The organism is Streptomyces sp. AC627_RSS907, from assembly GCF_019049165.1.
Window position 1 is genome coordinate 55388 of record NZ_JAGMUE010000049.1, and the last position, 56538, is coordinate 111925.

Consider the following 56538-nt stretch of genomic DNA (forward strand, 5'->3'; position numbering starts at 1 on the left):
GGGGCGGTGGCCGTGAAGTAGTAGAAGCCGTCGGTGTGGCGGCGGATGTGCGGGTCGGCGCGGTTGCGGACGAGCGGGTTCGCGTACGGGGCGTCCTTCCCCGGCGCGGCGGCGGACGCGGACGCGGGGACGGCGGGGACGGCGGCCAGGGCTCCCGCTGCCGCGGCGCCCTTCAACAGCAGGCGTCGGGCGGGGGCTGCGGGCTCGTCGGGCAGATCGGCGGCGCGGCTCATGCGGAATCCCTCTCCACGACATCATCCGATGTTCGATATCCCGAACACCGTGTGGCATGACGAACGTCGAAAAGGTAAGGGGGTGGCCGGTGGAGGTCAACGGGTCGGACGGGGTTGGACTAGCGTCGTCACATGACCAGCGACTTCGCCGACGCCCTCGCCGCCGGTCCGCTCGTGCTCGACGGCGGCATGTCCAACCAGCTCGAGTCGGCCGGGCACGACCTGAGCGACGAGCTGTGGTCGGCGCGGCTGCTCGCCGAGGACCCCGAGGCGATCACCGAGGCCCACCTCGCCTATTTCACGGCGGGCGCGGACGTGGCGATCACCGCCGGCTACCAGGCCACCTTCGAGGGCTTCGCCCGGCGCGGCATCGGCCGTCGGCGGGCGGCCGGGCTGCTCGCCCTCAGTGTGGAGCTGGCCCGCGAGGCGGCCCGCAGGGCGCGGGTGACACGTCGGTTGTGGGTGGCGGCGTCGGCCGGTCCGTACGGCGCGATGCTGGCGGACGGCTCCGAGTACCGGGGCCGGTACGGGCTCGGCGTCGACGAACTGGAGCGCTTCCACCGGCCGCGCCTGGAGGTCCTGGCCGCCGCCCGCCCCGACGTGCTCGCGCTGGAGACCGTCCCCGACACCGACGAGGCGGCGGCGCTGCTGCGGGCGGTCCGCGGTCTCGGCGTACCGGCCTGGCTGTCGTACACCGTCGTGGGCGACCGCACCCGCGCCGGGCAGCCGCTGGAGGAGGCCTTCGCGCCGGCCGCCGACGCGGACGAGGTGATCGCGGTGGGGGTGAACTGCTGCGCGCCCGAGGACGCGGCCGGTGCGGTCGAGGTCGCCGCCCGTGTCACCGGCAAGCCGGTCGTCGTCTACCCCAACAGCGGCGAGGCCTGGGACGCTCAGGCCCGCGCCTGGCGCGGACGTTCCTCCTTCGACGCCGGCCTGGTGCGGGCCTGGCGGGCGTCCGGGGCCCGGTTGATCGGCGGCTGCTGCCGGGTGGGCCCGGACACGATCAGGGCGGTCGCGGCGACGCGCTGACGCCGGGTGCCCCGCGGCGGCCCGGGGGTGTTCAGTGGCCGTGGGGGCCGTCGCCGGTGAAGTCCGGCAGCTCGGTGGAGAGCAGGTGTTCGGCGGCGCCGTCGAGGAGTCGGGCCGTCTCCGTGGAGCGCGGCAGCATGGTCTTCTCGTAGGCGCGGACGGCGTCGTCGACGGTCTCGTGCCGCACGAGGGCGAGCGCGAGTTCGCAGGCGTCCAGCATGGCGAGGTTGACGCCGACGCCGAGCGGGGGCATGAGGTGGGCCGCGTCTCCGAGCAGGGCCACCGTGGGGCTGTGCTCCCAGACGTGCGGGACGGGCAGGGCGAAGATGGGCCGGTCGACGTAGCGGCCGTCGTTGTCGGCGATCAGCCGGCGCAGGCGGGGCGACCAGTCGCCGTAGCGCTCCAGGAGGAGGGCGCGGAGGGCGTCCGTGTCCCCGGTGGTGAGGCCCTCGGCGCTGATCCAGTCGACCGGCACGCGCTGGATGATGTAGACGCGGATGTGGTCGCCGCTGTTGCGCTGAGCGAACAGGCCCCGCTCCCCGTCGGCCGCCGCGGCGCTGCCCTGTCCGACGAGTCCGGCGATGTCCGGGTGCCGAGTCTCGACGTCGTCGAACCAGGCCTCCAGGAAGCTCACGCCGCTGTACCGGGGGGTGGCCCCGGAGACGGCCTGGCGGACCTTGGACCAGGCGCCGTCGGCGCCTATGACGAGGTCGGCTTCGACGGTGGTGCCGTCGGTGAAGTGGAGCTGCCGGGGCCCTTCGTCGGGCCCGCCGACGGCGTGCAGGGCGCGGCCCCAGTTCACGGTGCCGGGCTGGAGCGACCCCAGCAGCAGGTCGCGGAGCCGGCCACGGTCGATCTCGGGCTTGTGGCGCTCCCCCTCCTCGGGAACGTGGTGGAAGAGGGTCGCGCCACTCGGGTCCAGCTGGCGCATCTCCTGCCCTTCGGGACGCGACAGCGCGAAGAACTCCTCCAGGAGGCCGGCTTCGCGCAGGGCGATCTGCCCGTTGTCCGCGTGCAGGTCGAGGGTGCCGCCCTGGTTCCGGGTGCCGGGGCCCGGGTCGCGGTCGTGGACGGTGACGGTGACGCCGTGTCGCTGGAGGATGCGCGCGCAGGTCAGGCCGCCGGGACCGGCGCCGATGACGGCGATGCGGGGGGTGCTCATGATGCTGCTCCGTTCGTGGCGCACGGCAGCACGGCGACTGTCGCGCTGCGGGATGGGCGGACCGGGGCGGGGCGGGCCGGGCGGTGAGCACCGGCGGGTCCCCGTGACCGCCACATCAGAAAAGCACACCGACTCAATAAGTGCAACGACTCAACTTTTTAAGTCGGACCACTCTTTGGGTAGGCTGGTGCCATGACGACCGACCCCGCAACGGAAGCCCCACCTACTCCGATGGGACGCCGCGAACGCAAGAAGGCCGCCACGCGTCAGGCCATCGCCGACGCGGCCCTGCGCCTCTTCCTGGAGCGCGGCTACGACGCGGTCAGCGTCCGCGAGATCGCGGACGCCGCGGACGTGTCCACGACCACGCTGTTCAAGCACTTCCCCGTCAAGGAGGCCCTCGTCTTCGACGAGGAATCCGACCACGAGGCCCGCCTGCTCGCCGCCGTCCGCGAGCGCCCCGAAGGCCAGTCCATCCCCGCCGCGCTGCGCGAACACGCCCTGTCGGCCCGGCTGGTCACGGCCGCCGGCGACGCGCGCTTCGCCGCCTTCACCGACCTGGTGGCCGACACCCCCGCGCTCCGCGACTACGCCCAGAACATGTGGCTGCGCCACACCGCCGCCCTCGCGCGGGCCATCGCCGAGGAGAGCGACCTCGCCGCCGACGACCCCGCCTGCGGCGCCCTGGCCCACTTCGCCCTGGAAGCCCCCCGCACGGCCTACGGCCACGAGGACCCCCGCCTGGCGATCACGCGCGCCTTCGAACTCCTGGAACACGGCTGGAACGCCCTCACCCAGCAGGCGACCGGGGGCGAGTCGGCACCGACCGCCCGGTGAGCGGCGTGCCCGGGGCCGGCCCACCTAAGCGACACCCACCTCGCACCACACGATCTTGCCGGGCTCCCGCTCCCCCACGCCCCACTTGTCCGCCAGCTCCGACACGAGCAGCAGCCCGCGCCCACCCTCGCCGGGCTCCTGCCCACACGTCAGCGGCACCGCCGGTACGCCGTCCCCGCTGTCGTGCACCTCGACGCGCACGCTGTCACCGCAGGGCAGCAGCCTCAGCAGGAAGCCCCGGCCGGGCGGCACGCCGTGCACCAGGGCATTGGTCGCCAGTTCGCTGACGCACAGCACGACGTCGTCGGCACGCTCTCGCACACCCCACTCGGCAAGAGCCTCGCGCGCGAACGCCCTCGCGGCGGGGACGGACCGGCGTTCCCTGCGGTAGAAGCGCTCACGGGGGGACAGGGGTTGAGTTTCCTTGTTCACGGGACGAGGGTCACGCTCCGTGGCCATGATGAGACAGTGCGCATCTCCGTACAGCCGGGCTGTACGAGTGCGCTGGAGTGAACGTACGCGCACGGCTGGGGAGTCGACCTCATGGGCACGACGGCACGGAGGAACGCCTCCGCGATGAAGATGGTGGGGGCGCTGCTCGCCCTCTATCGCCAGACCGCCGGACACACGCAGAGGTCGTTGGGCGAGCGGTTCGTCATCAGCGAGCAGCAGATCGCCTCGATCGAACAGGGCAGACGCCCACTGAAGCCGGATCTCGCCGAGCAACTCGACGAACTCCTGGGGACCAAGGGCGCGTTGTCGATCGCGCTGAGCAAGATGCCGGAGGTGGATCTGGTTCCGCTGTGGGCGGAGGAGTTCTTGGACAGGGAGCGGGAGGCCATCGCCATCTCGTCGTACGAGAACCAGGTGTTGCCGGGGCTGCTCCAGACGGAAGCGTACGCGTGGGCGGTGTTCCGCAGCCGTGTGCCGTTCTACGACGAGGACAAGATCGCCCAGTTGGCGACGGCACGCATCGAGCGGCAGGGCATCCTGCACCGCAAGGAACCACCGATCACCTGTTTCGTGGTCTGGGAGCCGGTCGTCCGGGCACCGATCGGGGGCCGGACGGTCTGGGCGGAGCAGCTCCGCCACCTGCGCGAGTGCTCGGAGCTGCCGGGCCTCATGCTTCAGGTGCTGCCCCTCGACCGGGCCAGTCATGCTTCGCTCGACGGCCCCTTCGTCCTGCTGGAGACACCCGAACACCAGCGACTCGCCTATGCGGAAAACCAGCGCGGCAGCCAACTGATCGCTGATCCAGACGAGGTGGCGATCCTCACGCAGAAGTGTGCGATGCTGCGGTCACAGGCCCTCACGCCCGAGGACACGAGGGATCTACTGGACCGTCTCCTGGGAGAACAATGAGCAGCACCGCGCTTCGGTGGTTCAAGTCGAGCTACAGCGGCAGCGAGGGCGGCAACTGCATCGAAGTCGCCTACGAGTGGCGCAAGTCGAGTTACAGCGGCGACGAGGGCGGCAACTGCGTAGAAGTCGCCGCCGAACCCACCGCCATCCACATCCGCGACTCCAAAACCGCCCCCACCACCCCGCACATCACCGTCGCACCAGACGCCTGGACCGCGTTCCTCGCGTGGTGACGTCGGCCTGCCACAGGTCGAGTTCGGCGTCGCGCGGACCGTACGTCACGGTCGGTTCGCCCGCGCCGAACACCCGCACGGGATGCGTGGCGTCCCACGCGTCCCACCCGGGGTCCCCGGACCGCGCGAACCGGACCCACGCCCCGTGCATCGCGTCCGCCAGCTCGCGCGGAGCGCCCTCGCCCGCCAGCCTGCGTGATTCCGGCACGTCCCCGGAGTCGAAGACGAAGCCCAGCTCCAGGGCGTGGCAGGCGCCGAGGTCGGGCAGGTTCGAGGGCCAGGCGAACTCGTAGACGTAGGACGACCCGGGCCGGGCGTCGGCCAGGCGGTGGAGCGGCACGCGGAGCAGGTGGTCGGTGACGAGCTGACCGACGGTCTCGGCGGTGCCGGCGTCCGGGTGCAGGGCGCGGTAGCCGCGTACGACCTCGTTGCCGCAGCGGCAGCGGGCCCGCGCTCCGGCGAGGGCGACCGCGCCGAGCCGGTCGACGCGCTCCAGGAGGCCGCCGGGGACCAGCCACAGCCGGTACTCGTCGCGGGTCCAGCCCATCATCAGGTCGACACCGGGTGCCGCGTCGCCGTCGACGAGCGCCTCCAGGGGATCACGGGGGACCACGTCCCCGTCGACGACGATCCCGAAGGCGGGTCCGCCCAGTATGGGGCTGCTGAGCCTGCCGACCTCGGCCTGGGCACGCAGCAGTTGCCCCCGGTCGGCGGCGGCGAAGGCCTCGGCCGTGGCGGGGATCTTCAGCCGGGCAGCCATCCGGCGGACCATCCGCCGCACCTTGTCGCGGTCGGAGGCCTCCGGCGCCCCGCTCTGCAGCACCGCCCGCCGGAACAGGCCCTGGGCCTGCGGGGCGGCGAGGAGGGCGCCGGTGCTGATCGCGCCGGCGGACTGGCCGGCGAGGGTGACCCGGTCGGGGTCGCCGCCGAAGGCCGCGATCGAGTCGCGGACCCACTCCAGGGCGGCGATCTGGTCGCGCAGTCCCGGATTGGCGGGGGCGTCGGGGAACAGTCCGTAGCCCTCGACGCCCAGTCGGTAGTTGAGCGACACGCAGACCACGCCGTTCTGGGCGAAGCGGCGGCCGTCGTAGACGGGAACGGCGGAAGAGCCCCTGGTGAGGGCGCCGCCGTGCAGCCAGACCAGGACCGGCAGGCGGGCGCCGGGGCCCGGCTCGGGGGTCCAGACGTTGAGGTTGAGGCAGTCGTCGCCGGGGACCGCCGGGTCGGAGAGGTACTGGGCGAAGGCCTCGGAGTACGGGGGTTTGGGCGCGGTCGGGCCGAAGGCGGTCGCGTCGCGCACACCGTCCCAGCGGTCCGGGGGCACGGGCGGCCGGAATCTTCGGGGGCCGACGGGAGGCGCCGCGTAGGGAATGCCCCGGAACACCGCGACGCCGTGCTCGTATCTGCCGCGTACCGCCCCGTGGGGTGTGCTGACCACGGGTTCTGCCTGGCCTGCCATCATGCGCACCAGCCTTTCGCAGCGCCGCCCCGCCACCGTTCGCCACTCGCCGCTCGTACAAGAGCGCCACCGCGCCCGAGCGTATTCCGGGGCGGCCGGCCGCGCCCGACGCCACCGGGAGAACGCGACACCACCGCGGGACAATGGAAGACACGCCCACACGTGCTGCCGAGGAGGCCGTCGTGACCGCCGACCCTCACCACCCCGGTCAGGCCGCCCCCGTGAGGATCACCGAGGCCGACGGGGAACACACCGTTCTGACCTTCTCCGGCAACCTGGACTCCCACGCGCTGCGCGTACTGGAGGAACTCCTCCTCGACCCGCGTCTGAGCCGACCGGGCGCGTGGACCCTGGAGATGGGCGACTTGCACCACCTCGACCTGGCCTGCGCCTACGCCCTGCTGCGCGCGGTCACCCGGGCGCCGGAGCCCGCCGCCGTCACCGTCCGCGGCGCCCATCCCGCCGTCCACCGCACCCTGCGCCACGCCGGCCTGGAAACCGTCGCGACCTTCACGGGGTAGCGGCCGGACCCCGGCAGTCCTCGGTCTTCCCGTCCGCACCCCGGCAAACCTAGAATAGGAAGCGCTTTCTATCCCCGGGCCCTCGGGCGGGCCGGAGAGGTGGTTACCCCATGGTCCGTGCGGCGAGTGCGAGCACGTCGGCCGGGCCGACGCTGGCGGTGGTGGCCCGCGAGGCGGGGGTCTCGGTGCCGACCGCGTCCAAGGTGGTCAACGGCCGCGAGGACGTCGCACCCGAGACCCGCCGCCGCGTGGTGGAGGCACTGGACCGGCTCGGCTACGTGCGACGACCGCGGTTCGACTCCCTGAAGGGCCCCCGGATGGTCGACCTCGTCGTGCACTCCCTGGAGAGTTCCTGGTCGGGCGCGGTGCTGCACGGGGTGGAGGAGGCGGCGTACGACGCGGGGCTGGAGGTCGTCCTCTCGGTGGGCCTGAACCGCTCCCGCTCCGGCCCCCGGGAGGAACGGCGGCCGGAGCCCGGCTGGCTGGACAGGCTCGTCACGCGTGGTTCCTCCGGGGTGCTGTTCAACCTGGCCGAGCTGACCGCCACCCAGTACGCCTGGCTGGAGCAGCAGCGCATTCCCTTCGTGATGATCGACCCGGCGGTGGAACCTCCGCCGGGCGTGGTGTCCGTGGGCGCGGCGAACTGGCAGGGCGGCGTGACGGCGACCGAGCACCTGCTGGGCCTCGGTCACGAGCGGATCGCCGTCGTCGCCGGCCGGCGGCGCAGGCCGTGCAGCGACGCGCGTGTCGCGGGCTACCGTTCCGCCCTCGCCTCGGCGGGCGTGCGCCATCGCCCCGAGTACGTCCGCCACGCCGGTTTCGACCGGGCCGCGGCCCGCCGGCGCACACGGGAACTGCTGGACCTGCCCGTCCCGCCGACGGCCGTGTTCGTCTGCTCGGACGCGATGGCCCTCGGCGTCTACGAGGCGCTGGCCGAGCGGGGGGTGACGGTGCCGGACGACATGAGCGTGGTCGGCTTCGACGACCTGCCCGAGGCCCGCTGGGTCACCCCCGCCCTGACCACGGTGCGCCAGCCCCTCTCGGAGATGTCGGCCACGGCCCTGCGCCTGCTGCTGCGCATGATGGACGGCCACCACCCGGAAAGCACGCGCACGGAGCTCTCGACCCGCCTCGTCGACCGCGCGAGCACGGCACCCCCGCGCACCGCCTGAGCATCCCGCCGATCACATCCCCGGCTCAGCCGACCACGTCCACGCTGTTGTCGGGTGGCCCTTCGCCGAACCGGGGCAGGTCGCCGCGTTCCACGGGTGTGGTGGCGGGCCGCGGTGACGGCAGGGTGGCCGCGGCCTCCGCGGCTCCGGGCCGGTGGACGGACGCGGCGGCGCCGCGCAGGACCTCGCGCGACACGGCGTCCGTGTCGGCGGACACCTTCACCACGTGCCCGCTCTTCGGCAGCGCGTACTCGTGCCGTCCGCCGCCCGTGCGGTACAGCGTCCCGCCCTCCGGCTCACATGTGGTCCGTTCACCGCTCATGTCGCCGACCGGCCGGCTGCGGCAGGTGTCCCGGCTCATCGAGCCCCGCTCGACGGAGATGCGGACCATGGCTCCCGCGCCGGTCACGTAGGTGGCGGAGAAGCCGTCGTCGCCGATCACGCCGACGGACTGCTGGGCCAGGGTGAAACCGGGGACCCGGGTGACGTAGACCAGCTCGGGAGCCATCCCCAGCGCCTTCGCCCGGTTCTCCAGTCCGTCGGGTGCGGGAGGGGCCTGTGCGGGAGGGGCCTCCCCCGCCGCGGCGGACGCGGTGGCGGACGAAGTGGCGGCGGTGCCGGCGGCGGCCGGGTCTTCGGCCAGGTGGTCTTCCGTACCGCAGGCGGTGAGCAGCAGCGGGGTCAGCAACAGCGGCAGGACGCGTGCGCGACGGTTCATGCGCCCATCCTGCCGCACAGGTGTTCCACAGCGGGCTCGTTCCGCCCGACTCCGTCCGCCCGGCTCGTTCCGTGTCCGGCTCGTCCCGCCCGGCTCGTTCCGTGTCCGATTCCTTCAAGACCACCCCCGGACGCCCTGCCTACGGTGGCCCCATGACCGCACGATTCAACGCCATCGGCCTCGTCGTCTCCGACATGGCCGCGTCCGTGACCTTCTACCGCCGGATCGGTTTCGCGTTCCCGGAGGGCGCCGAGGCCCAGCCGCACGCCGAGGCCGGACTGCCGGGCGGGATCCGTCTGCTGCTCGACACCGAGGAGTCCGTCCGCTCCTTCCACCCCGGATGGCAGCCGCCGTCCGGTGGCGGGCGGCACTCGCTCGCCCTGCTGTGCGACTCACCCGCCGAGGTGGACGCGCTCTACGAGGAGCTGACCGGCGCCGGCTGCCACGGCGAGCTGGGGCCCTGGGACGCCGTCTGGGGGCAGCGGTACGCCGTCGTGAACGACCCGGACGGGAACGGCGTCGACCTGTTCGCGCCGCTGTCCACGCAGGCGCAGTAGCTCTCCGGGCGCCACGCCCGCCAACTCCTTCACGTCCCGCGCCAGATGCGCCTGGTCCGCGAAACCCGCCCGGACGGCCGTCTCGGCGAGGGGCGTGCCGGCGCGGGCCAGGGCCAGGGCGCGCCGCAGCCGCAGTACGCGGGCCAGCGTCTTGGGGCCGTAGCCGAAGGCCGCCCGGGAACGCCGGTGCAACTGGCGGGCGCTCAGGCCGAGTTCGTCGGCGGTGGTGGCGACCGGACGGCCCGCGTCGAGGGCGGCCACGATCCGGCGCAGCAACGGGTCGGGGGGCTCGGTGTCGGCCGCCCGGGACAGTGCCGCCTCCTCCAGGCCGCTCGCCGGGTCGGGGGCCGCGTTCACCCGTGCGGCCAGGCGCCGGGCCCGGGCGGCCGGCCAGAGGTCGGTGAGGTCGACGCGCCGGTCGCGCAGTTCCTCGGCGGGCACACCGAGGAGCGTGGGCGCGGTGCCGGGGAAGAAGCGGACGCCCGCCCAGGGGCCGGGGGCTCCCCCGGTGACGTGGGCGCGGGTGTCGGGGCCCGCCACCAGCAGCCGGCCGTCGTGCCAGAGCAGGTCCATGCAGCCGTCGGGCAGGACACGCCCCGTGCCGGGCCCGGTCGGCGTGCTGGTCCACACCACCGCGCCGGGCAGCCGGGAGGCGCGTTCCGCGTACACGCGTGCCAGGCTACGCCGTCGGCGTGCGGTACTCCTGGGGGCTGACCCCGTACACCCTCTTGAAGGCGGTGGACAGGGCGAACGCGCTGCTGTAGCCGATCTGGCGGGCGATCGCGCCGAGCGTGTCCTCGGTGTCGCGCAGCCGGTCGGCGGCGAGCGCGAGGCGCCAGCCGGTGAGGTACGTCATCGGGGGCTCGCCCACCAGGTCGGTGAAGCGCCGGGCGAGCGCGGCGCGGGAGACCCCGGCCTTGGCGGCGAGGGACGCGACCGTCCACGGGTGCGCCGGGTCGTCCTGGATCAGTCGCAGTGCCCGTCCGACGACCGGGTCGCCCAGGGCCCGGTACCAGGCGGGCGGTTCCGCCCGCGGGCCGGCGAACCAGGCGCGCAGGGCGGCGATGACCAGGAGGTCGAGGAGACGGTCCAGGACGACCTCCTGACCCGGCTCGTCCCGCGTGACCTCCGTCACCAGCAGGGGCGTCAGCGGGCAGTCCCACACGTCGGAGGTGAGGGACAGCAGCGGCGGCAGGGCGTCCAGCAGCCGGCCGCCGATCTCGCCCCGCACCAGGTAGGTGCCGATCAGCAGCACGGCGCCGCCGTCGGGCCGGTCGCCCCAGGTGCGCACGCCGAGGTCCATCGAGCCGTTCAGCGGGCGTCCGTCGGGGTAGCTGCACGCGCCGCCGGGCAGGATCACCGCCTGCGGTGCCGTGGCGGGGTCGTCGGCGCAGGTGTAGGGGTCGGGTCCGCGCGCGATGGCGAGGTCGCCGGCCCGCAGCCGCAGCCGCTCCCCCGTGTCGGGCACGATCCAGGCGTCGCCGCGGACCATCAGCATCACCGTCAGCGGCGCCCCGTCCTCGACGCGCACGGCCCACGGGGGGTCGAAACAGGCGCGGATCATGAACGCGCCACGGGCGCGGGGGCCCTCCAGCAGACCGGCGAGTGCGTCCATGGCGTCACAGCGTAGACGGCGTGGACGCACGCGTATGGCCGTGAGCCGTTCGGCGATGGGAACGTGCGGCGCACGGCAGTTGACTGGACGCATGACGAAGACGAGCACGCAAGCGGAGATGACGGTCGTGGTGACGGGGGCGTCCGGTCGTACCGGTCGGCGGGTGGCCGGGGCGGCGCGGGCCGCCGGGCTGACCGTGCGGGCGGCGTCCAGGTCGACCGGCTTCGACTGGCAGGACCGGTCGACCTGGGCGGACGTCCTGCGCGGCGCCGACGCCGCCTACCTGGCGTATCCCACCGACGTCGGCGCCCCCGACGCCGCCGGGGCGGTCGGCGCGCTGGCGCGGGAGGCGGCCGGGCTCGGCGTACGGCGGCTGGTGCTGCTGTCGGCGCGGGGCGAGGAGCAGGCGCGGCCCGCCGAGGAGGCGCTGGCCGGGGCGGGCGCGGACTGGACGGTCGTGCGGTCCGCCTGGTTCGCGCAGAACTTCAGCGAGGGCCCGCTGGTGACGGAGCTGCGCGAGCACGGCGGGCTGGTCTTCCCGGCCGGTGCGGTCGGGGAGCCGTTCGTGGACCTGCGGGACCTCGCGGACGTGGTGGTGGCGGCGCTGACCTCGGGCGAGCGGTACGCCGGGCAGGTGCTGGAGGTCTCGGGACCACGGCTGCTGACCTTCGGGGAGGCGGTCGCCGAGATCGCGCAGGAGACGGGCCGCGCGCTGACGTACCGGGCCGTCCCGCCGCACGAGTACGGCGAGAACCTGGCCGGGTTCGGGGTACCGGAGGAGGAGGTGGCGTTCCTGGTGGAGCTGTTCGGCTCCCTCCTCGACGGCCGCAACGCCCATCTGTCGGACGGTGTCCAGCAGGTGCTGGGCCGCGCGCCGAGGGACTTCGGGGCCTTCGTACGGGAGGGCGCGGCGGCGGGGGCGTGGGACCCGGCCACCGTCGGCCGGTCCTAGGCCGGTCCTAGGAGGCCCCCCTGCCGGTCCGGCCGGACCGGACGGACCGGCCGGTCACGAAGCCTCCGGTTTGTCGTGTCCGTGTCCGTGCCCGCCATGCCCGTGCCCGTTGTGGTCGTGGTTGTTGTGGTGGGCGGGCGGCGCGCTCTTCAGCGGGGTGCGCAGGCGGGCCGTGACGTCCTCCGGGGGCAGGAACCGGGACCAGCGTTCCGGGAACTCGGAGGGCATGTCGGGGTCCGCCTCGCCGCTCGCGGCGGCGCGGGCCACGTACTCGGCGACCTGGGCCTGCCGCAGCCGTTCGTTGGCCTCGCGGGCCGCGGCGGTGGCGGCGGCCGGCCAGACGCGGTCGATGGCCGCGTTGACCGCGGCCCCGACGAGCACGGCGAACGCGGACACGCCGATCCACAGCAGCACGGCGACGGGCGCGGCGAGGGAGCCGTAGATGGTGGGGCCCTCGACGGTGTTGGTGAGGTAGATGCGCAGCAGGAAGCTGCCGAGCACCCACATCGCGAGGGCGACCAGCGCGCCGGGCACGTCCTCGATCCACGGGGAGCGTACGGGCACGGAGACGTGGTAGAGCGTGGTCAGGAACGCGACGGACAGGATGATGACGACCGGCCAGTACAGCACCTGGACGACGGTCGTCGACCACGGCACGACCCGCACCACGGCGTCCGGGCCGGCCACCATCAGGGGCAGCGCGACCGACCCGATCAGCAGGGCGACGAGGAAGAGCAGGAACGCCATCAGACGTGTCTTGACGATGCCCCGGACGCCGTCGAGGCCGTACATCACGGTGATGGTGTCGATGAAGACGTTCACCGCGCGGGAGCCCGACCACAGGGCGAACAGGAAGCCGATGGAGATGACGTCGGGCCGGCCGCCCTTGGTCACGTCGTCCAGGATCGGCTCGGTGATCTGCTCGACGCCCCGCTCGGAGAGCACCGCGCGGGAGGCGTCCTCGATGTTGGCGCGCAGGCTCTGCGTGGTGTCCGCGCCGATCCACAGGTCGACGTAGCCGAGCAGGCCGAGGACGCTCAGCAGCAGGGGCGGCACCGACAGCAGGGTGAAGAACGCGGCCTCGGCGGCCAGGCCGAGGATGCGGTACTCCATGCACGAGTTGACGGTGTCCTTGAGCAACAGCCAGGCGGTCCTCCGCTTGGAGACGTTCCGGTACAGGACCCGGGCGCGATGGAGCCGGCCGGAGGGCCGTTCGGGGGATTCACTTGCTGGCTGCACGACCTAAAGGTATCCGTCGCGGGGGACCACACTCATCCGCGGACGCCCTCCGGCCCGAGACGGCCCCCTCCGCTCCCCCGGCACGATAGGTTCGCGGTCATGACAGGCAGTACCCACACCGTGACGAACCAGGTCCCGCCGCTGGTCGGCTACGACGTCTTCACCGCCGACCGGGCGTTGTCGGCGGCCGTCGAACGGCATCTGGCACCGGAGCTGCGCGAGGAGGCGCGGGCGGAGCTGTCGGGCCTGGGCCGCGGCTGCGGATCGGCCCAGACGCAGGAATGGGGGGCCCTGGCCAACGCGAACCCGCCGGTCCTGCGCACGCACGACCGCTACGGCAACCGCGTCGACGAGGTCGACTTCCACCCGGCCTGGCACCGGCTGCTGGGCAAGGGCGTGTCCGCCGGTCTGACCGCGGCCTGGTCCCGGCCGGGCGGGCACGTGCGGCGGGCGGCCGGTTTCCTCATGTGGACCCAGGTCGAGGCCGGCAACGGCTGCCCGCTGTCGATGACGCACGCGGCGGTGCCGGCCCTGCGCGCCGACCCGGACCTCGCCGCCGAGTGGGAGCCGCGGCTGACCTCCCAGGTGTACGACCGCGAGCTGCGGCCCGCCCACCTGAAGGCCGGTGCCCTGTTCGGGATGGGCATGACGGAGAAGCAGGGCGGCAGCGACGTACGGGCCAACACCACCGCCGCCCGGCCGCTGGCCGAGGACGGCACGTACGAGCTGACCGGGCACAAGTGGTTCTGCTCGGCACCCATGTCGGACGGGTTCCTGGTGCTGGCGCAGGCTCCGGGAGGGCTCACCTGCTTCCTGGTGCCGCGCGTGCTGGCGGACGGCACCCGCAACGTGTTCCTGCTCCAGCGGCTCAAGGACAAGCTGGGCAACCGGTCCAACGCCTCCGCCGAGGTCGAGTTCGCCGGGACCTGGGCACGCCGGGTCGGCGAGGAGGGGCGCGGGGTGCGCACCATCATCGACATGGTGGCGGCGACCCGGCTCGACTGCGTGCTGGGGTCGGCGGGGCTGATGCGGCAGGCCGTGGCGCAGGCGGTGCACCACTGCGCGTACCGGGAGGCCTTCGGCGGGAAGCTGGTCGACAAGCCGCTGATGCGCAACGTCCTGGCGGACCTCGCGATCGAGTCGGAGGCGGCGACCACGCTCGCGCTGCGGCTGGCGGCGGCCTACGACGCCGCCGCCGACGGGAGCGAGCGGGAGCGGGCACTGCTGCGGCTGGCGGTGCCGGCGGCCAAGTACTGGGTGACCAAGCGCTGCGCGCCGGTGACGGTGGAGGCCGCCGAGTGCCTGGGCGGCAACGGGTACGTCGAGGAGTCGGGGATGCCCCGGCTGGTGCGCGAGTCGCCGCTGAACTCCATCTGGGAGGGCGCGGGCAACGTGCAGGCCCTCGACGTGCTGCGGGCGCTGCGGCGGGAACCGCCGGCGCTGGACGCGTACCTGACGGAGGTCGGCCTGGCGCGCGGCGCCGACCACCGCCTGGACGCGGCGATCCGGGACCTGCTGACGGACCTGGCCGACCTGGAGGCCGCCGAGGGGCGGGCGCGCCGGCTGGTGGAGCGACTGGCGCTGGTGCTCCAGGGCGCACTGCTGGTGCGGTACGCGCCGCCGGAGGTCGCCGACGCGTTCTGCGCGGCGCGGCTGGGCGGTGACGGGGGCGCGGCCTTCGGCACGCTGCCGCCGACGCTCGATCTGGCGTCGGTGGTGGAGCGGGCCCGCCCGGTGGCCTGAATCCGCCGCCGCGCGGCGCGGGGGTGGCGCCGCGCCGACACGGCACCACCCCCGCCACACGGGCCCGTTCAGGCCGCGTACGCCGCTCGGGACGGCGTGGTTCAAGTTTGGACACCGGCACGGTGGTTCACCAGGGTTGCAAGGGGTTGCAACTTGCTGCCGACTGTGCGCGGACCGTGCCCGCGAGCCGTGGGGAAGCGGTCATTATGAGACGAGCGTCCGGGACGCGCACGGGCCCGCGGCCGGCCGCGGGCGCGCTCACCCCGGCCCCGGTTTCCAGGAGGACGAGGACCAGTGGCGCTCTCGCCGATGGACGTGACGCAGTTCGCCGCCGTCGACACGGCGCGGGCGGCGCGGATGCTCAGCGAGGTCCGCTCCGCCAGGCTCTCGGGCGGGCGCGTCCCGGTGGCGCCGCGTCCGGTGATCGAGCAGTCCTGGGAGCGGATGCTGCGCAGCGGGGTCGATCCGGAGCACGACTTCCGCGCCGGGCTGCTGTCCCCGGAGGAGGTCCGGCGGCGGCGGGAGTCCTCGCCGCTGCGGCACGTGCTGCCGGTGCTGCGGGAGGGGCTGCTGTCGGTGGCGGACGTCGCCCACCACATCATGGTGGTCGCCGACGACGACGGCCGGGTGCTGTGGCGGGAGGGCAGCGCACCGGTGCTGCGGAGGGCCGACGGGCTCGGTCTCGAGCTGGGGGCGGACTGGCGGGAGGAAGTGGTCGGCACCAACGGCGTGGGCACGCCGGCGGTCACCCGGCGGCCCGTACAGGTCTTCGCCTCCGAGCACTTCGTACGGTCCCAGGCGACCTGGACCTGCGCCGGGGCGCCCCTCACCGATCCGCGCGACGGCCGGCTGCTCGGTGTGGTCGACGTGAGCGGGCCGCTGGAGACGATGCACCCGGCCACGCTCGCCTGGGTCGACTCGGTGGCCAAGCTCGCCGAGGCCCGGTTGCGCGAGCTGCACGTGCGGTCGCTGGAGCGGCTGCGGGCGGTGGGGGCGCCGGTGCTGGCCCGGCTGGACGGGCGGGCCCTGGTGGTGGACCGGGACGGCTGGACGGCGGCGGTGACGGGCATGCCGTACGTGGACCGGGTGGCGCTGCCCCGGCCCTCGGCGGCGGGGACCGGGTGGCTGCCGTCGTTCGGGGCGTGCCTCCTCGAACCGCTGGGCGAGGGCTGGCTGGTGCGGGCCGCCGGGGAGCCGGTGGCGCACGGCGCCGTCCGGATCGTGCTGGACCTCGGGCAGCCGCGCCGCTGGTCGGTGCGGGTGCTGGGCGGCGCGGAGGCCTGGGCCCGGGAGCTGAGTCCCCGGCACGCCGAGGTGCTGTACCTGCTGGCCGTCCACCGTGCCGGGCGCAGCGCCGCGGAGCTGGCCCAGGACATGTTCGGCGCCCCGGCCCGCACGGTGACGGTACGGGCGGAGATGTCGCGGGTGAGGCGGTATCTCGGGGCGTATCTGGACCATCGGCCGTATCGTTTCTGCGAGGACGCCGAGGTCGAGGTGCTCCTCCCGGACGACCCCCGCGACCTGCTCCCCCACTCGACGGCACCGGCGGTCACGGACCGTCGGCGGCCGGCACCGGGGCGTCCTGAAGGGCGGCCGGCGTCGGGGTCCTGAAAGGCGGCCGGCGTCGGGGTCCTGAAGGGCGGTCCGTACCGGGGGTCCTGAACGGCGGTCCGTACCGGGGTCCTGAAGGACGGTCCGTACCGGCGTCCTGAACGACGGGCGTCCTCTCGCCCCGGGGCCGGGGACAGTCCGGCCCACCCCGGACGGCCGCAAATCCGGCTGCTCTACGCATATTCGCGCCGTCCGCGTCCGCGGACCCCTCCGTCTGTCGTAGCATCCTCTACGGACCGCCCCAACTGCGCCACGGTCAACGCAAGGACCGTCAAGCCCAGTTGATCCGGTGCCTGTGGAGGTTCTATGAAGCATCGCGGCAGACACCGCCGACGCAGACGGGGCAGGGCGCTGCGCGCCGCCCTGACCGGAGCGGCCCTCGCCCTGACGGGCGCCGCCACGATGATCAGCGCCTCGCAGGCCACGATGGCCGACGACCCCGGCGCCCTGAAGCCCCTCACCTCCGCCGCCGAGACCGGCGCGCTGCGGCTGACGGAGCACCGCGTGCCGGGAGCCTGGCTCGACCGGCTCTCCTCCGCGATGGGCGACCCGGTGGGCGTCGACACCGTCCTCGACTCCGCCGACCGCACCCTGCGCGAAGCCGCCGACTGCACGAGCGAGGAACGGGAGGCGCTGCCGGTCTCCCCGGCCGCCACCCGCGCCTACTGCTGGGACGACGGCGACACCGCGGGCTGGCGTCCCGGCGCGGTCACCACCTCCGGGGACGCCGAGGAGGACGGCCGCTGGGGAGCCCACCGCGTCGTCCTGTCCGCCTGGGCCCGCGACGACGCCACGCCCGGGGGCGGCCTCGCCCGGGTCTCCTTCGTCGACGCCGACGACCCCGACCACCTGAGCTACACCTCGGCGCTCCTCGCCGTCCCGGTCGACGGCGGCCAGGACTACCGGGGGCTCGACTCCCCCGTCTCCGGCATGGTCTGGTACCAGGACAAACTGCTGGTCACCACCGGCGCCGGGGACCGCGAGGCGCTGTACGCGTACGACATGGACCGCGTCCAGCGCGCCACCACGCGGGCGGACGCCGTCGGACGGGTGCCGGGAGGCTGGGCGGCGAACGGCCACCGGTACGTGCTGCCCGCCGTCGCCACGTACCGGCTCTCCGCCGCCGACGGCGCCGCGCGTCCCGGCGCGATCTCCCTGGACCGCGGCACGGTGCCCGCCAGCCTGGTGGCGAGCGAGCGGGTGTCCGCGGACGGCGACCGGCCCGCCCGGCTGTGGCGCTACGCGTTCAGCCCGGACCCGGCCCGCTCCGGGCTTCCGGCCGCGGACTCCGCCGGGCACGTCGACGCGCTGGAGGCGTACGAGACCGGGGCGGCCGAGGTGGGCGGCGTGCTGTCGCACCGCCCGGCCGGCGCCGACCGGCCCGACTGGTACCTGGGACGGGCGGCCGGCGGGCGGGAGGGGCGCGGGGCCCTGTGGCGGCAGGACACGGAGGGCGCGCGGGTCGCGGAGTGCGGGGCGGACCGGTCGCAGCGGTGCTGGAGCGGGCCCGCGGGCTCCCTGTCGTACTGGGCGCAGACCGGCGAGGTCTGGTCCCAGTCGGGCCGCATGCTGTTCGCCCTGCCCCTGAGGTCGATCGAGGAAGCGCTGCACTGACGGCGGCCCCGGGTGGCGCCCGGGGCCGTCGCACCTCCGCGCGGCAGCGGGACGACCCGACCGGGACCGACGGCCGACGGCCGACGGCAGCCACGGACCCCGCACGCCCCCAGGCGACAGCCGACAGCAGCCGACGAGCCCCGCACACCCCTATCGACCCCCGGCCCCGGCGTGTGGCGGCGGACCAGTATCGACAGACCTCCGGACCGGATGATTTTCTGATCGCCATGACCACCATCGCCGTGACCACCTGGTCCCTGGAGCAGACGGCGCCGACCGACCTGCTGCCGGCCGCCGCACCGGAGGGGGACGTCCGGATCGTCCGCTCCGAGATCCCCTCCCCCGAGTTCAGCCGCTTCCTGTACGCCTCGGTCGGCGGCGACATCCGCTGGACGGACCGGCTCGGCTGGAGCTACGCGCGATGGCAGGAGCACCTGGAGCGCCCCGGCGTGGAGACCTGGGTCGCCTACGACCACGGCACGCCCGCCGGGTACGTGGAGCTGACGCCCGGCGACGACGGGGCCGTGGAGATCGAGTACTTCGGTCTGCTCCCGGCCTTCCGGGGCCGGCGCATCGGCGGCCACCTGCTCTCGTACGGCACCGCACGCGCCTGGGACCTCGCGGACCGCTGGCCGGGGCTGGCCACGACCAAGCGGGTGTGGCTGCACACGTGCAGCAAGGACGGCGAGTACGCGATGGACAACTACCAGCGCCGCGGCTTCCGCCTGTTCGACACCAAGGTCGAGGAGGAGGCGGTGGTGGCCAGCCCCGGTCCCTGGCCCGGAGCGTTCCCCGCCTGACCGACGCCCCCGTCCCCTTGCCCGTCCCACCGCCCGCCCCGCCATGTGATCCACAACACCGCTGTCTCACTTTCCGGGACAAGGGTGTCCGCATCCTGGATAATGCTGGACTGTGTCCAGATCGCCGTGCCACGCTTCCGTCATGCCTGGAACTGGAATTGCCTTGGTGAGTCGGCGGCACGTCGACCTCGGCCGCATGTCCAGCGCCATCTGTCCGGCCCGCTGAGAGCACCCTCCAGCACCCCCCGGATTCCCCGCGTTCGCCTCGCCCCCGCGCAATGACGCGCACGTGTGCCACCCGTATGCCATGCGCCGTACGCGCAGGTCAGAGCCGCTTCCCGTCTGTCCCGAAGGACGTGTCAACCATGGCCGCCACCCCGCCGAAGCCTGCTGCCGCGACTCCCCGCCGCAAGGTGAGCCGTCACCGTGGCGAGGGCCAGTGGGCCGCAGGCCACTTCACCCCGCTCAACGGCAACGAGCAGACCAAGAAGGACGACGACGGTCTCAACGTGCGGACACGTATTGAGACGATCTACTCCAAGCGGGGCTTCGACTCGATCGACCCCGGCGACCTGCGCGGGCGGATGCGCTGGTGGGGGCTGTACACCCAGCGCAAGCAGGGCATCGACGGCGGGAAGACGGCCGTCCTGGAGCCGGAGGAGCTGGACGACCGCTACTTCATGCTGCGCGTCCGCATCGACGGCGGGGCGCTGACCACCGCGCAACTGCGCGTCATCGGCGAGATCTCGCAGGAGTTCGCGCGCGGCACGGCCGACATCACCGACCGGCAGAACGTCCAGTACCACTGGATCCGGATCGAGGACGTCCCCGAGATCTGGAACCGTCTGGAGGGCGTCGGCCTGTCCACGGTGACCGCCTGCGGCGACACGCCCCGCGTGATGATCGGTTCACCGGTCGCGGGCATCGCCGAGGACGAGATCATCGACGGCACGCCGGCCCTGGAGGAGATGAAGCGCCGCGTCCTGAACAACAAGGCGTACTCGAACCTCCCGCGGAAGTTCAAGACCGCGATCTCCGGGTCGCCGGTACTGGACGTGGTGCACGAGATCAACGACGTGGCGTTCGTGGGCGTCCGCCACCCCGAGCACGGCCCGGGCTTCGACCTGTGGGTCGGCGGCGGCCTGTCCACCAACCCCAAGCTGGGGGTCCGCCTCGGCGCCTGGGTGCCGATCGAGGACGTCCCCGACGTCTACGAGGGCGTCCTCTCGATCTTCCGTGACTACGGCTACCGGCGGCTGCGCAACCGCGCGCGGCTGAAGTTCCTGGTCGCCGACTGGGGCGCGGAGAAGTTCCGCCAGGTGCTGGAGGACGAGTACCTGAAGCGGAAGCTGACCGACGGCCCCGCGCCCGCCGAGCCGACGACCCGCTGGCGCGACCACATCGGCGTGCACCGGCAGAAGGACGGCCGCTACTACGTCGGTTTCGCCCCGCGCGTCGGCCGCGTCGACGGCACCCTGCTGACGAAGGTCGCCGACCTGGCGGAGGCGCACGGCTCGGGCCGCGTGCGCACCACGGTCGAGCAGAAGATGATCGTCCTCGACGTCGAGGAGGGACAGGTCGACTCCTTGGTGGACTCCCTGGAGGCACTGGACCTCACCGCCCGGCCCTCCACCTTCCGGCGCGGCACCATGGCCTGCACCGGCATCGAGTTCTGCAAGCTCGCCATCGTCGAGACCAAGGCGCGCGGCGCCTCGCTGATCGACGAACTGGAGCGCCGCCTCCCGGAGTTCGACGAGCCCCTCACCATCAACCTCAACGGCTGCCCGAACGCCTGCGCCCGCATCCAGACCGCGGACATCGGGCTCAAGGGCCAGCTCGTCCTGAACTCCCGGGGCGAGCAGGTCGAGGGCTACCAGGTGCACCTGGGCGGCGCGCTCGGGCTGGAGCCCGGCTTCGGCCGCAAGGTGCGCGGACTGAAGGTCACGGCGGAGGAACTGCCGGACTACGTGGAGCGCGTCCTGAGGCGCTACCAGGCCGAGCGCGAGGACGGCGAGCGGTTCGCCACCTGGGCGGCCCGCGCCTCCGAGGAGGCCCTGTCGTGAGCGAGCGCGCCGCGCCCTTCTACTGCCCCTACTGCGGCGACGAGGACCTGCGTCCGCACGAGCAGGGCCACGGAGCCTGGGAATGCGGGGCGTGCAACCGCGCATTCCGGTTGAAGTTCCTCGGGCTGCTCGCCCGGGGTCTTCAGCCCGACTCCAGCGGAGGAGAACCGATATGACGGCGGTTCAGCACGAGCGAACGACCGAGGAACTCAAGGCCCTGGCCGAGCGGGCGGGCCGCGAGCTGGAGGACGCCTCCGCACTCGAGATCCTCCAGTGGGCCGCCGAGACGTTCGGCAACCGCTTCTGCGTGACCTCCTCCATGGAGGACGCGGTCGTCGCCCACCTCGCCTCCCGTGCCCTGCCCGGCGTGGACGTGGTGTTCCTCGACACCGGCTACCACTTCCCGGAGACCATCGGCACCCGGGACGCGGTGGACGCCGTGATGGACGTGAACGTCATCACGCTCACCCCGCGCCAGACGGTCGCCGAGCAGGACGCCGAGTACGGGCCGAAGCTGCACGACCGCGACCCCGACCTGTGCTGCGCGCTGCGCAAGGTGAAGCCGCTGGAGGACGGGCTGAAGGGCTATCAGGCGTGGGCGACCGGCCTGCGCCGCGACGAGTCCGAGACCCGGGCCGGCACCCCCGTGGTCGGCTGGGACGAGAAGCGCGGGAAGGTGAAGATCTCCCCCATCGCCCGCTGGTCCCAGGACGACGTGGAGGCGTACGTCGCCGAGCACGGGGTCCTCACCAACCCGCTGCTGATGGACGGCTACGCCTCCGTGGGCTGCGCACCCTGCACCCGCCGGGTGCTGGAGGGCGAGGACGCGCGCGCCGGCCGCTGGGCGGGACGCTCCAAGACCGAGTGCGGACTGCACGGCTGACATGACGACGACCATCGGGACGACCGACCTTCAGGAGAACCACGTGACCACCGGAGCCACCGTCTGGCTCACGGGTCTGCCCAGCGCCGGCAAGACCACCATCGCCCGCGAGCTGGCCGGCCGGCTCCGCGACGAGGGCCACCGCGTCGAGCTCCTCGACGGCGACGAGATCCGCGAGTTCCTCTCGGCGGGCCTCGGCTTCAGCCGCGGGGACCGGCACACCAACGTGCAGCGCATCGGCTTCGTCGCCGAACTGCTCGCCCGCAACGGCGTCACGGCGCTGGTCCCGGTGATCGCCCCCTACGCGGAGAGCCGGGACGCGGTCCGCGAGCGCCACGAGGCGAACGGCACGGCGTACGTGGAGGTCCACGTGGCCACCCCGGTCGAGGTGTGCTCGGTACGCGACGTCAAGGGCCTGTACGCCAAGCAGGCCGCGGGCGAGCTGACGGGGCTCACCGGGGTCGACGACCCGTACGAGGAGCCCGTCAAGCCCGACCTGCGCATCGAGTCGCAGGACCAGACCGTCCAGGAGTCCGCCGCGGCGGTGCACGCCCTGCTCACCGAAAGGGGACTGGCATGACGACGACCGTCGCAGCGGTCAGGGAGGGCACGGCCGGCCCGTACGCCCTCTCCCACCTCGACGCCCTCGAATCGGAGGCGGTGCACATCTTCCGCGAGGTGGCGGGCGAGTTCGAACGGCCGGTGGTCCTCTTCTCCGGCGGCAAGGACTCCATCGTCATGCTGCACCTGGCGCTGAAGGCGTTCGCGCCCGCCGCCGTGCCGTTCTCACTGCTGCACGTGGACACCGGTCACAACTTCCCCGAGGTCCTCGACTACCGCGACCGCACGGTCGAGCGGCACGGGCTGCGCCTGCACGTCGCCTCCGTGCAGGACTACATCGACCGGGGAGTGCTCAAGGAACGCCCGGACGGCACCCGCAACCCGCTGCAGACGCTGCCGCTGACCGAGAAGATCCAGGCGGAGAAGTTCGACGCCGTCTTCGGCGGCGGGCGCCGCGACGAGGAGAAGGCCCGCGCCAAGGAGCGGGTGTTCTCCCTGCGCGACGAGTTCTCCCAGTGGGACCCGCGCCGCCAGCGCCCCGAGCTGTGGAACCTGTACAACGGCCGGCACGCCCCCGGCGAGCACGTCCGCGTCTTCCCGCTGTCCAACTGGACCGAGCTGGACGTGTGGCAGTACATCGCCCGCGAGGGCATCGAGCTGCCGCAGATCTACTACGCGCACGAGCGCGAGGTCTTCGCCCGCGCCGGCATGTGGCTGACCGCCGGCGAGTGGGGCGGCCCGAAGGACGGCGAGACGGTGGAGAAGCGGCGGGTCCGCTACCGCACCGTCGGTGACATGTCCTGCACCGGCGCCGTCGACTCCGACGCCGACACCATCGAGAAGGTGATCGCCGAGATCGCCGCCTCCCGGCTCACCGAACGCGGCGCGACGCGTGCCGACGACAAGATGTCCGAGGCCGCCATGGAAGACCGCAAGCGCGAGGGGTACTTCTAGAGATGACCAGCACCACCGAGCCCGTCGAGCCGCTGTCGGTCGAGCAGTTGCCGGAGACCACCCTGCTGCGGTTCGCCACCGCCGGGTCCGTCGACGACGGCAAGTCCACACTCGTGGGCCGCCTGCTGCACGACTCCAAGTCGGTCCTCGTCGACCAGCTGGAGGCCGTGGAGCGCGCCTCCGCGAGCCGCGGCCAGGAGGCCCCGGACCTCGCGCTGCTCACCGACGGCCTGCGGGCCGAGCGCGAGCAGGGCATCACCATCGACGTGGCCTACCGCTACTTCGCCACCCCGCGCCGCCGGTTCATCCTGGCCGACACCCCGGGCCACGTGCAGTACACCCGGAACATGGTCACCGGCGCCTCCACGGCCGAGCTGACGGTGATCCTGGTCGACGCCCGCAACGGCGTGGTCGAGCAGACCCGCCGGCACGCCGCCATCGCCGCCCTGCTGCGGGTCCCGCACGTCGTCCTCGCCGTCAACAAGATGGACCTGGTCGACTACCGGGAGCCCGTCTTCGCCGCCATCGCCGAGGAGTTCACGGCGTACGCCACCGAGCTGGGCATCCCCGAGGTCACCGCCATCCCGATCTCGGCGCTCGCCGGTGACAACGTGGTGGAGCCGTCGGCGGTCATGGACTGGTACGGCGGCCCGACCGTCCTGGAGCACCTGGAGACCGTCCCGGTCAGCCACGACCTGGCGCACTGCCACGCCCGGCTGCCCGTGCAGTACGTGATCCGCCCGCAGACCGCCGAGCACCCCGACTACCGCGGCTACGCGGGCCAGATCGCCGCCGGCACCTTCCGCGTCGGCGAGGAGGTGACGGTCCTGCCGTCGGGCCGTACGTCGAAGCTGGCCGGCATCGACCTGCTGGGCGAACCGGTCGACGTGGCCTGGACGCCGCAGTCGGTGACGCTGCTGCTGGAGGACGACATCGACGTCTCCCGCGGCGACCTGATCGTGCCCAGCAAGGACGCGCCGGCCACCAGCCAGGACGTCGAGGCCACCGTCTGCCACGTCGCCGACGCGCCCCTCACCGTGGGGCACCGGGTGCTGCTCAAACACGGCACCCGCACGGTCAAGGCGATCGTCAGGGACATCCCGGCCCGGCTCACGCTGGACGACCTGTCCCTGCACCCGCACCCCGGGCGGCTCGTCGCCAACGACATCGGCCGGGTGACGATCCGTACGGCGGAGCCCCTGCCCGCCGACTCCTACGCCGACTCCCGCCGCACCGGTTCGTTCATCCTGATCGACCCCAGCGACGGCACCACGCTCACCGCCGGCATGGTCGGCGAGTCCTTCGCCACCCCGGAGCCGGTGAAGGACGAGGCGGACGACGACGGGTGGGACTTCTGAGCATGAGTTCCCCTGATTTCTACTCCACGTTCGCCAAGGAGGGCGGCCGCGTGGGCAGCGGTGCTCTCGGCAGCGGGCAGGGCGGGGTCGCGCGATGTGCGCGGTGACGTACGCGCACCGCTCGCGCGCCCACACCCCCCACCCGCACAGCCGAAGACCTGCCGACCTCCCGGCCACGACCTGACACCTCGGACCAACCGACAGGCGTGACCGCCGGGCCAACGAGAGGAACACCTCCCGTGCCTGCCACCACCGCTCTGCGCCGCACCCTGGCGGTCATAGCCGCCCTGCCGCTCCTCACCCTCGCCGCCTGCGGGTACGGCTCCGAGGCCGAGGACGACGACACCGCCGAGGTCGCCGCGGGCGCCGAGAAGATCGACGGTCTCGACTCCGTCCGGATCGGCTACTTCGGCAACGTCACCCACGCCACGGCGCTGGTGGGCAACCAGAAGGGCTTCTTCCAGAAGGCGCTGGGCGCCACCGAGGCCAAGTACGCGACCTTCAACGCGGGTCCGTCCGAGATCGAGGCGCTGAACTCCGGCTCCATCGACATCGGCTGGATCGGCCCGTCCCCCGCGATCAACGGGTACACCAAGTCGGGCGGCAAGAACCTGCGCATCATCGGCGGTTCGGCCTCGGGCGGAGTGAAGCTCGTGGTCAACCCCGACAAGATCAAGTCCCTGGAGGACGTCAAGGGGAAGCGCATCGCGACCCCGCAGCTGGGCAACACGCAGGACGTCGCCTTCCTCAACTGGATCGCCGAGCAGGGCTGGAAGGTCGACGCACAGAGCGGAAAGGGCGACGTCACCGTCGTCCGCAGCGACAACAAGGTCACCCCGGACGCCTACAAGGCCGGTTCCCTGGACGGCGCCTGGGTGCCCGAGCCCACCGCGTCGAAGCTGGTCGCCGAGGGCGGCAAGGTGCTGCTGGACGAGTCGACGCTGTGGCCGGACAAGAAGTTCGTGATCACGAACATCATCGTGTCGCAGAAGTTCCTCAAGGAGCACCCCAAGGCCGTCGAGGCCGTGCTGAAGGCCTCGGCCGACACCAACGAGTGGATCAAGGCCAACCCGGACGAGGCCAAGGCCGCGGCCAACAAGCAGCTGGAGAAGGACACCGGCAAGGCGCTGCCGGCCAAGGTCCTGGACCCGGCCTGGAAGTCGATCCAACTCACCGACGACCCGCTGGCCGCCACCCTCGACGCCCAGGCGGAGCACGCCGTGAAGGCCGGTCTGCTGGAGAAGCCCGACCTCAAGGGCATCTACGACCTCACGCTGCTCAACAAGGTCCTCAAGGCCAAGGGCGCGCCCGCGGTCGACGACGCCGGCCTCGGCGTCCAGTAAGCGCGGATCCCGACCATCCCCAGGAGGTGACGACCATGGCCACGACCACGACCCTCGCCAAGGCCGACGAGAGCACCGGGGCGGCCGCGCACGCCGCCCGGATCGAGCACGTCTCGAAGTCGTACCCGGGCCCCGCCGGGCAGCAGCTCGTCCTGGACGACATCACCCTCGATGTCGCGCCCGGCGAGTTCGTCACCCTCCTGGGGGCCTCCGGCTGCGGCAAGTCCACGCTGCTCAACCTGGTGGCGGGACTGGACAGGCCCAGCGCCGGGGCGATCACCACGGACGGGCGGCCGGCCCTGATGTTCCAGGAGCACGCCCTGTTCCCGTGGCTGACCGCCGGCAAGAACATCGAGCTCGCCCTCAGGCTGCGCGGTGTGCCGAAGTCCGAGCGGCGCGACAAGGCGGAGGAACTGCTCGAACTCGTCCGGCTGAAGGGCGCGCACGGCAAGCGGGTGCACGAGCTGTCGGGCGGTATGCGCCAGCGGGTCGCGATGGCCCGGGCGCTCGCCCAGGAGAGCAAGCTGCTGCTGATGGACGAGCCGTTCGCGGCGCTGGACGCCATCACCCGGGACGTGCTGCACGACGAGCTGACCCGGATCTGGCGGGAGACCCGGCTCTCCGTCCTCTTCGTCACGCACAACGTGCGCGAGGCGGTCCGCCTCGCCGAGCGCGTGGTGCTGCTGTCCTCCCGTCCCGGGCGCGTGGCGCGCGAGTGGACGGTGGGCATCCCGCACCCGCGCCGCATCGAGGACACCGCCGTGGCGGAACTGTCCGTCGAGATCACCGAAGAACTGCGTGGGGAGATCCGCCGCCATGGCCAGCACTGACACGACGCGCACCGCCGAGGAGGGCGGTGCCCGGGACGGCGGCGATCTCGCCGGGCTGGAAGCGGGCCTGGACGCGCTGGAGACGGTGCAGCAGGGCCGCAGGCCCTTCCGGCAGACCTTCGTGGAGAAGATCCTGCCGCCGACCGTCGCCGTTCTCCTGGTGCTCGCGGTGTGGCAGGGACTCGTCTCCTTCGACATCGTCGACGACCCGACCAAGCTGCCCGCCCCGTCCGACGTGTGGGACGTCGTCCACCAGGCCTGGCTCCAGGGCGAGTTGCTCGGCTACATCTGGACCAGCGTCTCGCGCGGCCTGCTCGGCTTCTGCTTCGCCCTGCTGATCGGCACCCCGCTGGGGCTGCTGGTGGCGCGGGTGAAGTTCGTGCGCGCGGCGATCGGCCCGATCCTCTCCGGCCTCCAGTCACTGCCGTCGGTGGCCTGGGTGCCGCCGGCCGTGATCTGGCTGGGCCTGAACAACTCGATGATGTACGCCGTCATCCTGCTCGGCGCCGTGCCCTCCATCGCCAACGGCCTGGTGTCCGGCGTCGACCAGGTGTCCCCGCTCTTCCTGCGCGCGGGCCGCACCCTGGGTGCGACGGGGCTGAAGGGCACCTGGCACATCGTGCTGCCCGCCTCGCTGCCCGGCTATGTGGCGGGGCTGAAGCAGGGCTGGGCGTTCTCGTGGCGCTCGCTGATGGCCGCCGAGATCATCGCGTCCTTCCCCGACCTCGGGGTGGGCCTCGGGCAGTTGCTGGAGAACGGCCGCAACGCCAGTGACATGGCGATGGTGTTCGAGGCGATCCTGCTGATCCTGATCGTCGGCATCGCCATCGACCTGCTGATCTTCAGCCCGCTGGAGCGGTGGGTGCTGCGCAGCCGCGGTCTGCTGGTGAGGAGCTGACGGCCACCATGCCCGCGCCGGTCCTCCTGGTCATCGCCCACGGCAGCCGCGACCCGCGGCACGCCGCGACCGTGCACGCCCTGGTCCGCCGGGTCAGGGCGTTGCGCCCGGACGTCCGGGTGGAGACCGGCTTCCTGGACTTCAACGTGCCCTCGGTGCCGGGGGTGCTGGAGTCGCTGGCGACGGAGGGCGTGCGGGACGTCGTGGCGCTCCCGCTGCTGCTGACCCGCGCCTTCCACGCCAAGGCGGACATCCCGGCGGTCCTCGCGGACGCGCCGGCGCGGCTCAGGATCCGGCAGGCGGAGGTGCTCGGCCCCTCCCCACTGCTCCTGTCGGCGCTGGAACGGCGCCTGTACGAGGCGGGCCTGACGCCGGCCGACAAGTCCTCGACCGGGGTCGTGCTGGCCTCGGCGGGGTCCTCCGACCCGGAGGCGATCGCAGTGATCGCAGAAATCGCGCGGGAGTGGCGGCACACCGGTTGGTGCGCCGTGCGGCCTGCGTTCGCCTCCGCATCCCTTCCGCGCACCGAGGACGCGGTGCGCGAGCTGCGGGAGCTGGGCTGCGCGCGGGTCGCGGTGGCCCCGTACGTCCTGGCCCCGGGCTTCCTGCCGGACCGCATCGCCCGGGGCGCGGCGGACGCGGACGTCCTCGCGGACGTCCTCGGCCCGTCGCCGGAGGTGGCGCGGGTGCTGCTGGAGCGGTACGACGAGGCGCGGGTGCCGGTACTGGCGGCGGTCGGGGCCTGAGGCCCGCCGGCGCCCGGCGCCACCGGCGTCAGGCGCCGGTCAGCTCGACGAGTTTCGCCACGGTGTTCCAGTTGCGGGTGGTGGCGGTCAGCCCCTTGGTCACCCGGCGTCCGGCGAGGGCCTGGGCGAGCTTGGAACGGCCGAGGCCGTGCGGTGCGTACAGGTACAGGGCACGGTCGCCGAGGCGGAAGTCCTCGGGCAGGAAGGCCGGCCGGTCGATCGCCGAGAACCGCTCCGCGTCGACGGGCGCGGAGAAGTAGGTGACGTGCAGCTGCCTGGCCTCCAGGTCGGCGGCCGGGAAGGGGCACGCCTCGGCGACCGCCCTGAGGTAGGCGTGGTCGCGCACGATCACGTCCACGGCGAAGCCGAAGCGCTTCTCGACCGCCCGCGTCAGCTCGGCGGCCAGCGCGTCCTCGTCGCCGTGATCGGTCGTGAACACGGCCTGGCCGCTCTGGAGGTAGGTGGCCACGGCGTCGTGGCCGAGCCCTTCCAGGAGCGCCCGCAGGTCGGCCATCGGGACCTTCTTCGCGCCACCCACGTTGATGCCGCGCAGCAGCGCCGCGTACCTGGCCGTCATGCTCACACCATAGAACGGCCGTCGTGCCCCGTGGGGGTGGGCACGACGGCCGCGTCCGCGCGGCGGGCGGACATGCGCGCCACTCTCGCCGATGCGGGGCGCGCGGTTCAACCACTACGCATGCCTGTGACTTATTCAACAACCTTGCGTAAGGGGCCCGGCGCGACCGGGCACGCCGGAGGGCCTGTCGGTTCCCAGGAACCGACAGGCCCTCCGGCGTCCGCCGCTTCGGCGTCTTCGGCGGTGCGTGTCATCGGCGGTCCGCGTCATCGGCCTTTCGGCGTCCGTGTCCTCGGCCGGTCAGGCCCGCGCCGCCGCCAGCTCCGCCTCGATCAGGTCGGCGGCCCGGTGGGTGCCGCCCTCCCGGGCCATCGAGGCCTGGATTTCCTTCAGGCGCCGGGCCACCTCCGGGTCGTCGACCAGCGCGAGGGCGGCGGTGCGCAGCACCTCCGCGGTGGCCTCCTCGGTGGGGATGTGGCGGGCGACGCCGAGCCCCTGGAGCATGTCCGCGTTGCCGAACTGGTCCACGGCCTGCGGTACGGCGATCATCGGCGTGGCGGTCGCCAGGCCTTCCTGGCTGCCGCCCGCGCCCGCGTGGGTGACGAAGAGGTCGGCCTGCTTGAGGATGGCCAACTGCGGCACCCACGACCGCACTTCCACGGTGTCCGGCACGTCGCCCAGCTCGGCGGCGTCCACGTGCCTGCCGACCTGGAGCACCACGTGCCAGCCGGGCAGCTCGCCGAAGGCCTTGACGCACTCCCGGTAGAACGCCGGCTGCTTGGTGAAGGAGGATCCGAGGGAGACGAGGACGACCTTCTCGGCCCCGGCGGGACGCTGCCACTCCCCCTCGGCGGTGCGGTCGCCCTGGCACGCGCCGACGAAGGTGTACGTCGACTCGTCGACCCGGTCGGCGTTCGGCTGGAGCGCCTTCGGGATCAGCACCAGGGAGCGGGCGGGGCGGCCGGCGAAGTCGTCGGGGTGCTGGGCGATGCCGTTCTCCTCCAGCCAGGCCCGGAAGCGGGCGTAGTACGCCTGACCGCGCTCGGTCTTCAGCGGCTCCTCCCACATCGGCTCGGCCACCTCCTTCTCGTACCCCTCCCAGGCGACCAGGTTCGGCGAGAGGGAGACCACCGGCACGCCCCAGCGGTGGCCCAGGATGCGGGCCGGGTAGGAGGTGATGTCGTGCAGGACCAGGTCCGGCTCGTCCCCCTCGTAGGCCTCGGCGAGCTGGGGAAGCGCCTGGATCGCGTCGGCGAGGAACGGCTCGACGTTGTCCAGCAGTGTGCTCCCCCAGGCTTCCGGGTCGGCGTCGGGGCCGGGCAGCGTGCTGTTCCACAGCTTGGGTTCGGCGCCCGTCTCGGCGACCTTCTCCGCGAAGTGCGGCGGGATCGCGTACGTCACCCGGTGCCCTCGCGCGACGAGCTCGCGGATCACCTCCAGGCTGGGGTTCACGTGGCCGTGCGCGGCGATGGAGAACATGGCGATGTGAGCGGGACTGGTCATGCGTCGAATGTATGCGAGACGAGACGTCTCGTGCAACTTCTTTTCCCTCACGCCGCCAGCTCCTCGTGCAGCCGCAGCCACCGCGCCGGCGCCACCTCGCCGACGAGCACCCCGTGGTCGAGGCGCGCGGCACGGAACGCCGCGTCCACCCGGCGCCGGGGGTGGGCCCTGCGCAGGGACGCGTACAGCGAGCCGCCCACTCCGGAGAAGCCCAGTTCGACCAGGTCCCGCCAGCTCCGCTGGGCGGCGCCGGCGAGCAGGGGGACAGGTCGGCGTTCGATACGCAGGATGCCGGCGTCGACGCGCGGTGCCGGCCGGAAGCCGTACCGGCTCACCCGCCCGACCAGCCGCCACTCATGACACGGCCAGGTCCGGACCGTCAGCAGGGTCCAGCGGCCGTAGTCGCCGGTGCGTTTGCGGGCGTACTCGAGCTGGGTGAGCAGCGTGGCGTCGGTGAGGCCGGGTGCGGTGAGGCACCAGTCCACGATGTCCGCCGTACGCGAGAACGGCACGTTCCCCGCGACGGAGAACGGCGTGCGCGGAGGCCGTGCGGCGAGGAAGTCACCGGCGACGACGTGGACGTGGGGGGTGTGTGCGAAGCGGGCGCGGAGCCCGGGGACGAGCCGGGGGTCGATCTCGTAGGCGTGCAGTTCCCGGCTGCGGCGGGCGAGGGGCTCGGTCAGGGCGCCCCTGCCCGCGCCCACTTCGAGGAGCAGGGGCGGGTGCCGGGGGTCGGGGGCGGCGAGCCGGGCGACGCGGTCGGCGGCGGCGCGGTCGGCGAGGAAGTTCTGCGAGAGCGTGCGGGCACGCTGGGTGGGGCGGGCCATGGCCTGCGGTCCTTTGTCTTCCGTGAAGAGGGCGGAGAAGGGCAGCCGAAGGCCCTGACCGGAAGACGAAGGCGAAAGAGGATGCGGGGGCTCAGCCGCGCCGCACGTGTGCCATAGGCGTCATGCGCGTCATGCGCGTCATGCGCTTCACGTGTGTCAGCGGCGGGGGGACCCCGGGCCGGTCAGGGCTCCGGGGCCACGACGCATCCTGACGGAGTACGTGCAGCCCCGGCCGAGACCGGAGTTGTAGATCGCGTTGAAAGCTGCCACGAGCGTGACGCTAGGCGGTGCCGCGCCGGGCGTGCAACAGCTTTTCCCCCTCGCCCTCCGCCCGGCGCGGGCGCTGTCATCGCTGGTAGCGGGCGAGCACGAGGTTGCCGTCCTCCTCCAGTCTCTCGCGCAGCCCGTCAATGCCGATCGCCCCGCTGTAGTACTCCTGGAGCGCCGGGGTGGCCACCTTGTCCTTCCACTCGGGGTAGCCGCGGACGGACTGCGCGGGCGCGGGCCGCAGATGGGCCGCGAGGGCCGTCCCCACGGCCCAGCCGTGCTCCGGCGTGCGCAACGCGGGATCCCGGAGGGCCTTGGTGCCCGTGGGCAGCATCCAGTCGCCGAGGGCGAGGCGCACCATGTTGTCCGGCCGGAGCAGGAAGTCGACGAACTCGGCGGCCTCCTTCTGGTGCGCGCTGTCCTCGGCGATCGACAGGGTCTGCGGACTGACGCCCTGGGCGAGTCCGCCGGCGCCGGCCGGGGCGGGCAGCACCTGCCAGTCGAAGCCCTCGGGGGCCTGCTCCTCGATCTGCTGGCGGTAGGAGAAGCCGAGCGGCACCATCGCGTACGTGCCCGCGAAGAAGCCGGGCAGGGTGTCGGAGCCGCCGCTGCCCAGGGTGGTCGGGGAAGCGCTGTGGTCGGTTTCGACCTGGTCGTGGATGGTGCGGGGCACGACCTGGTCGCCCTCCTCGAAGCGGACGGTGACCTTCCCGTCGGTGCCGCGGTGGAAGAGTTGTCCGCCGGCGGACAGCGACAGGTTGAGCGTGGCGGACACGGGCTCCTTGAGCGGCCAGGCCACCCCGTACGTACCGTCGCCGCTCAGCCGCTTCGTCACCTGCCGGAACTCCGCCCAGGTCCAGGGGTGTCCGGGCGTCGGAATCCGGACTCCCGACTTCCGCAGCAGGGTCGCGTTGGCGATCAGCACGCGCGGCTCCTGGAGGAACGGCACGCCGTAGACGCCGTCGCCGAAGGTGACCGTCTCCCAAGCTCGTTGCGGGATGTCCGACTTCAGCCGGTCGGACAGCAGGTCGGTCAGGTCGGCGAGATAGCCGCCGTAGGCGAAGTCCGCGAGGTCGTCGGAGGCGTCGTGGATGATGTCGGGCGCCTCGCCGCCCTCGAAGGAGGTGAGGAGCTGGTCGTGGACGCTGTCCCAGCTGCCCTGGACGTACTCCACCCGTACGTCCGGGTGGGCGGCGTTCCACTCCCGCACCAGTTCCTTGTTGACCGCCACGGACTCCTCCTGCCAGGCCAGCGACTGGAAGCGCAGGGTGACCGGGCCGTCGCCGGCGTCGCCGCCGCCCGTGCAGCCCGTGAGCAGGAGGGCGAGGACGAGGAGCAGGGTCGCGGTTCTCGTACGCATCAGCTCTTCACCGCCCCGGCGAGCATGCCGCCCGTGATCCGCCGCTGGACGAGGGCGAAGACGACCAGCGAGGGCAGCGTGGCGAGGAAGGCCGCCGCGGCCAGGGGACCGAGGTCCGCCACACCCTCGGCGCCGATGAAGTGGGTGAGGACCACCGGCAGGGTCTGTTTCTCCGGGGTCTTCAGCAGCACCAACGCGAAGAAGAACTCGTTCCACGCGGTGATGAAGGCGAACAGCGCCGTCGCCACGATCCCCGGCGCGAGCAGCGGCGCGGTCACCGACACCAGCGTCCGCAGCCGCCCGGCGCCGTCGACCGCCGCCGCCTCCTCCAGCTCGGGCGGTACGGCGCGGACGTACCCGGCGAGCATCCACAGGGCGAACGGCAGCGACCACACGACGTACACCATCACCAGCCCGGGCACGGAGTTGATCAGCCGCAGGCTCTTCAGCACCAGGAAGAGCGGGATGATCAGCAGGACGAAGGGGAAGGCCTGGCTGACCACGACCCACCCGGTGGCCGCCCTGGTGAGCCGGCCGCGGTGCCGGGCCATGACGTACGCCATCGGCGTCGCGATCAGCACGGCGATCACCGCGGCGCCGAGCGCGGCCAGCAGGGAGTTGAGGGCGGCGCGCAGCAACGGCTGTTCCTCGAAGGCCTGCCGGAAGTTGTCGAGGGTGGGGTTCTCCGGGATCCAGGTGGGGTGCAGGCTCGCCAGTTCCTGCGGCGGTTTGAACGCGGTGGAGATCAGCCAGAGGAAGGGGAAGGCCAGGAAGACCAGATACGCGAGCAGCGCGGCGTACTGGCCCACCCGGGCGCCGGTCGAGGTCCTCATCCCGCGTCACCTTCCTTGAGTCCGCCCCTCAGCCGCCCGGCGAGGAAGACGGCCAGCAGGACCGAGATCACGGCGACCATGACACAGCCCATCGCCGCGGCGTAACCGAACTGCCCGTAGCGGAAGGCCTCTTCGTAGGCGAAGAGCATGGGCAGCCGGGTCCGGCCGCCGGGGCCTCCGTTGGTCAGCACGTAGACCAGGGCGAAGGAGTTGAAGTTCCAGATGAGGTTGAGCGCGGTGATGGCGAACGCGACCGGTCTGAGGGCGGGCCAGGTGACCGTGCGGAAGCGGCGCCAGGCCCCGGCGCCGTCGACCGCGGCGGCCTCGTGCAGTTCGCGCGGGGTGTTCTGCAGTCCGGCGAGCAGGGCGACCGTCGTCTGCGGCATGCCGGCCCAGACACCGACGACGATGACGGCGGGCAGGGCGGTGGCGAGGCCGCTGAGCCAGTCCCGGCCGTCGCCGAGTCCGAGGTCGCGCAGGGTCTCGTTGAGGATGCCCGCGTCCGGGTTGTAGACCAGCCGCCACATGATGCCGACGACGACCTCGGGCATCGCCCAGGGGATGATCGCCAGGGCGCGGGCCACCCAGCGCAGCCGCAGGTCCTGGTTGAGCAACAGGGCGAGGCCGAGCGCGAGCAGGAACTGCGGCACCGTCACCCCGACGGCCCACACCAGCCCGATCCGGAACGACTCCCAGAACAGCGTGTCGTGCGTCAGGTCCTGGAAGTTCAGGGTGCCGGTCCACTGCGTGGGCTCGGTCCGGCCCGACTGGGCGTCGGTGAACGCCAGCAGGACGCCGTAGAGCAGCGGCCCGACGCTGAGGACCAGGATGGGGATCAGCGCGGGCAGCACCAGGAACCAGGCTCCGTGGCCGGGCCCGCGTGGCCGGCCCGTGCCGGGCGCGCGGCGCGCCGGTCTGCTCGCCTCGGTCACCGATGTCACGCAATCAGCCCCTCTGCACGGCTCGGACGGGCCTGGTCATGGTCGTGAAGGCGCAGTGCCCCGTCAAGAGCCCGCGCACACCCTCCCACCTGTACGAATGCGACACTGGCCGACGGACGGCGGGCACCCGGCGGACACGACGGGCACGCCAGTCACGACGGACGGCACGGACGCGGAGGCGGACAACGATGGACGAGGCACGGGCGCGGGAGGTGCTGGCCACGGCGGAGGTGCTGCCCGGTCCGGCGCGGGAGGCACGGCTGCTCGCCCTGGGCGAGAACGCGGTGTTCGCCTCCGGTGATTTGGTGGTCAAGGTGGGCCGTGACGCCGAACTCCTCCAGCGGGCGCGCCGGGAACTGGCCGTCGCGGTGTGGCTGGAGGAGGCCGGCGTGCCGGCGGTGCGGGCGGCCGATCCGGTGGCACGGTTCGTCGACGGACATCCGGTGACCGTGTGGCGGCGGCTGCCCGCCCCGGTGCGGCCCGCCGAGCCCCGGGACGTGGCCGCGCTGCTCCGGCTGGTCCACGCACTGCCCTCCCCCTCCTTCGAGCTGCCGCCCCGCGAACTGCTGGGCGGGGTGGAGCGCTGGCTGCGGCTCGCGGGCGACGTGATCGACCCCGCGGACGCCGCGTACCTGCGTGAGCGCCGTGACGGCTTCGCCGAGGCCGCCGCCGCGCTCACCCCGCATCTGCCGCCGGGCCCGATCCACGGCGACGCGCTGCCCCGCAACGTGCACGTCGGTCCCGACGGGCCGGTCCTGGTCGACCTGGAGACCTTCTCCGCCGACCTGCGCGAGCACGACCTCGTGGTGATGGCGCTCAGCCGGGACCGCTACGGGCTGCCCGAGGAGGCGTACGACGCCTTCACCGCGACCTACGGCTGGGACGTGCGCGAGTGGGACGGCTGCGCGGTGCTGCGCGGGGCCCGGGAGACGGCCAGTTGCGCATGGGTGGCCCAGCACGCGCCGAGCAACCCGAAGGCACTGGCCGAGTTCGAACGCCGCGTGGCCTCGCTGCGGGACGGGGATCCGACGGTGCGGTGGTATCCGTTCTGACCGCCTCCTTTCCCGGAGCCGGGCGGAAACGGCTCGCCCGCCGACGCGACCAGCCGGTCGGCCGATCCGACCGGCTCACGCGCCGGCCACTGCCGTCGACGACCTCCGTGACGTCGCCCCCGCGGCGCAGAAGGCAGTGGAAGCCCGCCGCCCCCTCGGCGTACCGCGCGGTCCGGCGGCCGTACGGGTTCACAGGCCCCGGGGAACCGGCCCCAAGGTGGCGGCCCGGCCGTCGCCGCAGGCGCACTCATGTGGGGTTGGAGAGTGGACCCTGACGTCAGGATCCGCTTCGCGCCTCGGCCAGTGCGTGCAGCGCCTCCCTGGCCACGGCGTCGCTCTGGTGCAGGAACGGATCGTTGGTACGCGGCCGGGGGAAGTCGCCCGGGCTGGTGACGAAGCGTCTCGGGTGCGGAGAGCCGTCGAGTCCCAACGGGCGGGAGTGAAGTGTGTCGATGAGGCCCGTGGGCTGCCGCCGGCCCGTGGTGGGGTCGGTCTGGATCTGTTCCCTGATCTCACGCTCGGCGATGAGGTGGAGGAGCAGGGGATCGGCCACATGCGTGAGGGCCCGTCCCGGCAGGCGGGCCTCGATCAGAGCGCGGGCCTGTACGACCCTGTCCAAGCTGCTGCTGCGCGCTTCGAACACGCCGCCTCGGCAGGTCACCTTCATGTTCGCACCGACGAAGTCGACCACGCCCGCGCGTGCGAGAGCCAGAAGCTGCTCAAGGCGTGGTCCCGGCGGGCCGCTGGTACGGAACCGGCAGAAGTCGAAGAACGCCGCCATGCTGTGGCTTCCGCTGCCGGGGTCGACCTGTCCCTGTTGGACCACCGCCCACAACGCCTGCGAGATCGAGAAGATGGCGTGATAGACGGCCAGGTGGGCGCTGTACCGCGGGTTCCGCCCTCTCTCGAGGTCGTCGGCGAGGTAGTTCAGCATCCACGTGCGCAGGGCCGCGGCGTCGGAGAAGCGGCGGTTCGCCAGCGGTCTGTCCAGCCCGTCGACATCGATGTGGTCACGGCTGTCGGGCACAGCCTGCTCGATCAGGTCCTTGAACTCGGGGCTCTGCCACTGGGCGGCGTCCAAACGGTCCAGGAACTCCCCGGCGTCGACACCGAGGCGGTGGGGATGGGAGTGTGCCAGCTCCCGGTAGCCGGCCACGGTCAGTTCCCGTGCGAGAGCGGGCCACAGGTCGGAGGCGAAGTCCGAGGAGTGGTCGGCGAAGTCGGCGGGAGAGAAGTAGCGGGGTATGCGGGGAGGCGGCCCCGGCAGGACGTAGGCGAACTTCGAGCGGTACGGCACACCTCGGCGGGAGCCCACGTACAGCATGGGTTCCCGGCCCGACGGTGTGTAGCGCAACTCGCCCGACGGCTCGCGTCGGAAGCGCCCGCCGCGTCCTTCGGTGAGGAGCACCATGACGTCGATGAAGGTCAGCCCGAATCCGCGCATCAGGACGGGCTCGCCCGCACGGAACGCGTCCAGTGAGATGTCGGCGGTGGACGCGGTCCGCTGGTAGGTGAGGTGGTGGACTGCCGCGTGCTGGGAGAGCCGGGGTTCCGGGCCCTGTGGCTTCACCTGGAAGTGGCCCTGCGCCAGAATGACCAGGTCCGCGTCCACGGTTCTGCCGCCGTCGAGCTGGATGCGCTGGCGGCCGTCGGGCAGATCACCCAGGGACAGGACGAACGCCCGGTGCGTGTGGACGTGGGCGCGGGGTGCCACGGCCGCGACCGTCCGCCAGAAGAACCAGGTGAGGTAGTCACCCGTGAGCTTCCGGGTGGCGAACCAGCCGGCGTGGACGCGCGCGGCTTCCTCCCGCATCCCTGGGGCGGGCCGGTAGCCCGGCGGAAGGGGGAGGCGTCCCGTGGCGAGATCCCGCGCCCACTGTTCCAGCGTGGGGCCTTCGACGGCAGGGCCCTGGCAGGTGACCGTGTCGTCGGTGAAGAGCGTGCACTCGTCGGCCCGGGTGTTCGACCAGAGCAGCGGGGACTGGTCCTGGCGCCACACCCGTCCGGCGCCGGCCGGGTACGGGTCGATGACGTGGATGTCCAGGCGCTCGTCAGCGGCGAGGAGATGCATGTTCGCGGCGATGCGTTCGAGTACGGATGTCCCGCGTGGTCCGCAGCCGACGACCGCGATGCTCGGGTTCCGCGCGGGGTACGAGGCCGGCCCGCTTTCGTCGGCACCGGTGGTGCGGCGGATCTCGTTCATCAGTCTCCCTTCATCCCACGAGCAGTTGGTGGGAGGCCAGGTCGCGGTAGAGCGGGCTGGACTCGATGAGCTCATCGTGGGTTCCCGCGCCCACCACCCTTCCGTGGTCGACGACGACGATCTGGTCGGCGTCGACCACGGTGGCCAGTCGATGGGCGACGATCAGCAGCGTGTGGTCGGTGGGGACGGCGTCGATCGCCGCGCGGAACGCCTGCTCGTTCTTGGCGTCGAGATTGCTGGTCGGCTCGTCCAGCAGCAGGATCGGAGGCGCGGCGAGGAGGGTACGGGCTATGGCCAGGCGCTGGCGTTCACCGCCGGACAGCAGGACGCCGCCTTCGCCCACCTGTGCGTCCAGTCCGAGCGGAGACCGCTTCACGATCTCGTCGAGGTTGACGCTGTGCAGGACGGCTGTCAGGTCGTCGTCGGACATGCCCGGCGCGGACAGTGACAGGTTCTCCCGGAGGGTTCCGGCGAGGATCGGTGCCTCCTGCTCCACATAGCCGAGCCGACTGCGCAGTTCGTCCCGCGACACCTGGCGGATGTCGGCACCGTGCAGCCGTATCGCGCCGGACCGTACGTCGTAGAAGCGTTCGACGAGTGCCAGCAGAGTCGACTTGCCGGCGCCGGACGGGCCGACCAGGGCCGTGCGGGTGCCCGGGGAGACGGTGAAGCTGATGTCCTCCACGACCGTCTCGCCCTTTCCGTAACCGAACGTCACACGGTCGAAGGCGAGCGCGGGGACGGACCCGGCACCGAAGAGCGGGGAAGCCCGTTGGTCTTCCCTCGGCGGCTGAACGCACACGACGTCCCCGTCCGTCTCGGTCGGCACGCGCAGCACGTCCTCGATCCGTTGCAGCGCACCGAGGCCGGTCTGCAACTGGGAGTAGGCGCCGATGAGCTGACCCACCGGCATGACCAGGAAGAACAGAAACAGCACGAATGCCACGAGGTCCCCGACCGAAAGCCCGCCGGCGGCAACCCTGGCACCCCCCACCCCCAGGACCAGCAGGAACACCCCCTGCGTCGCGATGTGCGCCACGGGCAGGGTGAACGCCTGCAGTCGGGCGAGCCGCAGTCCCATCCCGTATGCACGGCGGGCGCTGTCCACGATCAGTTCGGTCTCCCGCTGCTCCGCCCGCGCGGCCCGGATCGTTCGTACGCCGCCGATGGCGCGCTCCAGTCCGGACGTCATCTCTCCGAGCAGCATCTGCGCCTGCTCCGAGGCCGGGCGGGTACGGTGCGCGATGGCCGCGGCCCCCGCCAGACCGGCGAGGAGGCCCCCGGCGGTGACCGCGAAGAGCAGAGGGTCGACCAGGAAGGCGGCGACCGCCGCGCCGGTGATCATCAGCGTCCCGGTGAAGATCTCGAACAGCCCCGAGGTGACGACGGACCGCAGCATCGAGCTGTCCGCTCCGATGCGGGAGAGCAGGTCCCCGGTGCGGCGGCTGTCGTACTCTGCGACGGGGAGCCTCAGCACATGCCCCGCCAGCCGCTGTCGTATCCGCAGCACGACGCCCTCACCGACGCGCCGCAGGAGATAGTCCCGGAACCCGTTGATCACGGCCGCTCCCACCAGGAGCGAGACGAGGGCGACAGTGGAGGCCGTGGTCGACCGGGACGCGGAGATGGCGTCGATGACCGACCGCACCAGCACGGGCTGGAGGAGCGTCCCACCGGCGGCGGCGAGAGAGAGTACCGCCGCGAGAGACATGGCGAGCGCGTGCCCGCGCATGTAGCGCACGAGATCACGAGTCCTCACCCGTCCGGCCTGCTTCATCGTCGTCCTTCCGAAGGGAGGGGCACGGCCCTCCACCTGCTCTCTCGTACGTTCCACCGGCGGCCCGGCCGGCCACGCCGAGGGCGTGGAGCGAGTGAGTCCGCCCCCGACGCGGCCGGGCTCGGTCAGCAGCTCGTGCTGACCCAGCTGCACTTGCAGCAGACCGACGTCCAGCTGCTCGCGAGGACGTCCTGGTTGTTCGCCTCGGACTCCATTCCCTGAAGCCCCAGTACGAAGTTCGCCATGATGTTCACCTCCTTTCCTGATCGAGCTGTGGTGCTCTCGGCCGTGTGCGGCAAGGGCCGCGAAGCGCGGTCAGCGGTGCTCGGACGTGGTGAGTCCGGTACCGGCCGCGGTGGCCGAGGGGTCACGACGGGGAGGCGTCCACGGCTCGGGACCGAGGAACGGCAGCAGTTCGCTGGTTCTCCCCGCGAGTACGTTGATGAGCTGGAGCACGCCGGCCGATCCTGTCCCCAGGTCCGTGGAGGCGCGGAGGTTCTGTTCACCGGGGAAGACGAGGCCGAACTCGTCGGACAGCGCGTGAAGGTTGAGGGATGCCACGCCCTCGTCGACGTGCGTGTCCACGTCGGGCCAGTCGAGGCGGTGCCTCACCTGGTGCAGCGCACCGACCAGCCCGGCTCTCCCGTTGAACAGTCCCGCTCCGATGCTGAACTCGGTGACACAGGCGAGGCTCAACTCCGGCAGAGCACCCTCGACGCGCCCGTCGCTCACGTGGTGAAGGAGCAGGTCGCCCACCACGGCGACACCCGCGCTGCCCGTCGCGAGGTAGGGCAGCACCCGGGCCCCGTTCTTGACCTGGAGGGTGCCGTCCGGCATGGCGTCGCATTCGTCCAGGTCCCGGTGCAGGGCGGTGACCGCCGCTCGCCGCCAGCGGTCCTCGCCGGTGATCTCATACATCCGGATCATGAAGAGAGCCAGTCCCGACCAGCCGTACAGCAGCCCACCCCAGAAGTTCTCGACGGCGTTCCCGTTCCGGTCCCTGAGCAGCGAGTCGGCGGAGAGGGAACCCGTACCCACGGCGAACCTGCCGGAGTCGACGGCCTGCTCGACGACGGCAGCGGCGCGGACGGCGTGGTCGAGGAAGCGGGGCTCCGCCGAGTGACGGTAGAAGTCCAGGCTGGTCAGTCCGATTCCGGACAGTCCGTCGAACAACTTCGTCCCGAACAGCCCCGCGCTCTCCTCCACCACCTTGTCGTAGATCGCGAGCGCGGTGTCCGCACGGCCCACCCGGTGCAGGACCCGGCAGATTCCGGCCGCTCCGTCGTACAGCCCCAGCCTGGGGACGCGGCTGGTGAGGAGGTCGTGCTCCAGCCAGTCGACGTAGGGCCCGAGTTCGGTGCCCCCCGCCGTGTGCAGGGCGTCGATCACCCCGGCGGCACCGAAGGCGATTCCCCCGCCGCCGTGGAAGAACTGATTGATGTCTCCTGGGAAGAGCCGGTCTTCCCGGTCCGGTGTCGCCGAACCGCGGATCGACGCCTGGAGTGCACTCTCCTGGAGGTGCCAGGGGCCGGCCGCCGTGCTGAAGGCCAACTCCGGGCGGGCGGGGCGCAAGCCTGACTGGGCCGGGCCGGGAGCCGCCAGGGAACGGCGCAGCTCCGTCACCACGTCCTCATCCAGCTCCAGACGGTCCCGCGCCGTGTCGATGAACATGGCCGCCTTCGCCGGGCACAGCGCGAGCAGCGAGATCAGCGGAAAGTACAGGCACAGGCGAATGGCGTTGAGCGAGTAACGATCGGCCTGGACCCCGTGCAGGGAGTCGGGTGCGGCGAATCCGGGAACGCCGAGTGGCCGCGGCCCGCCATCACTGTGCCGTTGCACGGCTTCGAAATCGATCAACGAGATGTTCAGATCCTCGTCAATCATGACGTTGCCCGGGTGCAAGTCGTTGAACACATACCCCCTCTCATGGACGTTGCGCACCGCCTGCTCCAGCTGATCCATGATGACGTTCACCGAGTCCCGGTATTCCCGGGTCTCATTCCCGTCACCGGCCCCCGAAAGGAAGAGGTAGTTCTGGGCGATCCAGCTCTGCAAGGACTGGCCGTAGACGTGTTCCATGGCCAGGAACTCATGCCCGCCCAGGGTGTGGTAATCGAAGACCTGCGGGATCCCGGGAAGTCCCTGCAGTTCGGACAGGACCGCGTACTCCGTCCGCAGTCGCGCAGTCGCGTCCTCGCCGGCGCGGTCCAGCCCCGCATAGGGCCTTCCCTCCTTGAGGACGACTTCCAGTCCATCCCGGATCCGACGGGCTCGGTAGACGCCCCCTCCGTTGGAGAAATGAAGAACTCCGAGTACGTCGTAAGGAAATTCCGGGGGCCGCTCACCGGACATGCGCGGATAGACCGTCTCCTCCAGGAAGTCCGGAACCTCGACCCATTCGGGGAGCACGAAGCGCGGCTCGCGGTGGTCGGCCACGAGCACCCCGTCGGGCCGTTCGATCGCAGCGACCTGGGTCCCGTCGTCCACGTGGGCGAACCGGAGCATGAAGGCCCCGTACCGGATGTACAACGGGCCCTTGTTCCACCGCAGGTCGCTGAGGATGTACGGTCCCGGCCAGCCGCCGATCTCCCGATCCAGGTCCTCCAGCGTCCTGCGCAGCTCCGCGGCGCTCCGGGTGTAGACGGTGATGAACTTTCCACTGGCCTCACGGGGCGCGTACTTCGCACTTCTCGCCTGCATGACCAGGGAGTGCGGAAGGAACTTGAAGTGGAGGGTGTGCTCGAAGCAGTACCGGGCCACCTTCTTCAGAGTTTCGACGGCGTTTTCCGGAGTGCTGGAGACATGTATTTTCCACCCCTGCACGGGAAGTTCCGGGGTTCCGGCCGGAGGCTGGATTCGGGTCCACTGCTCCTGGATCGACCGACGCCACTCGGACGGCTCTTCGATGTGGCTTCCGTAGTCCACCCAGCCCTCTTCCAGAGATACCCGTTCCGGGGTCTCGTAGAATCTTGGGCTGGCTACACAGTAAGCCGGATATCGGAGATCCATTGGATCAACCCCCCGTTCCGTAGCAGCAGATTCCGGATTGTCTCCATCGGCGACGTCAGCGAGTCTGCCAAGGCGTCGAGATGCAGTCCTTAGCAGAACGGGACTTCTCCTTGACGGTATGCGCCAGCTAGAGTCGTCTGGTCTACGCCATCGATTCGGGGGAAGGTGTGCAACACATGCAAGCCGATCGATTGAGTATCGATGAGCTGCCCACGTCCGAGACGTTCGACCAGTGGGATGACGAGATCAACTCGATGCCCTGGCCGTCCCATCTGGCCATCGACTCTCCGGAGCACCTCCACTCGCTGGCCGACAGACTCGACCTCGGTGCCCTCAGACTCCTCCGATTAGCCCAGTCGCCGGCGGCAGCGGGCACGCCGTGCCACGTGGCCGCGGCCGAGCCGGACCAGTACCACCTCGTGCTGCCCCTGCAAGGAGAACTGAAGTTGGGGGACCCGACCCGCCGCAGGGTCTTCACCCCCGGCGACATGTTCCTGGCCGACACCTCCTGTCCCCACGTGATCCACGCCGACGCCCCTCGCGCCCGCCGGCGTCCCGATGTGGTGCCCTCGTCCCTGGTGGCCCTGCGGCTCCAGATCCCCAAGGAACTGGTCCCGCTGCCGACCGACCTGATGGACTCGCTGATGGTCACGCCCCTGCGGCAGCACAACGTGTTCGGGCTGACACTGTCCCGCTTGCTCGTCGACCTCCTGCGCCACCCCGGTAGCTTCTCCGCCGCGCAGGCGCACCGGCTCTCCGGCGTCCTGCTGGAACTCCTCGCCGGGGTTCTCGGTACGCACGCGAGCGAGGAACCCACATCGGAGGGGGCTCACGGCAGCCTGTTCGTCCGTGTCCAGGACTTCATCCAGCGACACCTGGAGGACCCCGAGTTGTCTCCCGAACTGGTCGCCGCCGAGCACCACATCTCCCGACGTCACCTTCAACGTCTCTTCCAGCAGCGCGGCATCACGGTGGCCGCCTCGATACGGCAGCAACGACTCGAACGGGCATGCTCCGACCTCACCGCTCCTCACCTGGCCACGCACCCCATCAGCGCCATCGCCGCCCGGTGGGGGTTCCGTCACGCGGCTGACTTCAGCCGCGCCTTCCGCAAGGCGTACGGGGTCGCTCCGTCGGACTTCCGGCTCGCGCACACGAGGAGGCACTGCGGCCAGTGAGGGGCTCGGCCCTCAGGCGCCCTTCGTGTCTTCGTGATGTCCGGGTGCGCGCCGTACGTGGCCTGGTATGTGCCGTGGAACTCGTCGGAATGACGTCCGCCGGTCCCGGACGGGTGGCGAGGTGGGGTGAGGCAGAAGCATCGGCGGTGTCCGTCTCACCCCGAGTGGGGCATGGTCCGCCGATGCTTGCGGACGGGGCGTCACCGCCTTGCCGCCGTGCCGCCGCCCTGCCCCCGTACTCCGGCCGGCCGCGGGATGACCGGCCAGGCCGACTCGACGACGGCCGTCGGGTTCGTGCTCCGGCGCAGGTACGCCTGCAAGGAGGCCGACTGTGCGGCCGCCGCTCGCACCTGGAGGTCGTGCAGGTCCGCCAAGGACATCGTCCCGACGAGCCGATGCTTCTCCGCCATGCGTTGCACCACACGGGCGGCAGCCACCGCGTCCGCTCTCGCGTCGTGTGCCTCTTCGAGCGACACTCCGTAGTGCGCGCACAACGCGTGCAGAGCACGCGTGCCCTTCCGGTACCTGTCGACGTACTTGTCGATCACCAGGGGATCGATGACCGGTGAGGGGACGATCCCCAGTCGCTCGCCGACCGACTGCAGCCCGTACCTCCGGCACTCACGGTCCAGCAAGGACAAGTCGTAGCGCGCGTTCATCACGACCAGCGGTGTCCCCGAGCTCAGGGCGTCGGCCACGGTCTGTGTGATGTCCTCGATCGCGGACGAGGCCGATGCCCCGTGCTCTCGGGCGTGGTCGGTCGAGATACCGTGGATCGCCGAGGCCTGTTCGGGTATGACCACCCCGGGATCGAGCAGCCAGGTCCGCTCCGCCGAGACGGCGCCGTCCGGCTCCAGTCGCACGACCGCCGCGGTGACGATGCGATCGGTCTCGACGTCCGTACCCGTGGTCTCCAGGTCGAAGGCCGCCAAGGGCCCGGTGATCCAGCCCATCACGCGACCACCACGCCGACGCGGGCGGGAACCCTGCCCTCGGCCACCGGATCGGGCAGGAGCACTCCGGCGATGGCGTCGGCGACCTGGCCGGCGGGGCAGCCCTCGGTGACCGCCCGCTCGTTGCCGACGCCCCGCTTCACCACCGCGTCGGCCGGGATCCCCACATCCGGATCGGCCGGCCGCTCCCGGCGGCCCAGCGGCTCCCCGCCCCTGACCCCGGCCACGGCCACCGCCCCCGTGGCGATGCGCGCCCCGCGCGGATCGGTGCCCGTCGTCTCCAGGTCGAAGCCGATCAGCGGCTCCCCGTACCGGCCCATGGGCGGTCCCCCTTCTTGGTGGTGCGTTCCCCCAGTGGTCTCCACCCTGCCACGGGCCACTGACAATCGGAGGAGCGCATTCCGCCTACGCCCGGACCGGCGCCGCGACGGCCCTCACGACACCGGTCGCGAATCCGCCCACATCAGCTCGAACTCCTCGCGATAGGTGGGAAAAAGGCCGCGTTCGTCGACTTGGTCCGATTTCACGACCTTTCCGCCGTTCCGCCCGTTGCGGAGCACGAGTACCGGCGCCTCCATCCCCCGCGTCCGACGCAGATAGGACTGCACGACCGCGATGCCGTCGGCGCCGTCCCCGTCGACGAGGTAGGCCGTGAAGCGGGGGGTCTCGTCGAAGACCTGGATCTCGAACGCGCCGGGGTCCCGCAGGCGGGCCCGCACCCGCCGCATGTGCAGGATGTTCATCTCGACGGCGCGGCTCAGCTCGCCCCGCTTGATGCCCAGTTCGCGCTCGCGGCGCTTGATCGCGCTGGAGGCCGGGTTGAGGAAGAGCAGCCGCACCCGGCCCCCGGACTCGGCCAGCCGCAGCAGGCGGCGGCCGGAGAAGTTCTGCACCAGCAGGTTGAGGCCGATACCGAGGGCGTCCACGCGGCGGGCGCTGCCGAAGAGGTCCTCGGCCGGGAACTGGCGCAGCAGCCGCACCCGGTCCGAGTGCACGGCGACCACGTCGGCGTACCGGTCGCCGACCAGGTCCTCCACCGCGTCGACCGGCAGCCTGCGCGTGGACGGCACGTCGCTGCCCGCGCCGAGCACCTCCAGCAGCCGCGCCGAGGCCCGCTCGGCCTGGTTCAGCACGGCCTCGGACAGCGCCCGGTTGCGGGAGACGACGTTGCGGGTGACCTCCAGCTCGTCGAGGGCGAGTTCCACCTCCCGGCGCTCGTCCACATAGGGCTCGAAGCAGGGCCAGTGCTGGACCATCAGCTCGCGCAGCTGCGGCAGCGTGAGGAAACTGAGGACGTTGTCGTCGGCCGGGTCGAGCAGGTAGCCCTTGCGGCGGCTGACCTCGCGGACGGCGACGGCGCGGTGCACCCACTCCTGGCCGGCCGGTCCGGCCGCGGCGACCACCCAGTCGTCGCCGTGGACGGGTTCGTAGACCGGTCGCAGGACGGCGGCCACGACCGCGCGCAGCCGCTGTTCGACGAGGTTCAGCCAGATGTAGGCCCGGCCCGCCCGCTGCGCGCGCGTGCGCACCTCGTGCCAGGCGTCGGCGTCCCAGTCCAGTTCCGGACCGATCGCGCCCGCGTTCATGGGCCGCGCCAGGGACACCGCACCGGGCGGGACGTCCGTGGAGTTCCCCTCGTGACCCTCGTCACCAGGGGGCGGCTCCAGCCCTCCCGAGCCCACCCGCGCACCGCCTTCCGCTCCCTGGGAGCACTCCCGGTCAGACCCCGTCCCAACGATCAAGGAAGGGTACTCCGGGAGCGGTCCGCGGTGCAGCCTGATGGGCAGGCCCGTTTTCCCAACGGGCTTGGCGCACGGGGCGGTTCCGGTCGGCCGGACACCGGCGAGTGAGCGGATTCATAGCGGTGACGCCGCACGGTGCGGGGAAGAATCCCTCGCGCCCGCCGCGGGGCGCGTACCGAGCGGAACGCCGACGGGTGGGTAGGAGGACGTACGTGCTAGGTGGTCGCCTCACTTTCGGGGAGACTTCCGGGAGACTCGGAGCCAAGGCGTCCGCGACGGCGCCCCACACCTGAAAGAGTCGTGTCCATGCAGGTCTGGCCTGGAGAGGCGTATCCACTCGGTGCCACGTACGACGGCGCCGGCACCAACTTCGCGGTCTTCACGGAGGCCGCGGACCGAGTAGAGCTGTGTCTGCTGCACGACGACGGCTCGGAGACCGCGGTCGAACTGCGGGAGAGCGACGCGTTCGTGCGGCACGCGTACGTGCCGGGCGTGATGCCGGGGCAGCGGTACGGGTACCGCGTCCACGGCCCGTACGCCCCGGAGCGCGGACTGCGCTGCAACAGCGCCAAGCTGCTCCTCGATCCGTACGCGCGTGCGATCAGCGGCACGATCCGGTGGGGCGAGGAGGTGTACGGCTACCACTTCGACGCACCCGACCGGCGCAACGACCTGGACTCGGCACCGCACACGATGACGTCGGTCGTGGTCAACCCGTACTTCGACTGGGGCGACGACCGGCGCCCCCGGACGGAGTACCACCACACGGTGATCTACGAGGCCCACGTCAAGGGCCTGACCATGCGGCACCCGGGGCTCCCCGAGGAGCTGCGCGGCACCTACGCGGGCCTCGCGCACCCGGCGCTCATCGAGCACCTCACCGAGCTGGGGGTGACCGCGCTGGAGCTGATGCCGGTGCACCAGTTCGTGAACGACCACCGCCTGGTGGACATGGGCCTGAACAACTACTGGGGCTACAACACGATCGGCTTCTTCGCGCCGCACAACGCGTACGCCTCCTGGGGCGACCGCGGCCAGCAGGTGCTGGAGTTCAAGTCGGCGGTCAAAGCACTGCACGAGGCCGGGATCGAGGTCATCCTCGACGTCGTCTACAACCACACCGCCGAGGGCAACCACCTGGGCCCGACGCTGTCCTTCAAGGGGATCGACAACCCGTCGTACTACCGGCTGACCGACGACCCCCGCTACTACATGGACACCACGGGGACCGGGAACTCGCTGCTCATGCGCTCCCCGCACGTGCTCCAGATGATCATGGACTCGCTGCGGTACTGGGTCACCGAGATGCACGTGGACGGGTTCCGCTTCGACCTCGCCGCCACCCTGGCCCGGCAGTTCCACGAGGTGGACCGGCTGTCGTCGTTCTTCGACCTGGTGCAGCAGGACCCCGTGGTGTCACAGGTCAAGCTGATCGCCGAGCCGTGGGACGTGGGCGAGGGCGGCTACCAGGTCGGCAACTTCCCGCCGCTGTGGACCGAGTGGAACGGCAAGTACCGGGACACGGTGCGCGACCTGTGGCGCGGCGAGCCGCGCACGCTGGCCGAGTTCGCCTCACGGCTGACCGGGTCCTCGGACCTCTACCAGGACGACGGCCGCCGCCCGCTGGCCTCGATCAACTTCGTCACCTGCCACGACGGCTTCACCCTGCACGACATGGTGGCCTACAACGAGAAGCACAACGAGGCCAACGGCGAGGACAACCGGGACGGCGAGAGCCACAACCGCTCCTGGAACTGCGGTGCCGAGGGCGACACCGACGACCCGGCGGTGCTGGAGCTGCGGGCGCGCCAGATGCGGAACCTCATCGCCACCCTGCTGCTGTCCCAGGGCGTGCCCATGATCAGCCACGGTGACGAGTTCGCCCGCACCCAGCGGGGCAACAACAACGCCTACTGCCAGGACAACGAGCTGGCGTGGGTGGCGTGGCCCGACGGCGACGGACCCGGTACCGCGCTGCTGGAGTTCACGCGCGCGATGGTGTGGCTGCGCAAGGACCACCCGGTCTTCCGCAGGCGCCGCTTCTTCCACGGACGTCCCGTGGAGGGCACGCACGACGAGCTGTCGGACATCGCCTGGTTCACCCCGGAGGGGGCGGAGATGACCCAGCGGGACTGGAACTCGGCACGGGCCTCGGCGCTCATGGTGTTCCTCAACGGCAACGCGATCTCCGAACCCGGCGCGCGCGGGGAGCGCATCGCCGACGACTCGTTCCTGCTGATGTTCAACGCCTCACCGAAACCCCTGGACTTCGTGGTGCCGCTCGACCACGGCCGGCAGTGGCAGGTGGTGGTCGACACCGCCCGCACGGACGGTGTCCCCGCGGGCGAGGGCGCGAAAGTGCAGGCCGGGGACCGGCTGACCCTGGTGGACCGCAGCCTGACGGTGTTGCGGCGGCCCGTCTAGGGAGCCGTGCCACCGGAACGGCCTCTCCGCGCGCGTGGAGGACCGTTCCGGTGTGCCGCCGGGTGTACGGCGTCGACGGGGCGCCGGTGCTCGCGCCGGTCCGGGTGGGTGGTGCCCACGGCTGGGCGTCACGGGTGACGCCGGCCCGCACGACGAGCACGGCCGGTGACGGCGTCGGCAGCCCGGTGGGAGCACGCGGCGAGAGCGGCGACCGCCGGCCACGCGCGGGTACGCCCGTGGGAGGGGCCGATGACACGAAAGGCCGCGGGGCGGGTACGTAGCTTTCCATGACACCTGAGCGACCCGACCCGACGCTGCCCGCGTCCCCCACGGCCCCGGTGACCCCCCGTGCCACGTACCGGCTCCAACTGCAGCCCCGGTTCCCCTTCCGGGCCGCCGCGGCGGCCGTGCCGTACCTGGCCTCGCTCGGCGTGTCGCACCTGCACCTGTCCCCCGTCCTGGAGGCGGTCCCGGGCTCGCTCCACGGCTACGACGTCGTGGACCACGCGCGCGTGCGGGAGGAACTGGGCGGCGAGGAGGGGCTGCGGGCGCTGGCGCGCACCGCGCGGGAGCACGGTCTCGGCCTGGTGGTGGACATCGTGCCGAACCACATGGCGATGTCCCCCCGCCACAACCGCGCCCTGTGGGAGGTGCTGCGGGAGGGGCCGAAGTCGCCGTACGCGCGGTGGTTCGACATCGACTGGGAGGCGGGGGGCGGCCAGGTGCTGCTGCCGGTGCTCGGTGCCCCGGTCGGCGAGGTGCTGGACGAGCTCCGGGTCGACGGCGACGTGCTGCGCTACCACGACCACGCCTTCCCGCTCCGGGACGGCACCACGGACCTGCCGCTGCCGCAGCTCCTGGACGCGCAGTGGTACCGGCCGGTGTGGTGGCGGCTGGCCCGCACGGAGCTGAACTACCGGCGCTTCTTCAGCATCTCGGAGCTGATCGGGGTACGGGTGGAGGACCCCGAGGTGTTCGAGGCCACGCACGCCACGGTCCTGCGGCTGCTGCACGAGGGCGTGATCGACGGGCTGCGCGTCGACCACCCCGACGGACTCGCCGACCCCGACACCTACCTCCGGCGGCTGCACGGGGCGAGCGGCGGCCGGTGGACGGTGGTGGAGAAGATCCTGGCGGACGGGGAGCGGCTGCCCGCCGCCTGGCCCGTCGCGGGCACGACCGGCTACGACGCCCTGCGGCACGTCGACGGGCTCTTCACGGACCCCGACGGGTACGGGGAACTCCTCGGCTCGTACCGCGGGTTCGCCGCCCCGCAGACGGACCGGGGCGGGGACTGGGCGGCGACGGTGCGGCGGGCGGCGTACAAGGTGCTCACGCACGAGCTGGCCACCGAGCTGGACCGGCTGACGCGGGTGGCCCACCGGCTGTGCGTCGCCTCGCCGGAACCCGCGCTGCGCGACCGGGCGCCGTGGGCGCTGCGCACGGCGTTGCGGGAGCTGCTGGTCCGGCTGGAGGTGTACCGGCCGTACGCGTCGGTGGACGCGGCGTCGGTCGTCACCGAGGAGGCGGCGGCCGAGGCGCGGCTCGCCTTCACGGTGCCGGAGGAGGCCGGTGCGGTGGACGTCGTACGGGGCCTGGTGCTGGGACGGTACGGGACCGGGCCCGAGCACGTCGAGTTCGGGACGCGGTTCGCGCAGACCGCGTCGGCGCTGCGCGCCAAGTCGGTCGAGGACACGGCGTTCTACCGCTATGTGCCCCTGCTGTCGGCGACCGAGGTCGGCGGCGATCCGGGGAGCCCGGCCCTGTCGCCGGTGGAGTTCCACGCCTACTGCGCGCGGGTGCAGCGCGACTGGCCCGCGACCGGCACGGTCGTCTCCACCCACGACACCAAGCGCAGCGCCGACGTGCGCGCCGCGCTGGCGGTGCTCACCGAGTGCCCGCGGCGCTGGGCGGACGTCCTGGCGGAGGTCACCCGCACCGGTGACGGCGGGCCGGACGCGCAGGTGGCGTGGGCGGCCTGGCAGACGGTGTTCGGGCTGGGGCCGGCGGACGGCGAGCGCGTGCGGGAGGCGTTGCTCAAGCACGTGCGCGAGGCGGGGATGTACACCAGCTGGACGGAACGGGAGCCGTCGTACGAGGAGGCGGTGGCCCGGTTCGTGGCCGCGGGACCGTGCGGGGCGCCGGGCGAGCGGGTGGCCGCCTTCCGCGACGCCCTGGAGCCGCACATCCGGGCCAACGTCCTCGGTACGGCCCTGACGCATCTGACGATGCCCGGAGTGCCGGACCTCTACCAGGGGACCGAGGGCGAGTACCTGGCCCTGGTGGACCCGGACAACCGCCGTCCGGTGGACTTCCCGCCCGCCGGGCCCGGGGACAAGGCGGCGGTCACCCGGGCGGCGCTGGCGCTGCGCGCGCGGCGGCCCGAGGCCTTCGGCCACGCGGCGACGTACGAACCGCTGTCCGCCGAGGGCCCGGCGGCGGCGCACTGCGTGGCGTTCGCCCGCTCCGGGGAGGTCCTGACCGCCGTGACCCGGTTGTCGCTGCGGCTGGCGGAGGCCGGCGGCTGGCGCGGGACGACGCTGCCGCTGCCGCCGGGCCGGTGGGCCGACACGCTGACTGCCGGACGGAAGTTCGAGGGCCACGCGCGCGTGGAGGAACTCTTCGCCGGGATGCCGGTGGCGCTGCTGGAACAGGTGGGGGCCGTGGAGGGGGACGGGGCCTGACCGGCGGGTGCGGAACGCGCCCGTGCGCCCGTGCGCGCGTACGCCTTCCGGCCGTCGGCGCAGGAGCGGCCGTCGGCGCGGGAGCGACCGCCGCCGCAGGGGAGACCTGTAGCGCGGGAGAGGTCGCCGGCGCAAGAGCGGCCGTCGGCGCAGGAGAGACCTGTAGCGCGGGAGAGATCGCCGACGCAAGAGCCGCCATCGGCACGGGAGCGGCCGCCGGCGCAGGAGCGCGGCCATCGACGCGGGAGCGGCCGCCGGCGCAGGAGAGACCCGTAGCGAGGGAGCGGCCGTCGACGCAGGAGCGACCGCCGCCGCAGGAGCGACCTGCAGCGCGGGAGAGGTCGCCGGCGCAAGAGCGGCCGTCGGCGCAGGAGAGACCTGTAGCGCGGGAGAGATCGCCGGCGCAAGAGCCGCCATCGGCACGGGAGCGCGGCCGTCGGCGCAGGAGCCGCCATCGGCGCGGCGTCGCGGCGGGGGCGTCGCGGACGTCGGCCGGTCGTGTCGGAAGGGGCGTCAGTCCCGGTGCGTCGGCACGGTGGCGGGCTCGGTGCCCCAGCCCGGCTCACCCGAACGGCAGCCCGCGGTCGCGCGCCGCCCGGCCAGTTCGAACGCGGCGAGAACGACCCGTGTCTGGTACTCGACCTGGCGTGCCACCGGGATCCAGCGGGCCGCGCAGCCGTCGCGGTAGTCGGCACACCCTTCGTCGACCAGCCGTTCCAGCTCCGGCAGTACGCCGGCCGGATCGCTCCCGGCACGGGTCACCACCTGGTGCAGCAGTCCCGCGGTGCGCAGGGCGAGGCGCCGCCCGGCGATGCGCAGGGCGGCCAGGTGGGCGGTGCTCATCGGCGGGAGGGTGCGGCCCGACCCGTCGTCCGTGTCGGGGTCCCACGCGTCGGCGAGCCTGGGGCACACCAGCAGGTAGTCGTCGACCGGTGCGAGGAGCCGGTCGGCTTCCGGGACGGCGGTGAGGTGGGGGCGGGCCCGGGCGAGGACGCGGCGCAGGCGCCGGGTGTCGTGTCTGAGGGTGCGGCTCACGGAGCGCAGCACCGCGTCCCGGTCGGCCGGTGACGAGCCGTCCGCCACGGCGGCCACGCCCCACATGGGCGCTTCGACGACCGCCGTGACGGTGCCGTACCGCTGCGGGTGGCACCAGGTCGACTCGACGGCGGCCTCGGTGATGGCCGCGGTGAGGTCACCACGGCTCGGCGGCGGGATGCGGTAGACGGCCGGTCCGAGATCGGGCCAGTACAGGGTGTCGTAGGCGCCGAGCTCGCGGGGGATGCCGAGCCGGGCCGCGGTGTGGGCGATGCGCTGGGCGAGGCCGGGCAGGTCGTGGGTCACCTCCACGAAGCCGCCGCCGACGTCGACGCCGTGCAGGGAGCACTGCAGGAAGGGCCGCAGTTCGTCCTGGAGTCCGAGCAGGGCACGGGTCTCCGGCAGCGCGGCGCGGTCCGGGCCGTCGGGCAGCCACTCGGGCTGCTCCAGGAAGCCGGGCCGGAAGAAGTTCCGGGCGTAGCGGCCGAGGGTGTACGGGCCGGACAGCCAGCCCTCGTTGCGGCGCAGGCCGTCGGGGTCGACGCAGAGCAGCAGGTTCCAGGTGGCGTCGGCGCCCTCGGTGAGCCGGGGGTCGGCCAGGGCCCGCTCGGCCAGCCGCAGGACGGTGGCGCCACCCACGGGCTCGTTGGCGTGCGGTCCGGCGACGACCAGGGCCTGGCGACTGCCGTGCCCGACGGAGAGCAGGTGCAACGGGGTGCCCGCGCGGGAGGTGCCGACGCGGCGCAGCCGCGCGTGCCGGGGGTGGCGGGCGACGAGTGCGGCGGCCCGGGCGCCCAGCTCGTCCACGGTCGGGTAGCGAAGGAGGGGCGGCAGGGCACACCTCCACGGTTCGAGCCGTCGGTTCACCTGGCGTGCGCGGTGTACGCACAGTCAGTCACGAACCGGGGGGTACGTCAACACCGTGCGAGGCAAAGGGCTGTGCCCTCCAAGGACACGGAACACACAGTTAAGCCCAGGCCAGAGCCGTGGCGCGGCTCAGGACGTCGCGAGGCGGAACGCCATCTGACCGAAGCCGATCTGGTCACCCTCGCGGACGACGGCCGCGCCGATGACCCGTCGCCCGTTGACCGTGGTGCCGTTGGTGGAACCGAGGTCGCGCAGCACCCACATGCCGCCCTGGCGGCTGAGCTCGGCGTGCACACGGGAAACCGTCTCGTGGGTCAGCCGCAGCCCGCTCGCCGGATCGCGCCCTATGCGCAGCGGATGACCGGTGCCGGGGTGGGGCAGGAGCAGCTTGGGCAGCCGCTCGGCCTGCCAGGCCCTGCGCAGCCGTACGCCGAATCCCGACACCGCCTCGACGGTGCCGAACACCAGCCGCGACACCCTGCTCTCCGTGGGCAGGTCGGCGGTGAGCGCGGCGAGTTCCTCCGAGCGGCGGGCCGCGAACGCCAGCTCCATCCTGCGCATGAAGGTGTCGTGCGAGAGGCGCCCCATGGCGACGCCGTCCCGCAGCACCTTCAGCGCCTTGTCGCGCTCCGCGTCGGACAACCGAGCGGGGTACGTGTTGAACTCGAAGGACGACGTCACGCAGCTGATTGTCGGTCAGCCGGGCCGGAGTGTCCAGAAACCGGGAAACGACCGCCACGCGCGCGTGCCGTACGGCCGCCACCCGCGCGGTGTCGCACGACACCTGCCGCGAACGGGGGTTTTCACCAGCGGACCGATCACTTTTGCTGGACCATGGACGGGCTACATCACGGTGAGCAGACGAAGGGGAACCGTCCGTGCAGTTCGAGGTGTGGGCACCGCAGGCCGGCCGAGTGACGTTGCGGTGCGACGGCGCCACGCGCGCGTTGGAACGCGATCCGGAGCGGCCGGGGTGGTGGTGCGTCCGGGCCGAGGCGCGGGACGGGTCGCGGTACGGCTTCGCGGTGGACGACGGGCCGGTACTGCCGGACCCGCGCTCGCGCCGGCAGCCGGACGGCCCGGACGGGCTCAGCGCGGTCGTCGACCACGGGCGGTACGCGTGGCGTACGGATTGGGCCGGGCGCCCGCTGCCCGGCGGGGTCCTGTACGAGCTGCACGTGGGCACGTACACGCGCGAGGGCACGCTCGACGCCGCCGCCGAGCGGCTCGACCACCTCGCCGCACTGGGCGTCACGCACGTCGAGTTGATGCCGCTGTGCCCCTTCCCCGGCCGGCACGGCTGGGGGTACGACGGGGTCTCGCCCTGGGCGGTCCACGAGCCGTACGGCGGGCCGGAGGCGCTGAAACGGTTCGTCGACCGGGCCCACGAACTCGGTCTGGGCGTGGTCCTGGACGTGGTGCACAACCACCTGGGGCCGTCCGGCAACCACCTGCCCGCCTTCGGCCCGTACCTCACCGACACGCACCACACGCCCTGGGGTGACGCCGTCAACCTGGACGCGCCCGGCTCGGACGAGGTGCGGGCCTTCCTGGTGGACAGCGCGCTCGCGTGGCTGCGGGACTACCGGATCGACGGTCTGCGACTGGACGCGGTGCACGCCCTCGTCGACACGCGCGCGTGCCACTTCCTGGAGCAGTTGTCGGCCGCGGTGGACGGCCTCGCCGCCGAGCTGGAGCGCCCGCTGTTCCTGATCGCCGAGTCCGACCTCAACGATCCGCGGATCATCACTCCGCGCGCGGAGGGCGGGCTGGGCGTGCACGCGCAGTGGAACGACGACTTCCACCACGCCCTGCACACCGCGCTGACCGGGGAGTCGCAGGGCTACTACGCCGACTTCGCACGGGATCCGCTGGCGGCGCTCGCCAAGACGCTGACGCGGGGCTACTTCCACGACGGCACCCACTCCAGTTTCCGGGGCCGCGGTCACGGCCGCCCGCTGGACCGGGGCAGGATCGCCGCGCACCGGCTGACGGGCTACAGCCAGACCCACGACCAGGTCGGCAACCGCGCGCGGGGGGACCGCCTGGCGGCGCTGGTCTCCCCCGGCCTGGCGGCCTGCGCGGCCACGCTGACGCTGACCGCGCCGTTCACACCGATGCTCTTCATGGGCGAGGAGTGGGCGGCGGGCACGCCGTGGCAGTACTTCACCGACCACACCGACCCGGAGCTCGCCGAGGCGGTGCGGCGCGGCAGGCGGCGGGAGTTCGCCGCGCACGGCTGGAAGGAGGAGGACGTGCCCGACCCGCAGGACCCGGCGACGCGCGAACGGTCCTGCCTCGACTGGTCCGAGCCGGAACGCGAGCCGCACGCGCGCGTGCTGGCCTGGTACCGGCGGCTGATCGCCCTGCGCCGCGAGCAGCCGGACCTGACCGACCCCGACCTCGCCGACACCCGGGTGGCGTTCGACGGGGAGGCCCGCTGGCTGGCCTTCCGGCGCGGGGACATCCGGGTTGCCGTCAACCTGGGCCCGGAACCGGCTCTGATCCCCCTGGGTAACCGTCCCGCGCGGGTGCTGGCCGCGTGGGAGCCCGTGCGGGCGCCGGGCGCGGACGGGGTGCTGCGCGTACCGGCCGAGTCGAGCGCGGTCCTCGTACAGGAGTGAGGGGCGCGGTGCTCAGGTGGCGGTGTCGTCCGGTGCGTCCTCGCGCAGTTCCGTCACCCGTTCCAGCAGGATCGGTTCCCAGGCGCGGCGCAGCCGGGTCCTGAGCGGTGACACGGGCACGGCCGGTGCGGACGACCGTCCACAGAGGGCGTCGGCGAGCTGGACGACCGTGTCGCAGCGGGCCAGCCA

The 56538-nt window shown here is 72.5% G+C and carries 49 protein-coding genes and 2 pseudogenes (2 of these 51 only partly in view); 28 read left to right on the forward strand and 23 right to left on the reverse strand.

Going from position 1 to position 56538, the window contains the following annotated elements:
* A protein-coding gene (locus KUM32_RS13515) for a glycoside hydrolase family 43 protein (RefSeq protein WP_217142100.1) crosses the window boundary here: on the reverse strand, positions 1–233 show its 5' portion. 859 nt of this gene lie to the left of the window's left edge; the window shows 233 of its 1092 coding nt (coding positions 1–233); it begins with the start codon at positions 231–233; its stop codon lies off the left edge, out of view.
* 132 nt (positions 234–365) lie between these two features.
* Between KUM32_RS13515 and mmuM the strand changes: the two genes are divergently transcribed.
* Positions 366–1262 carry a homocysteine S-methyltransferase gene (gene mmuM, locus KUM32_RS13520; protein WP_217142101.1) on the forward strand — a complete coding sequence of 299 codons (897 nt, stop codon included), beginning with the start codon at positions 366–368 and terminating at the stop codon, positions 1260–1262.
* Positions 1263–1293: 31 nt separating this feature from the next.
* Here mmuM and KUM32_RS13525 read toward each other — a convergent pair whose 3' ends face one another.
* A complete protein-coding gene (locus tag KUM32_RS13525; RefSeq protein ID WP_217142102.1) occupies positions 1294–2424 on the reverse strand; it encodes an NAD(P)/FAD-dependent oxidoreductase in 1131 nt (376 codons plus the stop codon).
* A 192-nt stretch (positions 2425–2616) separates the two neighbouring features.
* On the opposite strand from KUM32_RS13525, the gene KUM32_RS13530 reads away from it, so the two are divergent.
* Complete coding sequence (locus KUM32_RS13530) at positions 2617–3261, forward strand: TetR/AcrR family transcriptional regulator (protein ID WP_254405500.1); 645 nt, start codon at positions 2617–2619, stop codon at positions 3259–3261.
* Positions 3262–3285: 24 nt separating this feature from the next.
* On the opposite strand, the gene KUM32_RS13535 is transcribed toward KUM32_RS13530, so the two are convergent.
* Positions 3286–3693: an ATP-binding protein gene (locus tag KUM32_RS13535; protein ID WP_374227511.1), complete on the reverse strand. Its 408-nt coding sequence runs from the start codon at positions 3691–3693 to the stop codon at positions 3286–3288.
* A gap of 111 nt (positions 3694–3804) precedes the next feature.
* On the opposite strand from KUM32_RS13535, the gene KUM32_RS13540 reads away from it, so the two are divergent.
* Both KUM32_RS13540 and KUM32_RS13545 read left to right on the forward strand, forming a co-directional pair.
* Entirely contained in the window at positions 3805–4623 is an 819-nt protein-coding gene (locus tag KUM32_RS13540; RefSeq protein ID WP_217142104.1) for a helix-turn-helix transcriptional regulator, read from the forward strand.
* Positions 4620–4856, forward strand: a complete 237-nt coding sequence (locus KUM32_RS13545; protein WP_217142105.1) for a DUF397 domain-containing protein — start codon at positions 4620–4622, stop codon at positions 4854–4856. Before KUM32_RS13540 ends, KUM32_RS13545 begins: the two co-directional genes overlap by 4 nt.
* Here the strand turns inward: KUM32_RS13545 and KUM32_RS13550 are convergent.
* Positions 4813–6318 carry a carboxylesterase/lipase family protein gene (locus KUM32_RS13550; protein WP_217142106.1) on the reverse strand — a complete coding sequence of 502 codons (1506 nt, stop codon included), beginning with the start codon at positions 6316–6318 and terminating at the stop codon, positions 4813–4815. The two genes, KUM32_RS13545 and KUM32_RS13550, sit on opposite strands and share 44 nt — an antisense overlap.
* A 179-nt stretch (positions 6319–6497) precedes the next feature.
* Here KUM32_RS13550 and KUM32_RS13555 point away from each other — a divergent pair, with 179 nt between their 5' ends.
* Together KUM32_RS13555 and KUM32_RS13560 are read left to right on the forward strand one after the other, a co-directional pair.
* Positions 6498–6836, forward strand: coding sequence for an STAS domain-containing protein (locus KUM32_RS13555; protein ID WP_308408650.1), 339 nt, complete (start codon positions 6498–6500; stop codon positions 6834–6836).
* Between the two features lie 110 nt (positions 6837–6946).
* A complete protein-coding gene (locus KUM32_RS13560) occupies positions 6947–8008 on the forward strand; it encodes a LacI family DNA-binding transcriptional regulator (protein WP_217142108.1) in 1062 nt (353 codons plus the stop codon).
* A 25-nt stretch (positions 8009–8033) separates the two neighbouring features.
* On the opposite strand, the gene KUM32_RS13565 is transcribed toward KUM32_RS13560, so the two are convergent.
* Positions 8034–8726, reverse strand: coding sequence for a hypothetical protein (locus tag KUM32_RS13565; RefSeq protein WP_217142109.1), 693 nt, complete (start codon positions 8724–8726; stop codon positions 8034–8036).
* Positions 8727–8878: 152 nt separating this feature from the next.
* Between KUM32_RS13565 and KUM32_RS13570 the strand changes: the two genes are divergently transcribed.
* Positions 8879–9283 (forward strand): VOC family protein, encoded by a 405-nt coding sequence (locus KUM32_RS13570; protein ID WP_217142110.1) that lies wholly within the window; start codon positions 8879–8881, stop codon positions 9281–9283.
* Here the strand turns inward: KUM32_RS13570 and KUM32_RS13575 are convergent.
* Positions 9275–9952 (reverse strand): annotated as a pseudogene (locus tag KUM32_RS13575) (helix-turn-helix domain-containing protein); the annotation flags it as partial. The gene KUM32_RS13570 and the pseudogene KUM32_RS13575 sit on opposite strands and share 9 nt — an antisense overlap.
* 10 nt (positions 9953–9962) lie before the next feature.
* Positions 9963–10898, reverse strand: a complete 936-nt coding sequence (locus tag KUM32_RS13580) for an AraC family transcriptional regulator (protein ID WP_217142111.1) — start codon at positions 10896–10898, stop codon at positions 9963–9965.
* A 91-nt stretch (positions 10899–10989) separates the two neighbouring features.
* Between KUM32_RS13580 and KUM32_RS13585 the strand changes: the two genes are divergently transcribed.
* Positions 10990–11850 carry an NmrA family transcriptional regulator gene (locus tag KUM32_RS13585; RefSeq protein WP_217142112.1) on the forward strand — a complete coding sequence of 287 codons (861 nt, stop codon included), beginning with the start codon at positions 10990–10992 and terminating at the stop codon, positions 11848–11850.
* A gap of 54 nt (positions 11851–11904) precedes the next feature.
* Here KUM32_RS13585 and KUM32_RS13590 read toward each other — a convergent pair whose 3' ends face one another.
* Positions 11905–13089 (reverse strand): YihY/virulence factor BrkB family protein, encoded by a 1185-nt coding sequence (locus tag KUM32_RS13590; RefSeq protein WP_217142113.1) that lies wholly within the window; start codon positions 13087–13089, stop codon positions 11905–11907.
* 99 nt (positions 13090–13188) lie between these two features.
* Between KUM32_RS13590 and KUM32_RS13595 the strand changes: the two genes are divergently transcribed.
* The 15 genes from KUM32_RS13595 (at position 13189) to KUM32_RS13665 (ending at position 28493) form a co-directional block, all read left to right on the forward strand.
* Positions 13189–14832 (forward strand): acyl-CoA dehydrogenase family protein, encoded by a 1644-nt coding sequence (locus KUM32_RS13595; protein WP_217142114.1) that lies wholly within the window; start codon positions 13189–13191, stop codon positions 14830–14832.
* Between the two features lie 294 nt (positions 14833–15126).
* Entirely contained in the window at positions 15127–16443 is a 1317-nt protein-coding gene (locus tag KUM32_RS13600; protein WP_217142115.1) for a GAF domain-containing protein, read from the forward strand.
* Positions 16444–16749: 306 nt separating this feature from the next.
* Complete coding sequence (locus KUM32_RS13605) at positions 16750–18057, forward strand: hypothetical protein (RefSeq protein ID WP_217142116.1); 1308 nt, start codon at positions 16750–16752, stop codon at positions 18055–18057.
* 227 nt (positions 18058–18284) lie between these two features.
* Complete coding sequence (locus KUM32_RS13610; RefSeq protein ID WP_217142117.1) at positions 18285–18857, forward strand: GNAT family N-acetyltransferase; 573 nt, start codon at positions 18285–18287, stop codon at positions 18855–18857.
* A gap of 142 nt (positions 18858–18999) precedes the next feature.
* Positions 19000–19083 carry a putative leader peptide gene (locus KUM32_RS45270; RefSeq protein WP_310887545.1) on the forward strand — a complete coding sequence of 28 codons (84 nt, stop codon included), beginning with the start codon at positions 19000–19002 and terminating at the stop codon, positions 19081–19083.
* A gap of 139 nt (positions 19084–19222) precedes the next feature.
* Positions 19223–20920, forward strand: coding sequence for a sulfite reductase SirA (gene sirA, locus KUM32_RS13615; protein ID WP_217142118.1), 1698 nt, complete (start codon positions 19223–19225; stop codon positions 20918–20920).
* Positions 20917–21096 carry a hypothetical protein gene (locus KUM32_RS13620; RefSeq protein WP_217142119.1) on the forward strand — a complete coding sequence of 60 codons (180 nt, stop codon included), beginning with the start codon at positions 20917–20919 and terminating at the stop codon, positions 21094–21096. Before sirA ends, KUM32_RS13620 begins: the two co-directional genes overlap by 4 nt.
* Positions 21093–21803: a phosphoadenylyl-sulfate reductase gene (locus tag KUM32_RS13625; protein ID WP_217142120.1), complete on the forward strand. Its 711-nt coding sequence runs from the start codon at positions 21093–21095 to the stop codon at positions 21801–21803. Before KUM32_RS13620 ends, KUM32_RS13625 begins: the two co-directional genes overlap by 4 nt.
* Position 21804: 1 nt before the next feature.
* The gene (gene cysC / locus KUM32_RS13630) at positions 21805–22383 is read left to right on the forward strand and encodes an adenylyl-sulfate kinase (RefSeq protein WP_217142121.1); all 579 of its coding nucleotides are present in this window, start codon (positions 21805–21807) and stop codon (positions 22381–22383) included.
* Positions 22380–23318: a sulfate adenylyltransferase subunit CysD gene (cysD, locus tag KUM32_RS13635; RefSeq protein WP_217142122.1), complete on the forward strand. Its 939-nt coding sequence runs from the start codon at positions 22380–22382 to the stop codon at positions 23316–23318. Before cysC ends, cysD begins: the two co-directional genes overlap by 4 nt.
* Positions 23319–23320: 2 nt before the next feature.
* Positions 23321–24676 carry a sulfate adenylyltransferase subunit 1 gene (locus KUM32_RS13640; protein WP_217142123.1) on the forward strand — a complete coding sequence of 452 codons (1356 nt, stop codon included), beginning with the start codon at positions 23321–23323 and terminating at the stop codon, positions 24674–24676.
* 239 nt (positions 24677–24915) lie between these two features.
* Positions 24916–26019: an aliphatic sulfonate ABC transporter substrate-binding protein gene (locus KUM32_RS13650; protein ID WP_217142124.1), complete on the forward strand. Its 1104-nt coding sequence runs from the start codon at positions 24916–24918 to the stop codon at positions 26017–26019.
* Positions 26020–26054: 35 nt separating this feature from the next.
* Positions 26055–26849, forward strand: a complete 795-nt coding sequence (locus KUM32_RS13655; RefSeq protein ID WP_217142125.1) for an ABC transporter ATP-binding protein — start codon at positions 26055–26057, stop codon at positions 26847–26849.
* Positions 26836–27747 carry an ABC transporter permease gene (locus tag KUM32_RS13660; RefSeq protein WP_217142126.1) on the forward strand — a complete coding sequence of 304 codons (912 nt, stop codon included), beginning with the start codon at positions 26836–26838 and terminating at the stop codon, positions 27745–27747. Before KUM32_RS13655 ends, KUM32_RS13660 begins: the two co-directional genes overlap by 14 nt.
* A gap of 8 nt (positions 27748–27755) precedes the next feature.
* On the forward strand, positions 27756–28493 hold the full coding sequence (locus KUM32_RS13665) for a sirohydrochlorin chelatase (protein WP_217142127.1): 738 nt from the start codon (positions 27756–27758) through the stop codon (positions 28491–28493).
* 28 nt (positions 28494–28521) lie between these two features.
* Here KUM32_RS13665 and KUM32_RS13670 read toward each other — a convergent pair whose 3' ends face one another.
* The 6 genes from KUM32_RS13670 to KUM32_RS13695 all read right to left on the reverse strand — a co-directional run bounded on the left by KUM32_RS13670 (position 28522) and on the right by KUM32_RS13695 (position 34801).
* Positions 28522–29070 (reverse strand): DUF1697 domain-containing protein, encoded by a 549-nt coding sequence (locus KUM32_RS13670; RefSeq protein ID WP_217142128.1) that lies wholly within the window; start codon positions 29068–29070, stop codon positions 28522–28524.
* 300 nt (positions 29071–29370) lie between these two features.
* Positions 29371–30624 carry a glycosyltransferase gene (locus KUM32_RS13675; RefSeq protein ID WP_217142129.1) on the reverse strand — a complete coding sequence of 418 codons (1254 nt, stop codon included), beginning with the start codon at positions 30622–30624 and terminating at the stop codon, positions 29371–29373.
* A complete protein-coding gene (gene erm(O) / locus KUM32_RS13680) occupies positions 30621–31400 on the reverse strand; it encodes a 23S rRNA (adenine(2058)-N(6))-methyltransferase Erm(O) (RefSeq protein ID WP_217142130.1) in 780 nt (259 codons plus the stop codon). The genes KUM32_RS13675 and erm(O) overlap by 4 nt, the downstream gene beginning before the upstream one ends.
* A 346-nt stretch (positions 31401–31746) precedes the next feature.
* Complete coding sequence (locus KUM32_RS13685) at positions 31747–33027, reverse strand: ABC transporter substrate-binding protein (RefSeq protein ID WP_217142131.1); 1281 nt, start codon at positions 33025–33027, stop codon at positions 31747–31749.
* Positions 33027–33860 (reverse strand): carbohydrate ABC transporter permease, encoded by an 834-nt coding sequence (locus KUM32_RS13690; protein WP_217142132.1) that lies wholly within the window; start codon positions 33858–33860, stop codon positions 33027–33029. The genes KUM32_RS13685 and KUM32_RS13690 overlap by 1 nt, the downstream gene beginning before the upstream one ends.
* Positions 33857–34801 (reverse strand): carbohydrate ABC transporter permease, encoded by a 945-nt coding sequence (locus KUM32_RS13695; protein ID WP_217142133.1) that lies wholly within the window; start codon positions 34799–34801, stop codon positions 33857–33859. The genes KUM32_RS13690 and KUM32_RS13695 overlap by 4 nt, the downstream gene beginning before the upstream one ends.
* A 188-nt stretch (positions 34802–34989) precedes the next feature.
* On the opposite strand from KUM32_RS13695, the gene KUM32_RS13700 reads away from it, so the two are divergent.
* On the forward strand, positions 34990–35853 hold the full coding sequence (locus tag KUM32_RS13700; protein WP_217142134.1) for a phosphotransferase enzyme family protein: 864 nt from the start codon (positions 34990–34992) through the stop codon (positions 35851–35853).
* 277 nt (positions 35854–36130) lie between these two features.
* Here KUM32_RS13700 and KUM32_RS13705 read toward each other — a convergent pair whose 3' ends face one another.
* The 3 genes from KUM32_RS13705 to lanKC all read right to left on the reverse strand — a co-directional run bounded on the left by KUM32_RS13705 (position 36131) and on the right by lanKC (position 42842).
* Entirely contained in the window at positions 36131–38056 is a 1926-nt protein-coding gene (locus KUM32_RS13705; RefSeq protein WP_217142135.1) for an FAD/NAD(P)-binding domain-containing protein, read from the reverse strand.
* Between the two features lie 10 nt (positions 38057–38066).
* Positions 38067–39833, reverse strand: a complete 1767-nt coding sequence (locus KUM32_RS13710; RefSeq protein WP_217142136.1) for an ABC transporter ATP-binding protein — start codon at positions 39831–39833, stop codon at positions 38067–38069.
* A gap of 315 nt (positions 39834–40148) precedes the next feature.
* The gene (gene lanKC / locus KUM32_RS13715; RefSeq protein WP_217142137.1) at positions 40149–42842 is read right to left on the reverse strand and encodes a class III lanthionine synthetase LanKC; all 2694 of its coding nucleotides are present in this window, start codon (positions 42840–42842) and stop codon (positions 40149–40151) included.
* A gap of 176 nt (positions 42843–43018) precedes the next feature.
* On the opposite strand from lanKC, the gene KUM32_RS13720 reads away from it, so the two are divergent.
* Entirely contained in the window at positions 43019–44020 is a 1002-nt protein-coding gene (locus tag KUM32_RS13720) for a helix-turn-helix domain-containing protein (protein ID WP_217142138.1), read from the forward strand.
* Between the two features lie 200 nt (positions 44021–44220).
* Here KUM32_RS13720 and KUM32_RS13725 read toward each other — a convergent pair whose 3' ends face one another.
* The 3 genes and pseudogenes from KUM32_RS13725 to KUM32_RS13735 form a co-directional block, all read right to left on the reverse strand.
* Positions 44221–44973, reverse strand: a complete 753-nt coding sequence (locus KUM32_RS13725) for an exonuclease domain-containing protein (RefSeq protein WP_217142139.1) — start codon at positions 44971–44973, stop codon at positions 44221–44223.
* Positions 44959–45293, reverse strand: a pseudogene (locus KUM32_RS13730) (hypothetical protein); the annotation flags it as partial. The gene KUM32_RS13725 and the pseudogene KUM32_RS13730, both read right to left, overlap by 15 nt.
* 114 nt (positions 45294–45407) lie before the next feature.
* Positions 45408–46655: an SAV2148 family HEPN domain-containing protein gene (locus KUM32_RS13735; RefSeq protein WP_217142140.1), complete on the reverse strand. Its 1248-nt coding sequence runs from the start codon at positions 46653–46655 to the stop codon at positions 45408–45410.
* A gap of 366 nt (positions 46656–47021) precedes the next feature.
* Between KUM32_RS13735 and glgX the strand changes: the two genes are divergently transcribed.
* The gene (gene glgX / locus KUM32_RS13740; protein WP_217142141.1) at positions 47022–49139 is read left to right on the forward strand and encodes a glycogen debranching protein GlgX; all 2118 of its coding nucleotides are present in this window, start codon (positions 47022–47024) and stop codon (positions 49137–49139) included.
* Positions 49140–49426: 287 nt separating this feature from the next.
* Complete coding sequence (gene treY, locus KUM32_RS13745; protein WP_217142142.1) at positions 49427–51823, forward strand: malto-oligosyltrehalose synthase; 2397 nt, start codon at positions 49427–49429, stop codon at positions 51821–51823.
* A 513-nt stretch (positions 51824–52336) separates the two neighbouring features.
* Here treY and KUM32_RS13750 read toward each other — a convergent pair.
* Positions 52337–53665, reverse strand: a complete 1329-nt coding sequence (locus KUM32_RS13750) for a M14 family zinc carboxypeptidase (protein WP_217142143.1) — start codon at positions 53663–53665, stop codon at positions 52337–52339.
* A gap of 189 nt (positions 53666–53854) precedes the next feature.
* A complete protein-coding gene (locus tag KUM32_RS13755) occupies positions 53855–54406 on the reverse strand; it encodes a DUF1707 and FHA domain-containing protein (protein ID WP_217142144.1) in 552 nt (183 codons plus the stop codon).
* 197 nt (positions 54407–54603) lie between these two features.
* On the opposite strand from KUM32_RS13755, the gene treZ reads away from it, so the two are divergent.
* Positions 54604–56349 (forward strand): malto-oligosyltrehalose trehalohydrolase, encoded by a 1746-nt coding sequence (gene treZ / locus KUM32_RS13760; RefSeq protein ID WP_217142145.1) that lies wholly within the window; start codon positions 54604–54606, stop codon positions 56347–56349.
* Between the two features lie 12 nt (positions 56350–56361).
* Here the strand turns inward: treZ and KUM32_RS13765 are convergent, their stop codons facing one another.
* On the reverse strand, positions 56362–56538 hold the 3' portion of the coding sequence (locus KUM32_RS13765; protein WP_217142146.1) for an aminoglycoside phosphotransferase family protein. The gene runs 768 nt beyond the window's last position; the window shows 177 of its 945 coding nt (coding positions 769–945); its start codon lies beyond the right edge, outside the window — the gene reads right to left on this strand; its stop codon occupies positions 56362–56364.

What these genes read in the sequence shown, in the direction of transcription:
- glgX (WP_217142141.1), top strand. Translation starts at nt 47,022, where the DNA reads ATGCAGGTCTGGCCTGGAGAGGCGTATCCACTCGGTGCCACGTACGAC.
- KUM32_RS13595 (WP_217142114.1), top strand. Translation starts at nt 13,189, where the DNA reads ATGACAGGCAGTACCCACACCGTGACGAACCAGGTCCCGCCGCTGGTC.
- KUM32_RS13605 (WP_217142116.1), top strand. Translation starts at nt 16,750, where the DNA reads ATGAAGCATCGCGGCAGACACCGCCGACGCAGACGGGGCAGGGCGCTG.
- KUM32_RS13670 (WP_217142128.1), bottom strand. Translation starts at nt 29,070, where the DNA reads ATGACGGCCAGGTACGCGGCGCTGCTGCGCGGCATCAACGTGGGTGGC.
- KUM32_RS13685 (WP_217142131.1), bottom strand. Translation starts at nt 33,027, where the DNA reads ATGCGTACGAGAACCGCGACCCTGCTCCTCGTCCTCGCCCTCCTGCTC.
- KUM32_RS13625 (WP_217142120.1), top strand. Translation starts at nt 21,093, where the DNA reads ATGACGGCGGTTCAGCACGAGCGAACGACCGAGGAACTCAAGGCCCTG.
- lanKC (WP_217142137.1), bottom strand. Translation starts at nt 42,842, where the DNA reads ATGGATCTCCGATATCCGGCTTACTGTGTAGCCAGCCCAAGATTCTAC.
- KUM32_RS13700 (WP_217142134.1), top strand. Translation starts at nt 34,990, where the DNA reads ATGGACGAGGCACGGGCGCGGGAGGTGCTGGCCACGGCGGAGGTGCTG.
- mmuM (WP_217142101.1), top strand. Translation starts at nt 366, where the DNA reads ATGACCAGCGACTTCGCCGACGCCCTCGCCGCCGGTCCGCTCGTGCTC.
- KUM32_RS13725 (WP_217142139.1), bottom strand. Translation starts at nt 44,973, where the DNA reads ATGGGCTGGATCACCGGGCCCTTGGCGGCCTTCGACCTGGAGACCACG.
- KUM32_RS13530 (WP_254405500.1), top strand. Translation starts at nt 2,617, where the DNA reads ATGACGACCGACCCCGCAACGGAAGCCCCACCTACTCCGATGGGACGC.
- KUM32_RS13720 (WP_217142138.1), top strand. Translation starts at nt 43,019, where the DNA reads ATGCAAGCCGATCGATTGAGTATCGATGAGCTGCCCACGTCCGAGACG.
- cysC (WP_217142121.1), top strand. Translation starts at nt 21,805, where the DNA reads ATGACGACGACCATCGGGACGACCGACCTTCAGGAGAACCACGTGACC.
- KUM32_RS13640 (WP_217142123.1), top strand. Translation starts at nt 23,321, where the DNA reads ATGACCAGCACCACCGAGCCCGTCGAGCCGCTGTCGGTCGAGCAGTTG.
- KUM32_RS13580 (WP_217142111.1), bottom strand. Translation starts at nt 10,898, where the DNA reads ATGGACGCACTCGCCGGTCTGCTGGAGGGCCCCCGCGCCCGTGGCGCG.
- KUM32_RS13655 (WP_217142125.1), top strand. Translation starts at nt 26,055, where the DNA reads ATGGCCACGACCACGACCCTCGCCAAGGCCGACGAGAGCACCGGGGCG.
- KUM32_RS13560 (WP_217142108.1), top strand. Translation starts at nt 6,947, where the DNA reads ATGGTCCGTGCGGCGAGTGCGAGCACGTCGGCCGGGCCGACGCTGGCG.
- KUM32_RS13540 (WP_217142104.1), top strand. Translation starts at nt 3,805, where the DNA reads ATGGGCACGACGGCACGGAGGAACGCCTCCGCGATGAAGATGGTGGGG.
- cysD (WP_217142122.1), top strand. Translation starts at nt 22,380, where the DNA reads ATGACGACGACCGTCGCAGCGGTCAGGGAGGGCACGGCCGGCCCGTAC.
- KUM32_RS13705 (WP_217142135.1), bottom strand. Translation starts at nt 38,056, where the DNA reads ATGAACGAGATCCGCCGCACCACCGGTGCCGACGAAAGCGGGCCGGCC.
- treY (WP_217142142.1), top strand. Translation starts at nt 49,427, where the DNA reads ATGACACCTGAGCGACCCGACCCGACGCTGCCCGCGTCCCCCACGGCC.
- KUM32_RS13690 (WP_217142132.1), bottom strand. Translation starts at nt 33,860, where the DNA reads ATGAGGACCTCGACCGGCGCCCGGGTGGGCCAGTACGCCGCGCTGCTC.
- KUM32_RS13565 (WP_217142109.1), bottom strand. Translation starts at nt 8,726, where the DNA reads ATGAACCGTCGCGCACGCGTCCTGCCGCTGTTGCTGACCCCGCTGCTG.
- KUM32_RS13665 (WP_217142127.1), top strand. Translation starts at nt 27,756, where the DNA reads ATGCCCGCGCCGGTCCTCCTGGTCATCGCCCACGGCAGCCGCGACCCG.
- KUM32_RS45270 (WP_310887545.1), top strand. Translation starts at nt 19,000, where the DNA reads ATGCCTGGAACTGGAATTGCCTTGGTGAGTCGGCGGCACGTCGACCTC.
- KUM32_RS13550 (WP_217142106.1), bottom strand. Translation starts at nt 6,318, where the DNA reads ATGATGGCAGGCCAGGCAGAACCCGTGGTCAGCACACCCCACGGGGCG.
- KUM32_RS13710 (WP_217142136.1), bottom strand. Translation starts at nt 39,833, where the DNA reads ATGAAGCAGGCCGGACGGGTGAGGACTCGTGATCTCGTGCGCTACATG.
- KUM32_RS13610 (WP_217142117.1), top strand. Translation starts at nt 18,285, where the DNA reads ATGACCACCATCGCCGTGACCACCTGGTCCCTGGAGCAGACGGCGCCG.
- KUM32_RS13660 (WP_217142126.1), top strand. Translation starts at nt 26,836, where the DNA reads ATGGCCAGCACTGACACGACGCGCACCGCCGAGGAGGGCGGTGCCCGG.
- KUM32_RS13570 (WP_217142110.1), top strand. Translation starts at nt 8,879, where the DNA reads ATGACCGCACGATTCAACGCCATCGGCCTCGTCGTCTCCGACATGGCC.
- sirA (WP_217142118.1), top strand. Translation starts at nt 19,223, where the DNA reads ATGGCCGCCACCCCGCCGAAGCCTGCTGCCGCGACTCCCCGCCGCAAG.
- KUM32_RS13585 (WP_217142112.1), top strand. Translation starts at nt 10,990, where the DNA reads ATGACGAAGACGAGCACGCAAGCGGAGATGACGGTCGTGGTGACGGGG.
- KUM32_RS13525 (WP_217142102.1), bottom strand. Translation starts at nt 2,424, where the DNA reads ATGAGCACCCCCCGCATCGCCGTCATCGGCGCCGGTCCCGGCGGCCTG.
- KUM32_RS13545 (WP_217142105.1), top strand. Translation starts at nt 4,620, where the DNA reads ATGAGCAGCACCGCGCTTCGGTGGTTCAAGTCGAGCTACAGCGGCAGC.